The organism is Ramlibacter aquaticus (assembly GCF_015159745.1).
In the GTDB taxonomy this organism is placed as follows: domain Bacteria; phylum Pseudomonadota; class Gammaproteobacteria; order Burkholderiales; family Burkholderiaceae_C; genus Ramlibacter; species Ramlibacter aquaticus.
The window spans coordinates 1-55,529 of sequence record NZ_JADDOJ010000011.1; the positions used below are offsets into that span (position 1 = coordinate 1).

At 70.3% G+C, this 55,529-nt stretch carries 53 protein-coding genes, 1 tRNA gene and 3 pseudogenes (1 of these 57 running past the window's edge); 23 read left to right on the top strand and 34 right to left on the bottom strand.

Translation table 11 applies throughout. The features are described from left to right. The first annotated feature begins 71 nt into the window (after positions 1-71). Complete coding sequence (locus tag IM725_RS04260) at positions 72-383, top strand: hypothetical protein (RefSeq protein WP_407692500.1); 312 nt, start codon at positions 72-74, stop codon at positions 381-383. Positions 384-474: 91 nt separating this feature from the next. Here the strand turns inward: IM725_RS04260 and IM725_RS04265 are convergent, their stop codons facing one another. Genes IM725_RS04265 through hemC form a run of 4 tightly spaced genes read right to left on the bottom strand, consistent with a single transcriptional unit; the run spans position 475 to position 4,491 of the window. Further along, entirely contained in the window at positions 475-1,728 is a 1,254-nt protein-coding gene (locus IM725_RS04265; RefSeq protein ID WP_193779336.1) for a heme biosynthesis protein HemY, read from the bottom strand. Next, positions 1,729-2,799 (bottom strand): uroporphyrinogen-III C-methyltransferase, encoded by a 1,071-nt coding sequence (locus IM725_RS04270; RefSeq protein ID WP_193779337.1) that lies wholly within the window; start codon positions 2,797-2,799, stop codon positions 1,729-1,731. Beyond that, a complete protein-coding gene (locus IM725_RS04275) occupies positions 2,796-3,563 on the bottom strand; it encodes a uroporphyrinogen-III synthase (RefSeq protein ID WP_193779338.1) in 768 nt (255 codons plus the stop codon). The genes IM725_RS04270 and IM725_RS04275 overlap by 4 nt, the downstream gene beginning before the upstream one ends. Before the next feature lie 16 nt (positions 3,564-3,579). Then, complete coding sequence (gene hemC, locus IM725_RS04280) at positions 3,580-4,491, bottom strand: hydroxymethylbilane synthase (RefSeq protein WP_193779339.1); 912 nt, start codon at positions 4,489-4,491, stop codon at positions 3,580-3,582. A gap of 81 nt (positions 4,492-4,572) precedes the next feature. Here hemC and ppc point away from each other — a divergent pair, with 81 nt between their 5' ends. Next, positions 4,573-7,389, top strand: coding sequence for a phosphoenolpyruvate carboxylase (gene ppc, locus IM725_RS04285; protein ID WP_193779340.1), 2,817 nt, complete (start codon positions 4,573-4,575; stop codon positions 7,387-7,389). 10 nt (positions 7,390-7,399) lie between these two features. Here the strand turns inward: ppc and IM725_RS04290 are convergent, their stop codons facing one another. The 5 genes and pseudogenes from IM725_RS04290 to IM725_RS04310 form a co-directional block, all read right to left on the bottom strand. Then, the gene (locus tag IM725_RS04290; protein WP_193779341.1) at positions 7,400-8,623 is read right to left on the bottom strand and encodes an AI-2E family transporter; all 1,224 of its coding nucleotides are present in this window, start codon (positions 8,621-8,623) and stop codon (positions 7,400-7,402) included. Between the two features lie 7 nt (positions 8,624-8,630). After that, positions 8,631-9,059, bottom strand: a pseudogene (locus IM725_RS04295) (LytR/AlgR family response regulator transcription factor); the annotation flags it as partial. 7 nt (positions 9,060-9,066) lie between these two features. Beyond that, a protein-coding gene (locus tag IM725_RS04300) for an IS5 family transposase (protein ID WP_227753571.1) occupies positions 9,067-9,833 on the bottom strand; the annotation gives its coding sequence in 2 pieces (ribosomal slippage) (positions 9,067-9,518 and positions 9,518-9,833; 768 coding nt in all). Positions 9,834-9,888: 55 nt separating this feature from the next. Continuing rightward, positions 9,889-10,191, bottom strand: a pseudogene (locus tag IM725_RS04305) (LytR/AlgR family response regulator transcription factor); the annotation flags it as partial. Further along, positions 10,188-11,219: a sensor histidine kinase gene (locus IM725_RS04310; protein WP_193779344.1), complete on the bottom strand. Its 1,032-nt coding sequence runs from the start codon at positions 11,217-11,219 to the stop codon at positions 10,188-10,190. The gene IM725_RS04310 and the pseudogene IM725_RS04305, both read right to left, overlap by 4 nt. Before the next feature lie 79 nt (positions 11,220-11,298). Here IM725_RS04310 and argH point away from each other — a divergent pair, with 79 nt between their 5' ends. The 5 genes from argH to IM725_RS04335 all read left to right on the top strand — a co-directional run bounded on the left by argH (position 11,299) and on the right by IM725_RS04335 (position 16,573). Continuing rightward, positions 11,299-12,696, top strand: coding sequence for an argininosuccinate lyase (gene argH, locus IM725_RS04315; protein WP_193779345.1), 1,398 nt, complete (start codon positions 11,299-11,301; stop codon positions 12,694-12,696). Between the two features lie 159 nt (positions 12,697-12,855). Further along, positions 12,856-14,010, top strand: coding sequence for an alpha-hydroxy acid oxidase (locus IM725_RS04320; protein WP_193779346.1), 1,155 nt, complete (start codon positions 12,856-12,858; stop codon positions 14,008-14,010). A gap of 115 nt (positions 14,011-14,125) precedes the next feature. Then, positions 14,126-15,361, top strand: coding sequence for a Y-family DNA polymerase (locus IM725_RS04325; protein WP_193779393.1), 1,236 nt, complete (start codon positions 14,126-14,128; stop codon positions 15,359-15,361). Positions 15,362-15,416: 55 nt separating this feature from the next. Continuing rightward, entirely contained in the window at positions 15,417-15,686 is a 270-nt protein-coding gene (locus IM725_RS04330; RefSeq protein WP_193779347.1) for a hypothetical protein, read from the top strand. Between the two features lie 50 nt (positions 15,687-15,736). Next, positions 15,737-16,573, top strand: coding sequence for an enoyl-CoA hydratase-related protein (locus IM725_RS04335; protein ID WP_193779348.1), 837 nt, complete (start codon positions 15,737-15,739; stop codon positions 16,571-16,573). Positions 16,574-16,650: 77 nt separating this feature from the next. On the opposite strand, the gene queF is transcribed toward IM725_RS04335, so the two are convergent. Genes queF through IM725_RS04355 form a run of 4 tightly spaced genes read right to left on the bottom strand, consistent with a single transcriptional unit; the run spans position 16,651 to position 19,549 of the window. Then, positions 16,651-17,493 (bottom strand): NADPH-dependent 7-cyano-7-deazaguanine reductase QueF, encoded by an 843-nt coding sequence (gene queF, locus IM725_RS04340; RefSeq protein WP_193779349.1) that lies wholly within the window; start codon positions 17,491-17,493, stop codon positions 16,651-16,653. Continuing rightward, positions 17,490-18,380 carry an alpha/beta fold hydrolase gene (locus IM725_RS04345; protein ID WP_193779350.1) on the bottom strand — a complete coding sequence of 297 codons (891 nt, stop codon included), beginning with the start codon at positions 18,378-18,380 and terminating at the stop codon, positions 17,490-17,492. The genes queF and IM725_RS04345 overlap by 4 nt, the downstream gene beginning before the upstream one ends. A gap of 7 nt (positions 18,381-18,387) precedes the next feature. Further along, the gene (locus IM725_RS04350) at positions 18,388-19,248 is read right to left on the bottom strand and encodes a 2OG-Fe(II) oxygenase (RefSeq protein ID WP_193779351.1); all 861 of its coding nucleotides are present in this window, start codon (positions 19,246-19,248) and stop codon (positions 18,388-18,390) included. Between the two features lie 25 nt (positions 19,249-19,273). Next, on the bottom strand, positions 19,274-19,549 hold the full coding sequence (locus tag IM725_RS04355; RefSeq protein ID WP_193779352.1) for a hypothetical protein: 276 nt from the start codon (positions 19,547-19,549) through the stop codon (positions 19,274-19,276). A 60-nt stretch (positions 19,550-19,609) separates the two neighbouring features. Between IM725_RS04355 and hemA the strand changes: the two genes are divergently transcribed. The 5 genes from hemA to IM725_RS04380 all read left to right on the top strand — a co-directional run bounded on the left by hemA (position 19,610) and on the right by IM725_RS04380 (position 24,379). After that, positions 19,610-20,869, top strand: coding sequence for a glutamyl-tRNA reductase (hemA, locus tag IM725_RS04360; protein ID WP_193779353.1), 1,260 nt, complete (start codon positions 19,610-19,612; stop codon positions 20,867-20,869). A gap of 82 nt (positions 20,870-20,951) precedes the next feature. Then, the gene (gene prfA / locus IM725_RS04365; protein WP_193779354.1) at positions 20,952-22,046 is read left to right on the top strand and encodes a peptide chain release factor 1; all 1,095 of its coding nucleotides are present in this window, start codon (positions 20,952-20,954) and stop codon (positions 22,044-22,046) included. Continuing rightward, positions 22,043-22,867: a peptide chain release factor N(5)-glutamine methyltransferase gene (gene prmC, locus IM725_RS04370; RefSeq protein ID WP_193779355.1), complete on the top strand. Its 825-nt coding sequence runs from the start codon at positions 22,043-22,045 to the stop codon at positions 22,865-22,867. Before prfA ends, prmC begins: the two co-directional genes overlap by 4 nt. Before the next feature lie 42 nt (positions 22,868-22,909). Further along, on the top strand, positions 22,910-23,242 hold the full coding sequence (gene grxD, locus IM725_RS04375) for a Grx4 family monothiol glutaredoxin (RefSeq protein WP_193779356.1): 333 nt from the start codon (positions 22,910-22,912) through the stop codon (positions 23,240-23,242). A gap of 138 nt (positions 23,243-23,380) precedes the next feature. Beyond that, positions 23,381-24,379 carry an AAA family ATPase gene (locus IM725_RS04380; protein WP_193779357.1) on the top strand — a complete coding sequence of 333 codons (999 nt, stop codon included), beginning with the start codon at positions 23,381-23,383 and terminating at the stop codon, positions 24,377-24,379. Between the two features lie 12 nt (positions 24,380-24,391). Here the strand turns inward: IM725_RS04380 and IM725_RS04385 are convergent, their stop codons facing one another. The 7 genes from IM725_RS04385 to IM725_RS04415 form a co-directional block, all read right to left on the bottom strand. Then, positions 24,392-24,823 carry a type IV pilin protein gene (locus IM725_RS04385; protein ID WP_193779358.1) on the bottom strand — a complete coding sequence of 144 codons (432 nt, stop codon included), beginning with the start codon at positions 24,821-24,823 and terminating at the stop codon, positions 24,392-24,394. After that, positions 24,823-28,134, bottom strand: coding sequence for a pilus assembly protein (locus IM725_RS04390; RefSeq protein WP_193779359.1), 3,312 nt, complete (start codon positions 28,132-28,134; stop codon positions 24,823-24,825). The genes IM725_RS04385 and IM725_RS04390 overlap by 1 nt, the downstream gene beginning before the upstream one ends. A 9-nt stretch (positions 28,135-28,143) precedes the next feature. After that, positions 28,144-28,770 carry a pilus assembly PilX family protein gene (locus IM725_RS04395; RefSeq protein WP_193779360.1) on the bottom strand — a complete coding sequence of 209 codons (627 nt, stop codon included), beginning with the start codon at positions 28,768-28,770 and terminating at the stop codon, positions 28,144-28,146. Further along, complete coding sequence (locus IM725_RS04400; RefSeq protein WP_193779361.1) at positions 28,767-29,465, bottom strand: PilW family protein; 699 nt, start codon at positions 29,463-29,465, stop codon at positions 28,767-28,769. Before IM725_RS04400 ends, IM725_RS04395 begins: the two co-directional genes overlap by 4 nt. Next, entirely contained in the window at positions 29,462-30,019 is a 558-nt protein-coding gene (gene pilV / locus IM725_RS04405) for a type IV pilus modification protein PilV (protein ID WP_193779362.1), read from the bottom strand. Before pilV ends, IM725_RS04400 begins: the two co-directional genes overlap by 4 nt. A gap of 137 nt (positions 30,020-30,156) precedes the next feature. Further along, positions 30,157-30,819, bottom strand: a complete 663-nt coding sequence (locus IM725_RS04410; protein WP_193779363.1) for a lytic transglycosylase domain-containing protein — start codon at positions 30,817-30,819, stop codon at positions 30,157-30,159. Then, the gene (locus tag IM725_RS04415) at positions 30,819-32,564 is read right to left on the bottom strand and encodes a proline--tRNA ligase (protein ID WP_193779364.1); all 1,746 of its coding nucleotides are present in this window, start codon (positions 32,562-32,564) and stop codon (positions 30,819-30,821) included. Before IM725_RS04415 ends, IM725_RS04410 begins: the two co-directional genes overlap by 1 nt. Positions 32,565-32,665: 101 nt before the next feature. Here IM725_RS04415 and IM725_RS04420 point away from each other — a divergent pair, with 101 nt between their 5' ends. Both IM725_RS04420 and IM725_RS04425 read left to right on the top strand, forming a co-directional pair. Further along, positions 32,666-33,349, top strand: coding sequence for an RNA pyrophosphohydrolase (locus tag IM725_RS04420; protein ID WP_193779365.1), 684 nt, complete (start codon positions 32,666-32,668; stop codon positions 33,347-33,349). After that, the gene (locus tag IM725_RS04425) at positions 33,339-33,857 is read left to right on the top strand and encodes a CNP1-like family protein (RefSeq protein WP_193779366.1); all 519 of its coding nucleotides are present in this window, start codon (positions 33,339-33,341) and stop codon (positions 33,855-33,857) included. The genes IM725_RS04420 and IM725_RS04425 overlap by 11 nt, the downstream gene beginning before the upstream one ends. Position 33,858: 1 nt before the next feature. Here the strand turns inward: IM725_RS04425 and proB are convergent, their stop codons facing one another. The 4 genes from proB to rplU form a co-directional block, all read right to left on the bottom strand. Next, positions 33,859-34,995 carry a glutamate 5-kinase gene (gene proB, locus IM725_RS04430; RefSeq protein ID WP_193779367.1) on the bottom strand — a complete coding sequence of 379 codons (1,137 nt, stop codon included), beginning with the start codon at positions 34,993-34,995 and terminating at the stop codon, positions 33,859-33,861. Beyond that, on the bottom strand, positions 34,988-36,052 hold the full coding sequence (gene cgtA, locus IM725_RS04435; protein WP_193779368.1) for an Obg family GTPase CgtA: 1,065 nt from the start codon (positions 36,050-36,052) through the stop codon (positions 34,988-34,990). Before cgtA ends, proB begins: the two co-directional genes overlap by 8 nt. A 75-nt stretch (positions 36,053-36,127) precedes the next feature. Beyond that, the gene (gene rpmA / locus IM725_RS04440; protein ID WP_193779369.1) at positions 36,128-36,385 is read right to left on the bottom strand and encodes a 50S ribosomal protein L27; all 258 of its coding nucleotides are present in this window, start codon (positions 36,383-36,385) and stop codon (positions 36,128-36,130) included. Positions 36,386-36,400: 15 nt separating this feature from the next. After that, complete coding sequence (gene rplU, locus IM725_RS04445) at positions 36,401-36,712, bottom strand: 50S ribosomal protein L21 (protein WP_193779394.1); 312 nt, start codon at positions 36,710-36,712, stop codon at positions 36,401-36,403. Positions 36,713-36,950: 238 nt separating this feature from the next. Between rplU and IM725_RS04450 the strand changes: the two genes are divergently transcribed. The 8 genes from IM725_RS04450 (at position 36,951) to IM725_RS04485 (ending at position 43,687) form a co-directional block, all read left to right on the top strand. Beyond that, positions 36,951-37,880, top strand: coding sequence for a polyprenyl synthetase family protein (locus IM725_RS04450; RefSeq protein ID WP_193779395.1), 930 nt, complete (start codon positions 36,951-36,953; stop codon positions 37,878-37,880). A gap of 41 nt (positions 37,881-37,921) precedes the next feature. Continuing rightward, positions 37,922-37,998: transfer RNA gene (locus IM725_RS04455), tRNA-Pro, on the top strand. Positions 37,999-38,190: 192 nt separating this feature from the next. Further along, positions 38,191-39,927 (top strand): type IV-A pilus assembly ATPase PilB, encoded by a 1,737-nt coding sequence (gene pilB, locus IM725_RS04460; RefSeq protein ID WP_193779370.1) that lies wholly within the window; start codon positions 38,191-38,193, stop codon positions 39,925-39,927. A gap of 33 nt (positions 39,928-39,960) precedes the next feature. After that, complete coding sequence (locus IM725_RS04465; protein WP_193779371.1) at positions 39,961-41,175, top strand: type II secretion system F family protein; 1,215 nt, start codon at positions 39,961-39,963, stop codon at positions 41,173-41,175. Continuing rightward, entirely contained in the window at positions 41,175-42,104 is a 930-nt protein-coding gene (locus tag IM725_RS04470; protein ID WP_193779372.1) for a prepilin peptidase, read from the top strand. The genes IM725_RS04465 and IM725_RS04470 overlap by 1 nt, the downstream gene beginning before the upstream one ends. Before the next feature lie 7 nt (positions 42,105-42,111). Next, positions 42,112-42,711, top strand: a complete 600-nt coding sequence (gene coaE, locus IM725_RS04475; protein WP_193779373.1) for a dephospho-CoA kinase — start codon at positions 42,112-42,114, stop codon at positions 42,709-42,711. A gap of 8 nt (positions 42,712-42,719) precedes the next feature. Then, positions 42,720-43,475 carry a cell division protein ZapD gene (gene zapD, locus IM725_RS04480; RefSeq protein ID WP_193779374.1) on the top strand — a complete coding sequence of 252 codons (756 nt, stop codon included), beginning with the start codon at positions 42,720-42,722 and terminating at the stop codon, positions 43,473-43,475. An 11-nt stretch (positions 43,476-43,486) separates the two neighbouring features. Further along, positions 43,487-43,687: a DNA gyrase inhibitor YacG gene (locus IM725_RS04485; protein WP_193779375.1), complete on the top strand. Its 201-nt coding sequence runs from the start codon at positions 43,487-43,489 to the stop codon at positions 43,685-43,687. Positions 43,688-43,691: 4 nt separating this feature from the next. On the opposite strand, the gene IM725_RS04490 is transcribed toward IM725_RS04485, so the two are convergent. The 10 genes and pseudogenes from IM725_RS04490 to IM725_RS04530 form a co-directional block, all read right to left on the bottom strand. Next, complete coding sequence (locus IM725_RS04490) at positions 43,692-44,174, bottom strand: NUDIX domain-containing protein (RefSeq protein WP_193779376.1); 483 nt, start codon at positions 44,172-44,174, stop codon at positions 43,692-43,694. Beyond that, on the bottom strand, positions 44,171-45,043 hold the full coding sequence (locus IM725_RS04495; RefSeq protein ID WP_193779377.1) for an ATP-binding protein: 873 nt from the start codon (positions 45,041-45,043) through the stop codon (positions 44,171-44,173). The genes IM725_RS04490 and IM725_RS04495 overlap by 4 nt, the downstream gene beginning before the upstream one ends. Then, positions 45,040-46,266: a bifunctional glutamate N-acetyltransferase/amino-acid acetyltransferase ArgJ gene (gene argJ, locus IM725_RS04500; protein ID WP_193779378.1), complete on the bottom strand. Its 1,227-nt coding sequence runs from the start codon at positions 46,264-46,266 to the stop codon at positions 45,040-45,042. The genes IM725_RS04495 and argJ overlap by 4 nt, the downstream gene beginning before the upstream one ends. A 46-nt stretch (positions 46,267-46,312) precedes the next feature. Next, on the bottom strand, positions 46,313-46,747 hold the full coding sequence (locus IM725_RS20305; protein WP_227753581.1) for a rhodanese-like domain-containing protein: 435 nt from the start codon (positions 46,745-46,747) through the stop codon (positions 46,313-46,315). 174 nt (positions 46,748-46,921) lie between these two features. Continuing rightward, positions 46,922-47,425 (bottom strand): annotated as a pseudogene (locus tag IM725_RS20310) (MBL fold metallo-hydrolase); the annotation flags it as partial. Between the two features lie 74 nt (positions 47,426-47,499). Continuing rightward, positions 47,500-48,285, bottom strand: a complete 786-nt coding sequence (locus IM725_RS04510) for a fumarylacetoacetate hydrolase family protein (RefSeq protein WP_193779380.1) — start codon at positions 48,283-48,285, stop codon at positions 47,500-47,502. A gap of 22 nt (positions 48,286-48,307) precedes the next feature. Next, positions 48,308-49,030 (bottom strand): ABC transporter ATP-binding protein, encoded by a 723-nt coding sequence (locus tag IM725_RS04515; protein WP_193779381.1) that lies wholly within the window; start codon positions 49,028-49,030, stop codon positions 48,308-48,310. A gap of 17 nt (positions 49,031-49,047) precedes the next feature. Beyond that, positions 49,048-50,982 (bottom strand): branched-chain amino acid ABC transporter ATP-binding protein/permease, encoded by a 1,935-nt coding sequence (locus IM725_RS04520; RefSeq protein ID WP_193779382.1) that lies wholly within the window; start codon positions 50,980-50,982, stop codon positions 49,048-49,050. A 2-nt stretch (positions 50,983-50,984) separates the two neighbouring features. Beyond that, positions 50,985-51,860 carry a branched-chain amino acid ABC transporter permease gene (locus IM725_RS04525; RefSeq protein WP_193779383.1) on the bottom strand — a complete coding sequence of 292 codons (876 nt, stop codon included), beginning with the start codon at positions 51,858-51,860 and terminating at the stop codon, positions 50,985-50,987. Between the two features lie 92 nt (positions 51,861-51,952). Continuing rightward, complete coding sequence (locus IM725_RS04530; protein WP_193779384.1) at positions 51,953-53,191, bottom strand: ABC transporter substrate-binding protein; 1,239 nt, start codon at positions 53,189-53,191, stop codon at positions 51,953-51,955. A gap of 281 nt (positions 53,192-53,472) precedes the next feature. Between IM725_RS04530 and icmF the strand changes: the two genes are divergently transcribed. Then, positions 53,473-55,529: the 5' portion of a fused isobutyryl-CoA mutase/GTPase IcmF gene (gene icmF / locus IM725_RS04535; protein ID WP_193779385.1), read on the top strand. It continues 1,237 nt past the right edge of the window; only the first 2,057 of its 3,294 coding nucleotides appear in the window; the start codon lies at positions 53,473-53,475; the stop codon falls past the right edge of the window.

The following is a 55,529-nucleotide window of genomic DNA, read 5'->3' on the forward strand; positions in this document are numbered from 1 at the left end:
GGCCTGGACCGGAGCGGGCACGGGCGCCGGTGGTTGCGGCTCCCGTGGCTGCGGCTCCCGTGGCGGCGCCCGTGCCCGCTCCGGTCCAGGCCCCGGCGGCCACGGCCTCCGCAGCCCCGCAGGCAGGCAACGGCCTGCCCAAGGTGCGGTCCTTCAGCCTGCCGGTGGACGACCTGGCCCGCGTGGCTGAGTCCTCCGGCCTGCAGTGGGTGAACTCGGACGCCGCCAAGATCGCCGCCGCCCAGGCCGCGATGGCTGCCGAGCCCAAGCCGGTCCACGTGCCGCGCGAGCGGCCGCCGGTGGTCGAGCTTGACGAAGGCCCGCTGGTCCTGGTCGAGACCCGGCGCGACCTGCGCGACATGCAGCTGCCCTTCGAACGCTGATCGGCCGCAGCACCCACGAAAAAGCCCGGGCTCGCCCGGGCTTTTTTCATGGTGGACGCAGCGGGCAGGCCGCCGTGTCCGGCGTGCGCGCCTAGCCGCCGGCGGCGTTCTTCCAGTAGGACGCCGCGGCCTGCGCGTCGCCGCGCTGTTCGGCCAGCTGCGCCAGGGCCGACCAGGCGCTGCGGTGCATGCGCGCGTCCTTGAGCCCCATGGCCGCCTGGCCCAGCAACTGCTGGGCCTTGCCCCAGAGCTGGCGCTTCATGCAGGCCATGCCCGCCAGGTACTGCAGCGTGGCGTCCCGCGGGTCGGCCCGCTGCGCGCTTTCGATGCGCGCCAGCCAGCCGGCGTCCAGCGTGTCCATCACGCCTTCCAGGGCGCGCACCAGCTTCACCTTCTGGCTGTCGCCCAGCGTGGCCTGCTGCTCCCAGGCGGCCAGCAGCCAGCCGCGCGCGAGCTGCGGGTCGCCCCCCAGGGTGGCGAGCCGCTGGGCGCCATGGATGGCGACGTCTGGCATGTCCCGCTCCGCAGGCTCCAGCAGGGACCAGGCCCGCAGCAGCTGCGCCGGGTCATGGGCGCCGTCCAGCAGGTCCATGGCCAGGCCGCGCAGGATGCTCTGCGCCGCGCTGGGCGAGAAGGCCCGGTGCTTGGCGAGCAGGCGCGCCATCTCCAGCGCCTCGGCCACCTGCCGGCCCAGCCGCGCGGCCTTGAGCCGCATGCGCAGCGCCAGGGTGCGCCGGGCCGCGCCGTGCGGCAGCATGCGCAGCCAGCCGATGGCGGCGTCGGGATCGCGTTCGTCCAGCGACCAGCGGGCCGCACGCATCAGCGCGCCCTCGTGCGTTTCCTGGGCATCGCGCGCGCTGCCTTCGGCCAGCGCCTGCTGCAGGTGCTCGTCGCGGGCCGCGTGGTCCTGCAGCGATTGCGAGGCTTCGGCCGCCAGCAGGTGCGCCAGCGTGCGCAGCTGCGCCGCATTGCCCGGGGCATGGCCGCCGGCGTGCAGCGAATGCGCCTGCGCCAGCGCGGTCTCGGCCGACTTGCGCGCCCGCAGGAAGCGGCCGGCGATCAGGTGCGACACGGCATCCAGCATGGCGCCGTGCATGGTGCGCTCCTTCTGCTGGACGCGCCAGCGCAGGGCCTGGCGCGGGATGTCGAACAGCGCGGACAGGGCCGCCAGCGCGAAGTGCACGATGGCGAAGCCCGCCACCAGCAACAGCACCACGAGGTTGACGGACAGGTCCAGCCGCCAGGGCGGCCAGAACAGCGTGACGGTGCCCTGGTTGTTGCCCGCGAACAGCGCGATCGCCACCGCGACGGCGAACAGGGCCAGGAGCCAGAGCGCGGCCCGCACTCAGCGCCCCGCCTGCGCGGTGGTCAGCGCCGCCAGCGTCTCGTCGACGCGGGGGATCTCCACCGACTTGAGCTGGGCCTGCACCTGCTGCGCCAGGGCCAGGGCGGCCTGGGTGCGGCGCGAAGCCGGGTCGAAGTATTTCTGCAGGGCGACGCCTGCGGCGGCCGCGTCCGACCGCGCCGACTCCACCTGCCGCGAAAGCAGCGAGAGCCGCGCGTTCAGCAGCTTCAGCTTCAGGTTCTCGCGCAGGAAGAAGGCCTGGTCGGGCGCCACCAGGGCCGCCTCGGGCGTGTCGATGCGGCTCACGCGCACCAGCGCGCGGGCCTGGTCGGCGATGTCGGCCAGGGCCTTGTCCCACCAGCGGCGCGCAGGCGTGGCGGCGTTGCGTGGCAGCGGTTGCGCATGGGCGGCGGACACCGCGTTGGCCAGCGGCAGCTCATCCACCTGGCGGGCCAGCTCGTCGATGCGGGCCAGCAGGCCGGGCACGTCGGCGACGCTGGCCCCCTTGATGCGGTCGATGTCGCGCTGCACGGCGGCGCGCACGCGCGAGAGGCGGGGCTGGCCGGCACGCTCCAGGCGCTGGTCGGCGGTGCGCAGCGAGGCCAGCAGGGGCTCGGCGCTGCCCGTCAGCTGGGCCTGCTGCTGCGCCAGGCGCAGCCCGGACTCGATGTCGGCGAGCAGGTTCTCGTCGCGCGAGCGGGACATGCTCTGCACCAGCTCCTCGACCTGCGCGCGCTGCAGCGCGACCTCGCCCAGGCGGGTGTCCAGCACGGCCTGGCGGGCGGCGGTGTCACGCGCCAGGTCCTGGGCCTGGCGTGCCAGGGTGCGGGCCTCGACCGCGTTGCTGCCGGCGTCCTGGCTCTGGCGGGCGAGCTGCTCCTGGATGTTGGCGAGCTTCTGCCACAACAGCAGCGCAGCCACCAGCGAGAGCCCGGCCACAACGCTGGTGGCCAGGAAAGCCGCCCGCGAAACACCCGCGGGCGCACCCGCCCCCGGCACCGGGGGTGCCACGTCCACCGCGGCCACCGGCGTTTCCGCCGGCACCGCTCCGCCATCCTGCGCTGCGCTCATCGAATCGATTCTAGGATGGCGGCCACCGCGGGCAGCCCGGGTCGTGACTCGCGCACAACACCGAAGCCGGCGTCGCGCGCGGCCTGGGCGATGCGTGGATGGGTGCACACGCAACGCCCGTGGGCGAAGCTGCCCTCGCCGAGCAGCGTGCGCAGGTGGGCGATGGCCTGCGAGCTGCTGAACACCCAGGCATCCCGCTCCATCCCGTCTCGCAGCTGTTCCCGCCGGCCGCTGGGCAACGCCGGGCAGCCCCGCACGTAGGCGACCACCGTGTCCACGGTCGCCCCCGCAGCCTCCAGCACCTGGGCCAGCCAGTCGCGCCCGCTGCCCTCGCTCGCGCCGGCCTCGGCACCGCGCACCCGCAGCACGCGGTCGCCCGCGCCGACCTGGGCCTGCACCTGCATCCACAGGGCTTCAGAATCGAATTGCGGTGAATCGGATGGCGGCGCGTCCACCTGGACCGCGGGCACCCCGGCCTGCAGCAGGGCCTGGCGGGTCCCCTCGCCCGTCGCCCAGGCGCGCAGCCCGGACGGCCAGCGCGGCGGCTGCGGCGCGGCGTCCATGAAGCCGCGCACCGCATTGCCGCTCACGAACATGACGGCGCGCAGGCCGGCCAGCCCGGCCCAGGCCTGCGCCAGCGGCGCGCCGTCGGCCACCGGCTGGATCTCGATCAGGGGCAGGGCCTGCGCGTCGAAACCCAGCGCCTGCAGCCCCTGCACCCAGCAGGCGGCCTCGGCGGCGGGCCGGGTGACCCAGACGCGCACGGCAGCCCCCGTCCGCTCAGCGCGCGCCGGCGGCGCGCAGCCGCGACGCGACCTCGGCACCCAGGGCCACGGCCTCCCCCAGGTCGGCGATGGTGCCGCCGCCGGCCGCCCGCAGCAGCGGCCCGGGCTGCTCGGCATCGCCCCAGGCGGTCGCCAGGTGCAGCATGCCGCCGTCGAAACGCGCGTGCGCCGCCAGCGGCATGGAACAGCTGCCGCCCATGGCGCGGCTCACTTCGCGCTCGGCGGCGACGGCCAGCCAGGTGGCCTGGTGGGCCAGGGGCGCGAGGGCCGCGGCCACGTCGGCGCGCCCGGCGCGGATCTCGATGCCCAGGGCCCCCTGGCCGGCGGACGGCAGCATGGACTCGGGCTCGAACACCGCGCGGATGCGCTCGGCCAGGCCCAGGCGCTTGAGGCCCGCGGCCGCCAGGACGATCGCGTCGTACTGGCCTTCGTCCAGCTTGCGCAGGCGGGTGTCCAGGTTGCCGCGCAGGGGCTCGATCACCAGGTCGGGGCGCAGCGCCCGCAGCTGCACCACGCGGCGCAGGCTGGAGGTGCCCACGCGGGCGCCCTGGGGCAGGTCCTGCACGGACGCGAAGTGCGGCGAGACGAAGGCGTCGCGCGGGTCCTCGCGCTCCATCACGCAGGCCAGCTCGAAGCCCGGCGGCAGCTCCATGGGCACGTCCTTGAGCGAGTGCACGGCCAGGTCGGCGCGTCCCTCCTCCAGGGCGGTTTCCAGTTCCTTGACGAACAGGCCCTTGCCGCCCACCTTGGAAAGCGCGCGGTCCAGGATCTGGTCGCCGCGGGTGGTCATGCCCAGCAGCTCGACGGCGTGGCCGCGCTGCTCCAGCAGGTCCTTCACATGGTTGGCCTGCCACAGGGCCAGGCGGCTTTCTCGCGTGGCGATCACCAGCTTGCGTGCTGCCGTCATCGGCGTGGGTCTCCGCAGGAGTTCGTAGCGGGCGATGCTAGCATGCAGGCCTCCCAATCCTGCACCCCCGGAAGTGCCCCGATGCCCCCTGGACCTGCCGCGCACGACACCCCTGTTTCCCCCTCGCGCCGCGCCCGCGACAACGAGAAGCCGCTGGTCGAGGACATCCGTCTCCTTGGCCGCATCCTGGGGGACGTGATCCGCGAGCAGGAAGGCGTGGAGGCCTACGACCTGGTGGAGCGCATCCGCAAGCTCTCGGTCGCCTTCCGGCGCGACGCCGACCACGAGGCCGACCGCGCACTCAAGTCGCTGCTCAAGTCGCTCACGGGCCAGCAGACGGTGAGCGTGATCCGGGCCTTCACCTATTTCAGCCACCTGGCCAACCTCGCCGAGGACCGCCACCACATCCGCCGCCGCATCGTGCACGAGCGCGCCGGGGACACGCAGGAGGGCAGCCTGGACGTGGCGCTCTCGCGCCTGCGCTGGGCCGGCATCACGCCGCGCAGCATCTCCCAGGCGCTGGCCCAGGCCTTCGTCTCCCCGGTGCTGACGGCCCACCCGACCGAGGTGCAGCGCAAGAGCATCCTGGACGCCGAGCGCGACATCGCCAACCTGCTGACCGAGCGCGACGACATCAAGGCCCGCGCCCTGCCGCGCGATGCGCTGGCGCCCCGCGAGCTGGCCGAGAACGAGACGCGCATACGCGCCCGGGTGCTGCAGCTGTGGCAGACCCGCCTGCTGCGCTTTTCCAGCCTGAGCGTGGCCGACGAGGTCGACAACGCGCTGTCGTACTACCAGTCCACCTTCCTGCGCGAGATCCCGCGGCTGTATGCCGACCTGGAGGCCCGCCTGGGCCCGCAGCACCCGGTGGCGCCCTTCCTGCGCATGGGCCAGTGGATAGGCGGCGACCGCGACGGCAACCCCAACGTGAGCGCCGAGACCCTGGACTACGCGCTGCGCCGCCAGTGCGAGGTCGCCCTGCGCCACTACCTGACCGAGGTCCACTACCTGGGCGGCGAGCTCTCGCAGTCGGCCATGCTGGTGCAGGTGACGCCCACGATGGCCGCGCTGGCCGACATCTCGCCCGACATGACCGAGCACCGGCTGGACGAGCCCTACCGGCGCGCCCTGGCGGGCATGTACGCGCGCCTGGCCGCCACGCTCAAGCAGCTCACCGGCGGCGACGCGGCCCGGCATGCGGTGCCGCCGCAGAACCCCTACCTGCGCGCGGAGGATTTCCTGGCCGACCTGCGCACCATCCGCGATTCGCTGCTGGCGCACCACGGCCAGGCCCTGGTGCACCAGCGCCTGGCCCCGCTGCTGCGCGCGGTGGAGGTGTTCGGCTTCCACCTGGCCACGGTGGACCTGCGCCAGAGCTCGGACCAGCACGAGCGCGTGGTGGCCGAACTGCTGGCCACGTCCCGGGTGGAACCGGCCTATGCCGCGCTGGACGAGCCCGCCCGCCAGGCCCTGCTGCTGCAGCTGCTGTCGGACGCCCGGCCCCTGCGCGTGATCGGCGCGCGCTACAGCGAGCACACGCGCAAGGAACTGGCCATCTTCGAGACGGCCAAGCGCATGCGCGAGCAGTTCGGGCTGCAGGCGATCCGCCACTACATCATCAGCCACACCGAGGCCGTGAGCGACCTGCTGGAGGTGCTGCTGCTGCAGAAGGAATGCGGGCTGCTGCACGGCACGCTGGACGATGCGGCGGTGGCCGAGCTGATCGTGGTGCCGCTGTTCGAGACCATCGCCGACCTGCGCAATGCCGCGCCCATCATGCGCGAGTTCTACGCCCTGCCCGGCATCGCCCGGCTGGTGCAGCGCTCGGGCGCCGAGCAGGACATCATGCTCGGCTACAGCGACAGCAACAAGGACGGCGGCATCTTCACCAGCAACTGGGAGCTGTACCGGGCCGAGATCGCGCTGGTCGACCTGTTCGACGAACTGGCCAACAGCCACGACATCCAACTGCGCATGTTCCACGGCCGCGGCGGCACCGTGGGCCGCGGCGGCGGCCCCAGCTACCAGGCCATCCTGGCGCAGCCGCCCGGCACGGTGCGCGGGCAGATCCGGCTGACCGAGCAGGGCGAGGTGATCGCCTCCAAGTACGCCAACCCCGAGATCGGCCGCCGCAACCTGGAGACCCTGGTGGCCGCCACGCTGGAGGCCACGCTGCTGCAGCCCACCAAGCCGGCGCCCCGGTCCTTCCTGGCCGCGGCCGAGCAGCTCTCTCAGGCCAGCATGGCCGCCTACCGGGCCCTGGTGTACGAGACGCCCGGCTTCACCGAGTATTTCTTCTCCTCGACCCCGATCCGCGAGATCGCCGAGCTGAACATCGGCTCGCGCCCGGCCTCGCGCAAGGCGACGCAGAAGATCGAGGACCTGCGCGCCATCCCCTGGAGCTTCAGCTGGGGCCAATGCCGCCTCACGCTGCCCGGCTGGTACGGCTTCGGCAGCGCGGTGCAGGCCTTCCTGGCCGAGGACCCCAAGGCCCACCTCGCGCTGCTGCAGAAGATGGTGCGCCAGTGGCCCTTCTTCCGCGCGCTGCTGTCCAACATGGACATGGTGCTGGCCAAGAGCGACCTGGCCCTCGCCTCGCGCTACGCCGAGCTGGTGGCCGATGCGCGGCTGCGCAAGCGCATCTTCGCCATGATCGAGGCCGAGTGGCATCGCACTGTGGACGCGCTGGCGACCATCACGGGCGAGCGCCAGCGCCTGTCGGGCAACAGCGCGCTGCAGCGCTCGATCCGCCACCGCTTCCCCTACATCGACCCGCTGCACCACCTGCAGGTCGAGCTGGTGCGGCGCCACCGCGAAGGCCTGCTGGACGACCGCGCGCGGCGCGGCATCCACATCTCGATCAACGGCATTGCCGCCGGGCTGCGCAACACCGGCTGAGGCGGCGCCTTCAGTCGCCCAGCAGCTCGCCCACCGGCTTGAGGTGGTCGACGCGGTCGCACACGGCCTTGACGATCATCAGGATGGGGATGCCCAGCAGCAGCCCCCAGACGCCCCAGAGCCAGCCCCAGGCCAGCACGCCGATGAACACCGCGACCGGGTTCATGCGGCTGGCCCGGCTGGTGAGCCAGGGCACCAGCAGGTTGCCCACCAGCGCGTGCACGAGCAGCGAGGCGCCGGCCACGTACAGCGCGTGGTCGACCTCGCCGAACTGCACGAAGGCCGCCAGCGCCGCGGCGGCGGTGACCACGCCCGAGCCGATGTAGGGGATCAGGTTCAGCACGCCACCGGCCACACCCCACACACCGGGATGCTTCAGGCCCAGGGCCCAGAACGCCAGTCCCGTCGCCACCCCCACGATCACGCCGGCCACCAGCTGCACCAGCAGGTAGCGCTGGATCTGTTCCGTGATCTCGTCCAGCGCCTGCACGGTGATCTTCTTCTCCGACAGGGTATGGCCCGTCACCTTCACCAGCTTGCGCCGGAAGGTGTCGCCCGAGAGCAGGAGGAAGTAGGCCAGGAAGGTCACCACGGTGGCCTGCCCGGCGAAGCTGGCCAGGCCCAGGGTGCCGGACCAGAGGTGGTCGCGGATGTCGAAGCGCGGCTTTTCCACCACCACGCGCTGCACGTTGCGCGCGGCGCCCGGGTTGGGGCCGGCCTCGGCGGCCGCCTGCTCCAGCTGCGTCGCCGCCTTCTGCACCTTGTCCATGGTGGCGCCCTGGCCACCCCGCTTGTGCAGGGCCTCGCGCAGGCGGCTGGCCACATTGGGCAGCGTGTCCACGAAGGCATTCAGGTCGTCGCTGAACGACCAGGCGGCGGTCCCGGCCCCGCCCAGCAGGCCCAGGATCAGGACGGCGGCGCTGAGCGCGCGCGGCACGCGCCAGCGCTGCAGCGCATCGACGATGGGCCCCAGCGCGTAGCTGAGCATGAAGCCCAGCATCAGGGGAATGAAGAAGGCACTGGCCCAGCGCAGCGTGGCGACCACCATGATCACCATCAGCACGGCCAGCGTGGCGCTGCGCACGCGCAGCGGCATGTGCAGCAGCACGTGGGTCGGGTCGTCCGGGTCGGCCGGCAGCGGCGAGGGCGCGGGCGGAGCCGGGTCGGCGGGCGTTGGCGTGGGTGCGGCGGTGGGTGTGTCGCTGTGTGGTTGCGCGATGTGCTCGTGGTTCATCCGGCCTTTACGGTTGACGCCCCATCGCCTCCTTCACCGCTCCCAATTGCCTGCGCGAGACCGCCAGCACTTCGTCGATGCCGTCCAGCCGCACCGCCCAGCCTTCGCCCTCGTCCGCATCCTCGTGGCGCACCAGCGCGCGGATGGCACGCCGGGCGACCAGCGCGTTGCGGTGGACCCGCAGGAAGAACGCGGTGTGGCGGTCCTCCAGTTCGCTGAGCGATGTATCGAGGATATAGCTTTTCGCCGCCGTGCGGACGGTCACGTACTTGAGCTCGGCCTTGAGGTAGAGCACCTCGGCCAGCGGCACGCGCTCGGTGCGCCCGCGGTCCTGGATGAGCAGCGCGTCCGCCGCCACGGCCTGGGCCGGCGCGCGGCGTGCCACCTTCTGCAGCGCGGCCTGCAGCCGTTCCTGGCGCACCGGCTTGGTCAGGTAGGGCCTGTTAACACAAACTGCGAAGACCATCGGCTACCAGGACGAAGCTGAGGAAGCCAAGGAACATCGCATCGAGTTTCTCGAAGCGAGAGAAGATGCGCCGGAAGCCCTTGAGGCGCCGGAACAAGCGTTCTACTTCATTGCGCCGCTTGTACATCTGGCGGTCGTACTCCCACGGCTCGATGCGGGTCTTCATCGGCGGCACCACCGGGATAAATCCAAGGTCGAGCGCGAGCTGGCGTGTCTCGTTGCCCTCGTACGCTCGGTCCATGAGCAGGTGAATCGGGCGGCTCGTTGCGCCCAGGCTCTCCAGCAGCCGCCTGCCTTCAGGGGCGTCATGAGCCTGCCCGGGCGAAAGGCTGAACGTCACGGCCGTTCGAGCATCCGCGGCAACCATATGAATCTTGGTGTTCCATCCACCCCTGGATTTTCCAATGGCCTGCGGTCCGTTTTTTTTAACGCACCGGTGCCGTCGGGATGTACCTTGATGCTGGTGCTGTCCAGCGAAACCGCCTCGATTCTGATGCGCACCACCTGCTCGCGCTGCAACTGCTCGAACATCTTGTCCAGCACGCCCGCCTTGGTCCAGCGATTCATGCGCGTGTAGATGGTGTGCCAGTTGCCAAAGCGTTTGGGCAAGCCGCGCCACTTGCACCCGTGCTCGGCCACATACAGGATGGCATTGACCACTTGTAGATTGCTCAAGCTGACGTTGCCCCGCTGCGTGGGCAGGCAATGCTCGATGAGGGCAAACTGCTCAGGCGTGATTTCCATGCGCAGCAGTCTCGCGCTTTTCTTCTGACCAGTCTATTAGTGTTAACACGCCCTAGTCCACCGCCTCCAGTTCGAAGGCGGTGACCGCATGGCCCGCATGGGCCGTGACGAAGACCACGGCCGGCCCGCCCGGCTGGCTGCCCAGCAGGCGCGCCAGCGCCAGGCCGTCGGCGCCGGGCATGTGGATGTCCAGCAGCACGGCGTCGAAGCGCGCCTCGCGCAGCCGCGCCTGCGCCTCGGCCACGGTGCCCGCCTCGGCCACCACCTGGGCCGGCGGCGCCTCGCAGCCGGCCACCAGCGTGCGCAGGCGCGAACGTGCCAGCGGCTCGTCGTCCACCACCAGCAGGCGCAGGCTCATGCCGGCACCTCGATGCGCACCTGGTAGACCCCATCCCGCAAGCCGGCCTGGAACTGCGCCTCCACGTCGTGCAGCAGGCGAAGGCGTTCGCGCACGTTGGCCTGGGCCACCCCATGGCCGGCGGCGCCCGGGCCGGCCGGCAGGGTGTTGGTCACCTTGAGCACCACGGTACGGCCGCGCCGCTGCGTGCTGATGCGCACCTGGGCGCCCTCCGGGCTGGGCTCCACGCCGTGCACCACGGCGTTCTCGACCAGCGGCTGCAGCAGCAGCGGCGGCACCCGCGCCTCGCCCGCCTCGGGGTCCAGCGACCATTCCACGGCCAGCCGCGCGCCGAAGCGCACCTGCTCGATGTCCAGGTAGCGGCGGGCGAGCTCCACCTCCTCGGCCAGGGTCGCGGGCCCGCTGCGGTCGGCCAGGGCATGGCGGAACAGGTCGCCCAGGTCCTCCAGGATGGCCTCGGCCCGGGCCGGGTCCTCGCGCACCAGGGCGATCGCGCTGTTCAGGGTGTTGAACAGGAAGTGGGGCCGGATGCGGGCCTGCAGTTCGGCCAGCCGGGCCGCGGTTTCGGCGGGCGCGCGGCCCCGGGCCCGCAGGACGAGCGCCGCCACCAGCGCCGCGGCCAGCAGGGCGCCGGCGCTGGCGCTGGCCAGCCAGGGCGGCGCGCCGACGGGATCGGCCAGGGCCACCATCAGGCAGGCGTACAGGCCGGCCACGGCGCCGAACAGCACCCCGGCCACCTGCTGCCCCAGGGGCGCCAGGCGGGCCAGCGGCTTCTTCAGCAGGCAGCCGGCCACCAGCCAGGCCAGCGTGGCCGGCAGCGCGCCGCCACTGAGCCAGGCCAGGCGCAGCAGCCAGGCCTGGGGAGAGGCGGCCCCGAACAGGGCGCCTACCGCCAGCACCGCCTCGACGAACAGCACCGCGCGCAGGACCACGCCCACGTGGCAGGCGTCGAAGACCAGCGCCCGGGCCGCCGCGGGCGGGCGCGGGGCCGGGTCCTGGAAGGTCGATAAAATTTGGGAATCGTCCATGGTCGGCTGGTTGCCGATTATTGGTGATCCCTGCCGCCAACACTCCCGGGGCGACCCCTCGGTTCCGCCCCGCACCCCGATGAGCCAACTCGACAAGAAATCCCAAGGCTGGTCCGCCCTGTTCTCCGAGCCCATGAGCGAACTGGTCCAGCGCTACACCGCCAGCGTGGACTTCGACCGGCGCATGTGGCGCGCCGACATCGACGGCTCCCTGGCCCATGCCCGCATGCTGGCCCACGTGGGCATCCTGCCTAAGGACGACCTGGCGGCGATCGAGCGCGGCATGGCGCAGATCGCCGCCGAGATCGAATCGGGCGCCTTCGAATGGAAGCTGGCGCTGGAGGACGTGCACCTGAACATCGAGGCGCGCCTGACGCAGCTGGTGGGTGACGCCGGCAAGCGCCTGCACACCGGCCGCAGCCGCAACGACCAGGTCGCCACCGACATCCGGCTCTGGCTGCGCGGCGAGATCGACGCCATCACGGAACTGCTGGTGGGCCTGCAGCGCTCGCTGCTGGACGTGGCCGAGAAGAACGCCGACGTGGTCATGCCCGGCTACACCCACCTGCAGGTCGCGCAGCCGGTCAGCTTCGGCCACCACCTGCTCGCGTACGTGGAGATGTTCTCGCGCGACGCGGCCCGCATGGCCGACGTGCGCCACCGCGTCAACCAGCTGCCGCTGGGCGCCGCCGCGCTGGCGGGCACCAGCTACCCGCTGGACCGTGAGATGGTGGCCCGCAGCCTGGGCATGGAGGGTGTGTGCCAGAACTCGCTGGACGCGGTGAGCGACCGCGACTTCGCGATCGAGTTCACGGCGGCCGCCTCGCTGGCCATGGTGCACATCAGCCGGCTGTCGGAGGAACTGGTGCTGTGGATGAGCCAGAACTTCGGCTACATCGCGCTGCCGGACCGCTTCACCACCGGGTCGTCCATCATGCCGCAGAAGAAGAACCCGGACGTGCCCGAACTCGCACGCGGCAAGGCCGGCCGCGTGGTCGGCCACCTGATGGGCCTGATCACGCTGATGAAGGGGCAGCCCCTGGCCTACAACAAGGACAACCAGGAGGACAAGGAGCCGCTGTTCGACACCGTGGACACGCTCAAGGACACGCTGCGCATCTTCGCCGAGATGATGGCCGGCATCGAGGTGCGGCCGGCGGCCATGGAGGCGGCGGCGCGGCGCGGCTACGCCACCGCCACCGACCTCGCCGACTACCTGGTGAAGAAGGGACTGCCCTTCCGCGACGCGCATGAAACCGTGGCGCACGCGGTCAAGGCCGCGGCCGCGCAGGGCCTGGACCTGTCGGAGCTGCCGCTGGAGACGCTGCGCCAGTTCAACCCCGCGATCCACGAGGACGTGTACGACGTGCTCTCGCTGCACGGCTCGCTGCACGCGCGCGGCACGCTGGGCGGTACCGCGCCGGTGCAGGTGCGCGCGCAGGTGGCGCGCCACCGCGAGCGGCTCGGGCCGGCCTGAGGCCGGGCGCGCCGGCGGGCGTGGGCCCCGGGGCCCGTGGCGGCCCGCGGGACGCCCGCCTTTCACGCGGGGCATGAGCAAATTTCGCCGGCCCCTCAAATTTGCTCAAGCCGCGGCCAGGCCGCTTGGGTAGCATTCCAGCCTCGAGGAGATCAGCCCGTGCCCGTCATCACCACCATCGAGGACCTTCGCGTCCTGGCCCAGAAGCGCGTGCCGCGCATGTTCTACGACTACGCGGACACCGGCTCGTGGACCGGCAGCACCTACCGCGCCAACGAGGCCGATTTCGACAAGATCCTGCTGCGCCAGCGCGTGGCGGTGAACATCGACAACCGCTCCACCCGCAGCAGCATGATCGGCCAGGAGGTCGCCATGCCGGTGGCCATTGCGCCCACCGGGCTGACCGGCATGCAGCACGCCGACGGCGAGATCCTGGCGGCCCGGGCGGCGAAGAAGTTTGGCATCCCCTTCACGCTCTCGACCATGAGCATCTGCTCGATCGAGGACGTCTCGGCGGGCACCGGCGGCCACCCGTTCTGGTTCCAGCTGTACGTGATGCGCGACCGCGACTTCATCGAGCGCCTGATCGAACGCGCCAAGGCGGCCCGCTGCTCGGCGCTGGTCCTCACGCTGGACCTGCAGATCATCGGCCAGCGCCACAAGGACATCAAGAACGGCCTGTCCGCGCCGCCCAAGCCCACGCTGGCGAACATGATCAACCTCATGACCAAGCCGCGCTGGTGCCTGGGCATGGCGGGCACCAAGCGGCGCCAGTTCGGCAACATCGTGGGCCATGTCAAGGGCGTGGCCGACATGAGCTCGCTCTCCGAATGGACGGCCAGCCAGTTCGACCCCCGCCTGACCTGGGACGACGTCGAGTGGGTCAAGAAGCGCTGGGGTGGCAAGCTCATCCTCAAGGGCATCCAGGACGTGGAGGACGCGAAGATCGCGGTGCAGACCGGCGCCGACGCGATCATCGTTTCCAACCATGGCGGCCGCCAGCTCGATGGCGCGCCCTCCTCCATCGCCGCGCTGCCGGACATCGTGGACGCCGTGGGCCACCAGATCGAGGTGCACATGGACGGTGGCGTGCGCTCCGGCCAGCACGTGCTCAAGGCCGTGGCCCTGGGCGCCAAGGGCACCTACATCGGCCGCTCCATGCTCTACGGCCTGGGCGCCATGGGGCAGGAGGGCGTGGAGAAGGTGCTGTCCATCATCCACAAGGAGCTGGACCTGACCATGGCCTTCTGCGGCAAGACGGACATCCGCCAGGTGGACCGCGGCATCCTGCTGCCGGGGCACGACCGGGCCTGAGCGCACGCACGGGCGGGCCGCGGCGCGCAGGCCGCGGGATCGCGAAGTGGCGGAGCCCGCCCCGCCATGGCCGACAATCGGCGCCGTGAACCGACGCCGCATCGCCCACCTGGACATGGACGCGTTCTTCGCTTCCGTGGAACTGCTGCGCTACCCGCAGCTGCGCGGCCTGCCGGTGGTGATCGGCGGTGGCCGCCGCAAGGTCGACGAGATGGTGCGCGAGCGCCATGGCGGGCGGCCCCTGTCGGAGATCCCGGCGGCCGAATTCCCCCTGCTCAAGGACTACGTGGGCCGGGGCGTGATCACGACGGCGACCTACCCGGCGCGCCAGTTCGGCGTCGGCTCGGCCATGGGCATGATGAAGGCGGCCAAGCTGTGCCCGCAGGCCATCGTGCTGCCGGTGGATTTCGAGGAGGTACGGCGCTTCTCGCGCGCCTTCAAGGCCACCATCGCCGAGATCGCGCCGGTGGTGGAGGACCGCGGCGTGGACGAGGTCTACATCGACTTCACGGACGTGCCCGGCGGCCAGCGTGAAGGCGGCCGGGTGCTGGCGCGGCTGATCCAGAAGGCCATCTTCGACCGCACCGGCCTCACCTGCTCCATCGGGGTGGCGCCCAACAAGCTCATCGCCAAGATGGCGAGCGAATTCAACAAGCCCAAGGGCATCTCCATCGTGCACGAGGAGGACCTGCAGACCCTGATCTGGCCGCTCGCGGTGCGCAAGATCAACGGCATTGGCCCCAAGGCGGAGGCCAGGCTGCACGGCCTGGGCCTGAAGACCATCAGCGACATCGCCGCGCGCGAGCGCGACTGGCTGGTGGAGCACTTCGGCCGGGCCTACGGCGCGTGGATGCACGACGCCTCCTGGGGCCGCGACGACCGGCCCGTGGTGACCGAGAGCGAACCGGTGTCCATGAGCCGCGAGACCACCTTCGAGCGCGACCTGCACGCGGTGCGCGACCGGGCCGAGCTGGGGGCCATCTTCACCGACCTGTGCGAGCGCGTCGCCCAGGACCTGCAGCGCAAGGGCTACGTGGGCAAGACCATCGGCATCAAGCTGCGCTACGACGACTTCCGCATCGCCACGCGCGACCAGACCCTGGACACCTTCACCGCCGACGCCAAGACCATACGGCGCGTCGCCGGGCAATGCCTCAAGCGCGTGCCGCTGGAGCGGCGGCTGCGCCTGCTGGGCGTGCGCGTGGGCAAGCTGGCCCGCGCCGGCGAAGAGGCGGCCGCCACCGCGCTGCAGGCCCGGGAGCCCGACCCCGGAGACCGCACCCTGGACCTGTTCGCCGCCGCTGGCAGCCTGCAGGAGCCGCGTCCTACCGGGGACGAACCGGGCGGCTGACAGGCGGGGCGCGTGGCCTCCCCTAGGCTGGGTGCAGCCTTCGGGAGACGCGACCGTGAACCTCGACCAACTGCAACGAATCCGCCGCTGGCACGCGGCGCACCGCAGCAGCCACCCGGTGGAATGCCAGGCCTGGGACGCCATGCTCACGCTGTGGGTGATCGGCTGGGTCGGCTGGGTGCCGGCCTGCATCCTCGGCAGCTTCTGGAGCCTGCCGGTGCTGGTGGCGGCCATGAGCGCGCCCAGCCTCTATGCGGCCTGGCGGCTGAAGGCGCACCGGCTGGGCCGGCTGCGCTGCGACTGGGTTGGCGATTTCCCCCGCTGACCGCGGCCCCGCCCCGGGCTACATTGGCGGTTCCCCACGGAGAACCGACCATGGAATGCTTCGCCCTCTCGCACGACGGCCCCGTCGCCCACCTGGTGTTGTCCCGCCCGGAGGCGATGAACACCATGAACCCCACGTTCTGGCGCGAGCTGGACGAGGTGCTCACGCGCCTGCACCGCGAGGGCCGGGCCCGCGCACTGGTCATCTCGTCGACCGGCAAGCACTTCAGCGCCGGCATGGCGCTGGACACCTTCTCGGGTGAGGGGCCGCTCCTGGACGACCGCAGCGCCGAGGGCCGCTCCGCCGTCTCGGACCAGCTGGCCGACATGCAGGCGACCTTCAGCAAGCTGGAGTCGCTGCGCCTGCCGGTGATCGCGGCGATCCACGGCGGCTGCGTGGGCGGCGCCGTGGACCTGGTCACCGCCTGCTGCGTTCGCTACGCGAGCGCGGACGCCTTCTTCTGCATCCAGGAAATCAACATCGGCCTGGTGGCGGACGTGGGCACCTTGCAGCGCCTGCCCAAACTCATGCCCATGGCCGTGGTCAAGGAGCTGGCCTACACCGGGCGCCGCCTGCCCGCCGCACGCGCGCTGCAGTGGGGGCTGGTGAGCGAGGTCTTCGACACCCAGGCCGCCATGGTGGAGGCGGCCCTGGCCTGCGCGCGCGAGATCGCCGCCAAGCCGCCGGTCGCGATCTGGGGCACCAAGCAGGCCCTGCACTACGCCCGCGACCACGGCGTGGACGACAGCCTGCGGCAGATGGGCTGGCTGCAGGGCCAGGTCTGGAGCAACGCCAACGTCGCCGAAGCCATCACGGCCATGAAGGAGAAGCGCCCGGCCCGCTACGCGGACCTGCCGGCGCTGGGCACCTTCAACGAGCGCGGCTGAGCCCGGGCGCCGCACTGTCCGCTGTGCGGCGCCAGTGAGCCTGACGCCGCAGGGCCCCGCCAGGCGGGCGCTTCGGCCTACTGCCGCGCCGTGCGGATGTTGGGCGGCGCCGCCATGGGGTGGCTGCTGCGGAAGGGGTTGATGTCCAGCCCGCCGCGGCGGGTGTAGCGGGCATAGACCGCCAGCTTCACCGGGCGGCAGCGGGCCATGATGTCGGTGAAGATGCGCTCCACGCACTGCTCGTGGAACTCGTTGTGGTTGCGAAAGCTCACCAGGTACTGCAGCAGGCCGCCCTGCTCGATCTGCGGGCCGCTGTAGCGGATCTGCACGCTGCCCCAGTCGGGCTGGCCGGTGACCAGGCAGTTGCTCTTGAGCAGGTGGCTGACCAGCACCTCCTCCACCGGCTGTTCGTCGAAGGCCGCCTTCAGCAGCTCGGGCGCCGGGGTGTACTGCGTGCACTCGATGTCCAGCCGGTCGAGGTTGAGGCCGTCCAGCTCGTGCACCGGCTCGCGGTCGAACAGCTCGGGCAGCAGCAGCTTCACGCCCACCGAGACCGGCGCCCCGCCGCGCGACAGGGCCTCGCCCACGTCGGCGCGGATCCGCTCGCGCACCGCGTCCGGCCCGGCGAAACGCTCGTTGCTGAAGCTGTTGAGGTAGAGCTTGAAGGACTTGCTCTCGATGATGTTGGGCGTCTCGCAGGGCACCGTGAAATGCGCGATCGCCACCTGCGGCTTGCCCCGCGGCGTGAGCCAGCTCAGCTCGAAGGCGGTCCAGAGGTCGGCGCCGAAGAAGGGCAGGCGGCTGCCGATGCCGATCTCTTCGCGCTTGGGCTGGCGCGGGATGGGGAAGAGCAGGCTGGGGTCGTAGCGGTCGGCGTAGCTGGAGGCCTTGCCGAGCTGGGATTGTTCTGGGCTGTTCATGGGTGGGAGCGCAGGTGCGAAAGCAGGGGCGCCAGCAGCATGTCTACCACACCGGGCGGCAGGTCGTGGCCCATGCCGGCCACGGCCACGAAGCGCGCGCCGGGAATGCGGCGCGCGGTGTCCTCGCCACAGGCCAGCGGCACCAGCGGGTCGTCCTTGCCGTGCACGACCAGGGTGGGCACCGCGATGCGCGGCAGCTCGTCGGCACGGCGGCCGTCGGCCATCACGGCCAGCATCTGGCGCAGCGTCCCGGCCGGCGTGAAGCTGCGCTGGACGGCCCGCTGCACCTGGGCGCGCTGGGCGATGGGGTCGGCCGGGAAGCCGGGGCTGCCGATCGCGCGCAGCAGGCCCAGCGTGTGCCGCACCACGGCCTCCTCGCCGCGGCCCTTCGGCCGCGAGAACAGCGCTCGCAGCGCCGCGGGGCGCGGCCCGGGCAGCTTGCGCGCGCCGCTGGAGCTCATGATGCTGCTGAGGCTGGCGACCCGCTGCGGGGCCGCCAGCGCCAGGCGCTGGGCGATCATGCCGCCCATGCTGACGCCCACCACATGGGCGCGCTGCACCTGCAGCGCGTCCAGCACGCCCAGGGCATCGGCGGCCATGTCGGCCAGGGTGTAGGGCGGACGCAGCGCGAAGCCCAGCCGCTGGCGCAGGGCGGCCAGGGGCAGGTTGGGGGCCCCCAGGCCGTCCAGGCAGGTGGACAGGCCGCAGTCGCGGTTGTCGAAGCAGATCACCCGAAAGCCGTCCGCCGCCAGGGCGTCCAGCAGGGCCGGCGGCCAGGCGATGAGCTGCATGCCCAGGCCCATGACCAGCAGCACCGTGCCGCGCGGCTCGCCCGGCGCCGGGCGGTCCTCCACCTCGAAGGCGATGCCGTTGGCCTGAACCTTCACGCGGGCGTCACTCGAAGCGGCGCTCGCGCAGCCACTTGGTGGCGATCCACTTCTCGCCCGCCAGCACCGGCGCGCCGCCGTGCAGGGTGCGGGTCGAGGGGTGGGGCCGCTCGTAGCTGAAGAAGACCGCGTTGCCGCGCTTGGGCGCGACCTCCAGGCTGACGTCGGGGAAGGTGGTGCCGCCCCCCTTCTCGGGCTCGCCCAGGTACATCACCAGGGTGCCCACCCGCTGGCCGCCCCGGCGCAGGATGGTGGGCGTGCCCGGCTCGTTGGGGTCGAAGTAGTCGTAGTGCGGCTTGTACTCGGCGCCGGGGCGGTACTGCAGCACCTGCAGTCCCTCGCCGTTTTCCACCGGCCAGCGCAGCAGGCGGCCGATGCGGTCCTCGATGCGGCGCACCAGCTCGTTCTCGCCGCGCTGGAAGAACATGCCGTTGCTGGTGCGGTCGGCGTTGACCTCCTCGCCGCCGGTCTGGGTGGACACCGTGAGCGATCGCGACATGCGCGGCTTGGCCAGGGCGATGAGCTGCTCGCATTCGGCCTCGCTCAGCAGCCCGCCGAAGACCACCACCCGGGGCTGCACCATGCACTGCAGCACGCAGACCTGGCGGTCGCCGGCGTCCAGGTACAGGGGCGATTCGTCCAGCTCGGGCTCGGGAACCGGCACCGCGGCCGGCAGGCCCTGGGCCTGGGCCTGCTGCTCCAGGTGGCCCCGCAGCGTGCTTTCCATGGCCTCGACGGCCACGTCCTCGGCCCAGCCGGAGGCGACCATGGACTTGAGGATGGTTTCAGCGGCGAAGCCGGCCTGGGCCTGCTCCACGATCCACTGCCTCAGCTGTGGGGTGATCGGCTGCGTGTTCGATGCGCTCATCGGAAGTCCCGGACAATCATGGCTCTCACCCCTTCCAGCCCCGGCTGGACAACCATTGGCAGCTGGCCACCGCAGCCACCAGGCCGGCATAGCTGGCCATCTTGCCGTCCACGCCGAAATGCAGCAGGCCCGCCGCCAGCGCGGCCAGGCCGGCGGCGGCATTGACCAGGAACTGCCAGCCCAGCCCCAGGCTGCGGGGCCGGCGCAACAGCCAGGGCCCGGCCCAGGCCACCCCCAGCCCCAGCGCTAGCGCAGGAGCGGCAAATGTGGTCAGATGCCAGGCAAGGGTGAGGGCGTCCATTCTTTTTTGCGCTTGACGCAGCGCAACTGCTTGATCCAACGCAAATTTTATAATCGAGCGATGGCAGTCTGGGCCTTGGGCATCAACCACAACACCGCGCCGCTGGACCTGCGCGGCCGGTTCGCGTTCGCCGTCGACCAGATCCAGCCCACGCTGGCCGCCCTGCGCGGCTCGCTGGCGCGCCAGCCCGAGGCGGCCATCCTCTCCACCTGCAACCGCACCGAGATCTATTGCGCCGGCGAGCGCAGCGACCTGGAACCCACGCTGGACTGGCTGGCCCGCTCGGGCGGCGTTTCCCCGCTGGAGCTGCGTTCGCACGCCTACACCCTGGAGGACGCGCAGGCGGCCCGCCACGCCTTTCGGGTGGCGGCCGGGCTGGATTCCATGGTCCTGGGCGAGCCGCAGATCCTGGGCCAGATGAAGGACGCGGTGCGCATGGCCGACCAGGCCGGCGCCCTGGGCACCACCCTGAACCAGCTCTTCCAGCGTTCCTTCCAGGTCGCCAAGGAGGTGCGCAGCTCCACCGAGATCGGGTCGCACTCCATCAGCATGGCCGCCGCGGCCGTCCGCCTGGCCGGCCAGCTCTTCGAGGACCTGGGCCAGATCCGCATCCTCTTCGTGGGCGCCGGCGAGATGATCGAGCTGGCCGCCACCCATTTCGCGGCCCGCAGCCCCAAGAAGATGGCCATCGCCAACCGCACGCTGGAGCGCGGCGAGAGCCTGGCGGCCCGCTTTGGCGCCGAAACCGTGCGTCTGGCCGACCTGCCCAACCGCCTGCACGAGTTCGACGCCGTGGTGAGCTGCACCGCCAGCACCCTGCCCATCATCGGCCTGGGCGCGGTGGAACGCGCGCTCAAGGCCCGCCGCCACCGCCCCATGTTCATGGTCGACCTGGCCGTGCCGCGCGACATCGAGCCCGAGGTCAAGGCCCTGGAAGACATCTACCTGTACACCGTGGACGACCTGGCCGGCGTGGTGCAGCAGGGCCAGGAGAGCCGGCAGGCCGCGGTCGCGCAGGCCGAGGCCATCATCGACGCCGGGGTGCAGAGCTTCCTGCACTGGATGGACCAGCGCCATGCGGTGCCGCTGATCCGCCAGCTGAACGCACAGGCCGACGAGTGGCGGGCCACCGAGCTCGCGCGCGCGCGGCGCATGCTGGCCCGCGGCGACGACGTGGACGCCGTGCTGGAGGCCCTGAGCCGGGGCCTGACCCAGAAGATGCTGCACGGCGCCCTGGCAGAGCTGCACGGCGCCGACGCCGCGACGCGCGATCGCGCCACCGCGGCGGTCCAGCACTTCTTCCTGCGCAAGGAACGCTAGCGCCCGCGCTGGCGCGGCCCCGCCCGGCAACCCACGCCGGGGCGGGCCTGCGTTCCGTCTGCCCTGCCCTTTTTCGCCTCCGATGAAACCCTTCTTCCGCCAGCAGCTCGAGCGCTTCCCGGTCCGTCTGCAGGAACTCGACTTCTACCTGCAGCAGCCCGAGGTGGCCGGCGACATGGAGCGCTACCGCGCGCTCTCCCGCGAGCATGCCGAGGTGAGCGAGGTGGCCGCGCTGTTCGAGCGCTACCGCCAGCAGGCCCAGGAACTGGCGCAGGCGCGCGCCCTGCAGGACGACCCCGAGATGGGCGAGATGGCGCGCGAGGAAGCCGCCGCCCTGGAGGCGGCCCTGCCCCGGCTGGAAGACGAACTGCAGCGCCTGCTGCTGCCGCGCGACCCGGACGACGTGCGCAACGTGTTCCTGGAGATCCGCGCCGGCACCGGCGGCGACGAATCGGCCCTGTTCGCCGGCGACCTGCTGCGCATGTACAGCCGCTACGCCGAGCGGCAGGGCTGGCGCGTCGAGCTGGTCAGCGACAGCCCGGGTGACGTGGGCGGCCACAAGGAGGCCGTGCTGCGCATCCTGGGCGACGGGGCCTACGGCAAGCTGAAGTTCGAGTCCGGCGGCCACCGCGTGCAGCGCGTCCCGGCGACCGAATCCCAGGGACGCATACACACCAGCGCCTGCACCGTCGCCGCCTTGCCCGAGCCCGACGAGGCCCAAGCGGTGCAGATCAACCCCGCCGACCTGCGCATCGACACCTTCCGGGCCTCCGGCGCGGGCGGCCAGCACATCAACAAGACCGATTCGGCCGTGCGCATCACCCACCTGCCCACCGGCATCGTGGCGGAATGCCAGGACGACCGCTCCCAGCACCGCAACAAGGCACGCGCGCTGCAGGTGCTGGCAGCGCGCATCCGCGAGAAGGAGCGCGCAGAGCGTGCCGCCCGGGAAGCCGCCACGCGCAAGGGCCTGATCGGCAGCGGCGACCGCAGCGACCGCATACGCACCTACAACTTCCCCCAGGGCCGGGTCACCGACCACCGCATCAACCTCACGCTCTACAAACTGGGCGCCGTGATGGAGGGCGAGCTCGACGAGCTGGTCGAGGCACTGCTGCTGGCCCGGCGCGCGGAGCAGCTGGAAGAGCTCGAGAACCTGGGAGCGGCCGCCGCATGACGCTGGCCCAGGCCCTGGCTTCGGCGGCGGCGCTCGGCCTCGCGCGGCTGGATGCGCAGCTGTTGCTGCTGCACGCCCTGGGCCGCGGCGGGCATGAGCGGGCCTGGCTGATCGCGCACGACACCGACACGCTGCAGGCGCCGCAGGCCGAGGCTTTCCTGGCCGCCTGCGCACGCCGGGCGGCGGGCGAACCGCTGGCCTACCTCACCGGCGAGAAGGAATTCCACGGCCTGCCGCTCGCGGTGGACGCGCGCGTGCTGGTGCCGCGGCCGGACACGGAGACCCTGGTCGACTGGGCGCTGGAGGCCATGGCCGGCGAGGCGGCGCCCAGCGTCCTCGACCTGGGCACCGGCAGCGGCGCGATCGCGCTGGCCATCGCCCACGCCCGGCCCGACGCGCGCGTGGAAGCGGTGGACGCCAGCGCGGACGCGCTGGCGGTGGCGGCCGCGAACGCGCAGCGCCTGGGCCTGCGCCTGGCGCTGCGACAGGCCGACTGGCTGCAGGGCGCGGGCCGCTTCGGCTTCATCCTGTCCAACCCGCCCTACATCGCCCAGGGCGATCCGCACCTGCCGGACCTGCGCTTCGAGCCCCCGGGCGCGCTGGTCGCCGGCCCCGACGGCCTGGACGACCTGCGCCGCCTGGTGCAGGATGCGCCGGACCACCTGGAGGCGGGCGGCTGGCTGCTGCTGGAGCACGGGCACGACCAGGCCGCGGCCGTGTGCAGCCTGCTGGCGGCGCGCGGGTTCCTGCAGGTGCAGTCGCGCCACGACCTGGCGGGCATCGCGCGGTGTTCGGGCGGGCGCTGGCTTGAAAAGGGATAATCCTGCCCAAGGTGAACGGGGCACGCCCCCAGGAGATTTGACATGAGCGATACCCAGCAACGCATTGACCAACTGGTCAAGGGCAACGACGTCCTTCTTTTCATGAAGGGCAATGCCAGCTTCCCCATGTGCGGCTTTTCCGGCCGTGCGATCCAGATCCTCAAGGCCTGCGGCGTGGACCCCAAGTCCCTCGCCACCGTGAACGTGCTGGAGGACGACGAGATCCGCCAGGGCATCAAGGAATACAGCAACTGGCCCACCATCCCCCAGCTCTACGTCAAGGGCGAGTTCATCGGCGGCTCGGACATCATGATGGAGATGTACCAGAGCGGCGAACTGCAGCAGGTGCTGGGCACCTCGCAAGCGGCCTCCTGAGGCCGGCCCCATCAGCAGCCGGCGGGCCCGGCTGCTGATCCTGTAGTCAGGTGACTACAGCCTGTGTCGCCCGGCACAGGCACTCTTGAGCCATGGCACGGCTTATGCTGGAATGAAGACACGTTCTTCAGGAGTGCCATGGAAACGCGAAGCCTGGTTCCGCATTCTTCTTCGGCCTTCCGCCTGCCCATCGCCAACGTGCGCCGGGTCTTTCACCCGCACGAGGTCGAACGCAAGCTGGCGAAGCTCTCCGGCCGTGACCACGAGGCGCTGCGCGCCACCTACGAGCGCATGCTGGAGCGCGGCCCGGAGCGTTTCCAGGTCAAGCCCGGCGGCATCCCGGACATGGCGTCGCTCTACGAGCAGTTGCCCAACTTCACCGAAGCCCTGGACGACGTCCGCCGCCATGTGGCCCTCTCCCAGGACTCGGGCGACGGCCTCGAGGTGACGCCCATGCTGCTGCTGGGCCAGCCCGGCATCGGCAAGACGCATTTCGCGCGCAAGCTGGCCGAACTCCTGGGCACGGGCATGAACCTGGTGCCCATGAGCTCCATGACGGCGGGCTGGCTGCTCTCGGGCGCCTCCTCGCAATGGAAGGGTGCCAAGCCGGGCAAGGTGTTCGAGGCCCTGGTCGACGGCCAGTACGCCAACCCGGTGATCGTGGTCGACGAGGTGGACAAGGCCAGTGCCGACGCCCAGTACGACCCGCTGGGCGCCATGTACTCGCTGCTCGAGCACGACACCGCCTGCACCTTCACCGACGAATTCGCCGAGGTGGCGATCGACGCCAGCCAGGTCATCTGGATCCTCACCGCGAACGACGAGCGATCCATCCCCGAGCCCATCCTGAACCGCATGAACGTGTTCGAGATCGAGCCGCCCTCGCCCGAGGCTGCGCGCCGCATCGCACGCAACCTCTATGCGGGCATCCGGGGCGAGCACGGCTGGGGCGCGCGTTTCGATCCCGAGCCCGGGGAGGACGTGCTGGACCTTCTCGCGGCCATGCCGCCGCGCGAAATGCGCCGGGCGCTGATGACCGGCTTCGGCAACGCCCGGCTGGACGGCCGCGGCAGGCTGGCGGCGGACGACCTGCCCCGGCCCGCGGGAGGCAAGTCGCGGCTGGGCTTCGTGCACTGAGGCGCACGCGCCCTACCAGCACCGTTCGTCGTTGCCGGTGACCGACTGCAGGCCCATGTGGTCGAGGATGAAGCTGGCGCAGGTGTCGGCCTGCTGCGGCCCTTGGGGTGCGGCCGTGGCCGTGTAGCTGCCGGTGGAGTTGTCGACGTTGATCGTCAACCTGTACGACAGGCCGCCGGCCGACTGCACGTCCAGCGGGAAGTCGGCCGGCGCATAGCCGAGGTCGGCGGGCGTGGTGGCCCAGCGGTTGTTCACCGTGTAGAAGCGCTCCTGCCGGGCGGCCAGGTCCAGCAGCGCCTGCTTGGCATCGGCGCGCCGGCCCTTGCGGATCTGCTGCAGGTAACTCGGGTACGCCAGCGAAGCCAGCAAGGCCACGATGGCGACGGCGACCATCAGTTCGATCAGGCTGAACCCCCGTGGCGCGGGCTGTGGTGGGGGCCGCATCAGCGGACCTTCAGCCAGTTCAGGCGCCGGCCCACCATGCCACCGGCATTGCCGGGTCCCAGGTTGAGCGGGGTGCTGCGGCCCGCACCGCTGGCGTCGGGCGTGATCAGCGTCAGCCGGGCCTCGTAGCTCACCACCAGCGGGGTGCCCACGCCATTGAGGGCGACGCCGTCCACGGTCCGGCTGCGGTCACCGAAGGGCGGCGTGGTCGCGCCACCCCCGCTGGCCATGTCCACCGCGAGCGTGTAGCCGGTGGGATAGAGAAAGTCGCAGGACAGCGGGTCGGGCACGGGCGGGATGGTGGTGTTCAGCAGCACCAGGCCGCCGTAGAGGATGGGGCTGTAGATCAGCTGCGCGCCCTGGAGCGGCACGGTCCAGCCGATGTCGGTGTTCGCCGCGGGGCAGGCGTTGCTGCCCCACCAGCAGACCGCGAAGCGGGTCAGGGTCTGGTAGTCCAGGCCGAAGCTCGCGCTGCTCCCGGCGTTGCTCGAAAGGGTCTGGCTGCGCAGCGTGCCGCCGCCGGGCGCGGAAGCCAGGGCGCGCACCTGGGCACCCGGAGCCACCCGGGCGTTCCACGCTGCGAAGTTCCAGTCCCACAGGCCGTAGAGCGCCTGGGCGCCGCTGGCGTAGCTCACGTCGGACGTCGAGGTCTGCGGCCAGGCCTGGCCCGTGCCGAAGGCGACCACGACCCGCGGCACCCCGCCCTGAAGCTTGTCGACCACGACCTGCGTGGTGATGGGGCGACCCGTCGATGCCAGGCGGAAGGCCGACCACTGCGCAGGGTCCGGGGCGCTGAGGTCGAATCGCCAGACGTTGCCCAGGACATCGCCCGCGTACACGAAGTCGGTGATGCGGTCGCCGTCCAGGTCCACGGGGGCCACTTCGGCGATGCCGTTGCGGGTGACCACGCCCGTCCCGTTCACCACGGGGCCGGCGCCCGTGTCGATGAAGCGCACCTGCAGCCTGCCGGTGGCAGGATCCACCAGCCCGACGAAGAGGCCGGCGGTGCCGGCGCTGCTGTTCAGGCCGTTACCGAAGAGCACGGCCCAGTGGCCGTTGTGCAGGCGCGTGATGGCGGGCGTTCCCACCTGGCTGCCGAAGGCCGCGGCGCAGTCCGGGCCGGAGGCACAGGCCAGGCCGCTGCTGTCCAGGCTGTCGACGACCAGCGTGGCCGCGTTCGCGCTCGTGAAGGCCGAAGGATCGGTGATGTCGAGCACGTACAGGGCGCCCAGGCCGACCGCGGCCGGGCTGTTGAAGACCCCGCCCGGATTGCCGCCGAAGCCCAAGCCGCCGACCAGCCAGGTGTGCCAGGCCCCGCCGTAGAAGAGGTCACCGCTGCCGGGGGTGGCGTCCACGAACAGGTTGTGGGCGTACTGGGGCGAGCTGAAGTCCAGGGCGGCCGTGCTGCCCTTGAGCCCCATCAGCGCACGGCGCGGCATGAAGCCGAGCAGTTCGCGGCCGTCGTTGCTGGCAGCATCGCCGAGGCGGAAGTTGCCCGCGGTGTCGTAGCTGCCCCGACCGGCCCGGAACCCGTGGACGAGGCCGTCGTTCGCCCCGATGTAGACCACGCTGGTGCGGCCCGCGTAGGCGGAGCGAAAGCTGGAATAGGGCTGCTCGGGCGCCGGCGCGCCGGGTGCGAGCAGGTCGGCAAAGCGGTCGGGGTAGCCGGCGTTGGGCGGGCCCACCCAGCGCGGGCTGCTGTGGATGATGTCGCCCAGCACGCTGTCGCGGATGCGGAAGCCACCGCTTCCGCTGCCGAGCTCGCCCGAGCGGTCGCCTGACAGGTAGGCCAGGCGCGACATCCCGGTGCCGGCCGGGCTGTCCAGGGCTGCCTGCATGTCCTGCGGCAGGCTGGCCCACTGCAGCGGGATGCCAGCCGTGCCCGACCAGGTGAGCAATGCGCGCGACGACCACGGCGTGGCGTCCACGGCGGGCGAAGGCGTGCCCAGGGCCGGGCATTTGCCGCCCGTGAGGGTGCAGCTGCCGGACCAGGTCGCCACCGTAGCCGGCTGCACGTAGCCGTTGGACAGCACGTTGAGCGCGAGGGCGCGGACGTCGCCGGCCCAGTTCATCTCGTCGTAGGAGCCGATGAAGATCTGCGAGCCCGCGAAGACGCGGCCGGTGGAGCCGGTGTCGCTGGCCCCCGAGCCGGCCGCCTGCCGCGGGGTCTCCGCCCGGAAGCAGGTGATCTCATGGATGTTGGTGCCGGCGCCCGTCGACCCCGCGAAGCCGAAGCGCAGCGTTTCGGGCACGGGGCCGTTGCTGCTGCGGATGTCGACATCGCGCAGCAGGGCTTGCGGCGCGCCGCCGTTCACGCGGAAGTTGAGGTTGGCGACGCCGTCCTGCGAGATGACGAGCTTGAACTTCAGCGCCGTCGCCCTGCTGCGCAGCGGCAGCCGGGCATTCTGCTGGTTGGCGAGCACCACACCCTGCGGCATGGGCGCCGGGTCGCTGATCAGCTTGTAGTAGTAGGGCACCTGGCGCGTCGTCTTCACCGGCTGGTCGGGGTTGCTGTAATCCCACAGGTAGGCGATGTCGGTGCTGTCCACACAGGTTCTCTGGACGGCCTCCTGGCGCTGGCCGTCGGTGAGCGTGTCCGGGTACAGCTGGGGCCAGCCCGTGGACAAGGCCTCCCAGTTGATGTCGCCCGCCCCCAGGACGGAGACCCGGCCCGGCCCGTAGGTCTGGCCGGCGAAGTTGCCGTACTCGTCCACGCCGATGCCCAGGTAGCCGCCGCGCACGCCGCCGTAGCCCGTGCCCGCGCCGCAGCGGTAGCCCAGGTCGCCCCCGGGGGCGCCGATGCTGGGCGGGTAGCGGCCATCGGCGAGGAAGAAGCTCAGGCCGTCCGCGCCCATGCGGACCGAGGGGCGGCCGTAGGCATTGCCGCCGTAGGTCACCGTCCCGAACAGCACCTGCAGGCCCTTGCGCGTGGGGAAGGTGAAGTTGGACACCACGGCGCCGCGCTGCTGGCCCGATTGCGGTTCCGGCGACGGCCCGATCTCTCCGTTGGTCAGGCGCAGCGCGCCGCGGCCGGGCGGGTCGGGAACCGTGGGGTCGGTGGCCGAACCCAGGCGGCCCCGCAGGCCCCCGCTGAGAACGCTGGGCGGCGTCTGGTTCTGGTAGTAGGGCATGCCCACGCAGGGCGGGATGGTGCCGCTGCCGGTGCCCGCGGTGAGGCAGGCGCCGTAGAGCGGCGTCCAGTCGAAGGTGGTGGCCGTGCCCGACAGGGTTTCGTTCACGGGCTGGGCCTGGGCCGACGCGGCCAGGGCCAGCGCGGCCAGCCGGAGGGCGAGGCACTTCAATCGCTTCATGCTGAGGTCCTAGGAAGGGGGCGCACCCGCGCCACTGCTGCCACTGCTGCCACCGCTGCCGCCGCCCGAGCTGCCAGGCACCAGGTAGAGGCTGCGCACGATGGACAGCGTGCCGGGAGCGCCGCCGAAACCGTAGGCGGTGACGCAATACAGCTGGCCGGCGCCCCCCGGCGCCGGGCCCGCGGATTCGATGTAGAGGCCGGGCGGGGCGGCGTAGTGGATGTCACCACCGCCCGCGACGCCGCCCGCTGCATCCACGGCCATCGCGGCCGGCGTGAATTCGAAGCGGGCCGGCCAGAGGGAGGGGTCCGCCTGGGCGCCGGCCAGGGTGGTGAGACACGAGGCGCTCGCGCCGCCCAGGGGATTGGTGCAGGCCTGCAGCACGCTGGCCGGCTGGGTGCCCGCACAGGGGCCCGAGAGCCCTGAGCCGGCATCCAGCCAGCGCTCGCCGAAGCGCAGCGCCGCCTGGGCAGCTTCGAAGGCCCGCTGCTTCTCCCGCGTCTGGCCGGCCATCCGCTCCTGCAGGGTGGAACTGCGCAGCAGCGCCACCGCCGCCAGGCTGGCACCGATCAGCAGCAGCAGGCAGACGATGAGCACGTAGCCGGCCGCGAGCCGCCCGGTCCTGGGATCGGTCATGGGTTCATCACCGCCACGTTCTGCTCCCACTGCACCGTGGGGGGCCGGCCACCGGGCACGGTGAAGCGCAGGGCCAGGCGCAGCACGCGCACCCGGTTCCACGCGGCGGCCGCGCTGATCTGGCTGGCGTCCATGTACTGCCGGGGCTGGCAGGGCGCGCAGGCGGGGTCGGTGTCCACGCCGTAGCTCACATCGAAGCCCGCGACCCCCGCCATCAGCGGTTGGGTGGTGTTGCCGTTGACCTTGCAGGTGAGGTTGCCGCCCGCATCGAGCCGGATGCGGTTGGTCACCAGGCTGCCCCTCGGGTAGGCCTTGCTGCCGGTGCAGTCGCTGGCGATGCCGTTGCCATCGGCGAGGAAGCGCACGGTGAGCGTGTCGGCGCCGCCCGCCGTGCCGACGAGCGCCTGGCCAGCGGCCAGGGTGCCGAAGCCGGCCATGGCCTCGGGCGGCAGCGCGGCGGCCGAAGGCGTGCCCAGGGGGTCCGGGTTGAAGCCGGTGAGCCGCACGACCTGCGACAGCAGCAGAACGGCCAGGCGTTCGTTGTCCTGCATCTCGGCCAGGTCGTCCTGCGCCTGCCAGGAATTCTTGAGGCCGGCGTAGACCGACGCGGCGCCCGCCACCACCAGGAGGGCCAGCACCGTGGCCACCATCAGTTCGACCAGCCCCATGCCGGCCTCGCGGCGCTGCGGCTTCATGGCATCAGGTGCAGCACGAAGGACTGGCGGGACACGGCGGCGGACGACGCGGCCGGGGTCGTGCGGGCCTGCACCACCCGCTCGTTCCAGGACAGGCGCAGGGTGCACTCGCGCGGGCTGCTGCGGTCACAGGCCACCTGGGCCTGGTAACCGGGAAACTGCGCGTCCATGCCTGCGGCCCAGCGCTGCAGGTCGTACAGGGCCATGTCGTTTTCGGCACAGGCCGTGGTGCCGCAGTCCAGCGGCGGCACCAGGGCGGCCGTCGCCCCGGTGAGGAAGACCTGGGCGCCTTCCAGGGTGTATTCGCGCGGTGCGGCGGCCCAGAAGGCGGGCAGCGCCGTGATGCTGGCCGCCAGGCTTTCCGCCTGTAGGGCCGCGAGCGCGCGGGTGCGGCCGTTCTTGCTGCCGGACAGGCCGACGGCCTGCAGCTTGGCCACGCCCAGCAGCCCGACCGCAACCACGATCACCGCCACCAGCACCTCGACCAGCGTGAAGCCGCCGGCCCGCCGGCGCGCGGCGAGGCAGTTCGACAAGGGGGGGTGGCTGCCCGGCACGGCTGGACTCCTGCACTGTGCGCCAGGCCCGAACATCGGAACCCGGCATGGGCAGGGATGCTGCCGCGTGCCCCGCGGGCCGGGGTTTCAGGAACCGCACCCCGGTTCGATGGGAACGAAACGCCCCTAGAAGGGAATCAAATTCCCTGGCCGGCGTTGCCGGCGGGCACCGCCGGGGCCTCTCCCGCCACGTCCCGCCACTCCCAGTTGCGCCGTGCGGCCAGCACCGCGTTCGGGTACTCCGGCCGGCCCCGGCTGCCGTTGTACCGGCCCAGGGCCATGAACAGGTCGCCGCGCTCGCGGTCCAGGTAATGGCGCAGGATCACGCAGCCGAAGCGCAGGTTGGTCTGCATGTGGAACAGCCGGCCGGCGTCGCCGTCGCCGATCAGCCGGCTCCAGAAGGGCATCACCTGCATGTAGCCGCGGGCGCCCACGGCGCTGACCGCGAACTTGCGGAAATTGCTTTCGACCTGCACCAGCCCCAGCACCAGGCTGGGCTCCAGGCCGGCCCGGCGGCTCTCGTACCAGACCGTCTGCAGGAATTCCTTGCGGTCCAGCCAGAGCGGCTGGCGCTTGCGCAGGCGCTGGCTCATTTCGCCCAGCCAGCGCAGGTAGGCCAGCCGCGACGCGGTATCCCTGAATTCCGGCACCGGGGGCGCCGCGTTGGCGATGGCGGAGCTGAGCGCCGTGCGCACCGCGTCCGCCAGCGGCTCCTCGACCTGGGCGCCGGCCCGGGCCAGGCCCGACCAGGCGCCCAGCAGCGCCGCGAGCGCGGCGGCCAGGCCCTGGCGCCGGCGCATCACGCAGCCAGCCGGCCGCGCAGGAAGCCGGCCACCTCGGCGAGGGGCATGCGGGTGGGCTCCTTGTCGCGCCGGTGCTGGTACTCCACCTGGCCCTCCTTCAGGCCGCGGTCGGACAGCACCACGCGATGCGGCACGCCGATCAGTTCCCAGTCGGCGAACATGGCGCCCGGGCGCTCGCCACGGTCGTCCAGCATGACATCCACCCCGGCCGCGGCCAGTTCGTCGTGGAGTTGCTCGGCCGCGGCACGCACCTCGGCGCTGCGGTCCATGCCGATGGGGCAGACCACCACCGTGAAGGGCGCGATCGCGTCGGGCCAGACGATGCCGCGCTCGTCGTGGTTCTGCTCGATGGCGGCGGCGGGCAGGCGGGTGATGCCGATGCCGTAGCAGCCCATCTCGAAGGGCTTGGGCTTGCCGTCCTCGTCCAGGAAGGTGGCGTTCATGGGCTTGCTGTACTTGGTGCCCAGGTAGAACACGTGGCCCACCTCGATGCCGCGCTCGATCGCCAGCCGGCCGCGGCCGTCGGGCGACAGGTCGCCCTCGACCACGTTGCGCAGGTCGGCCACGGCATGCGGCTCGGGCAGGTCGCGGCCCCAGTTCACGCCCCGGAGGTGGAAGTCTTCCTCGTTGGCGCCGCAGACCCAGTCGGCCATCAGCGCCACCTCGCGGTCGGCCACGATGCGCACCGGCTTCTTCAGGCCGATGGGGCCCAGGTAGCCGGGCTTGGTGCCGAAGTGCTCGATGATCTCGGGCACGGTCGCGAACCGGAAGCCGGCGTCCAGGCCCGGCACCTTGCCGACCTTGATCTCGTTCATGTCGTGGTCGCCGCGCACCAGCAGCAGCCAGACCTGCGAACGCAGCACCTCGCCGCGCTCGTCGGTCTCGTCGGTCGCCAGCACCAGCGACTTGACCGTGCGGTCCAGCGGCAGGCCCAGCAGTGCGGCCACGTCGGCGCAGGTGCTCTTGCCCGGCGTCGCGACCTTCTGCATCGCCTCGGCGGCGGCCGAGCGCGGACCGGCCGGCGCCAGGGCCTCGGCCTTTTCCATGTTGGCCGCGTAGTCGCTGTCCGGGCAATAGACGATCGCGTCCTCGCCGGTGTGGGCGATGACCTGGAACTCCTCGCTCAGGTCGCCGCCGATGGCGCCGCTGTCGGCGGCGACGGCGCGGTAGCGCAGGCCGAAACGGTCGAAGATGGCGCGGTAGGCCTGCGACATGCGCTCGTAGCTGCGCTGGGCGGACGCGGCGTCTCGGTCGAAGCTGTACGCGTCCTTCATGATGAACTCGCGCCCCCGCATCAGGCCGAAGCGCGGCCGGCGCTCGTCGCGGAACTTGGTCTGGATCTGGTAGAGGTTGCGGGGCAGCTGCTTGTAGCTGCGCAGTTCCTGGCGTGCGATGTCGGTGACCACTTCCTCGCTGGTGGGCTGGATCACGAAATCACGCTGGTGCCGGTCCTGGATGCGCAGCAGTTCCGGGCCCATCTTGTCGAAGCGGCCGGTCTCCTGCCACAGCTCGGCAGGCTGGACCACGGGCATGGTGCACTCCACCGCGCCGGCCCGGTTCATCTCCTCGCGGACGATGGCCTCCACCTTGCGGATCACGCGCAAGCCCATGGGCATGTAGGTGTAGATGCCGGCGCCCAGCTTCTTGATCATGCCGGCGCGCATCATCAGCCGGTGGCTCGCCACCTCGGCGTCGGCGGGGGCTTCCTTCTGCGTGGAAATGAGGAACTGGGAGGCTTTCATCGCTGGGGGTTTTTTGCGCGGTATCGGCCGCTGCCGCTGAGCCTATGCGACGCGTGGATGGGCGTGCATAATGAACTCAGTTTAAGAATTGGGGTTTGATTATGCTTGACCGGGACGGCTTCCGGCCCAACGTCGGCATCATCCTGCTCAACCAGAAAAACCAGGTGTTCTGGGGCAAGCGAATCCGCACCCACAGCTGGCAATTTCCGCAAGGGGGCATCGATCGCGGCGAGACCCCCGAGCAGGCGATGTACCGCGAGCTCCACGAGGAAGTGGGGCTCAGGCCCGAACATGTCCGCATCATCGCGCGCACCCGTGACTGGCTGCGCTACGAAGTGCCGGACCGCTATATACGCCGCGACGCGCGCGGCCACTACAAGGGCCAGAAGCAGATCTGGTACCTGCTGCAGCTCACCGCCCAGGACTGGAACCTGAACCTGCGCGCGACCAACCACCCCGAGTTCGACGCCTGGCGCTGGAACGAGTACTGGGTGCCCCTGGACGTGGTGGTGGAGTTCAAGCGCGGCGTCTACGAGATGGCGCTGACGGAACTGGCGCGGTTCGTGCCGCGCCACGACCACCGCAACCGCTACCTGCGCAGCGGCATGCGCTCGCGCGAGCACGAGCATCACGAACACCACGAAGGCCACGCCCACCACGCGACGCCGCACGCCTCGCCCATGGACGAATCCCTGCTGCCGCCCTCGTTCGAGCTGCCGCCGGGTGCCACCTTCGAACCCGATCCGCAGGCCGAGTTCGGCGGCAAGGGCAAGCATGCGCCCTGAGATCAAGGTCCTGGCCGCGCTCGCCGGCTCGCTCTGCCTGACCCTGGCCCAGGCCCAGCTGTTCGGCGAACGCGACAGCACCTGGCGCGACGAAGTGCCGCCGCCGGCGCCCGCACTGCACACCGACGGGCTGGTCGCCATCGACGTCGGCCCCTCCACCACCTTGCGCTTCGGCGTCGACCCCCGGTCGGTCAGCATCTCGCCGGCCGGCGTGGTGCGCTACGTGGTCGTGGCCACCAGCAGCGCCGGGGCGGTGAACGCAATGTACGAAGGCCTGGACTGCGGTTCGGCCATGGTGAAGGTCTACGCGCGGCACGACCCGCAGCGCGGCTGGGTGCCCGCCACGGGCGACTGGCGCCCGCTGGACATGGGCAGCTCGGTGGTGCGGCACAGCACGGTGATCGCCCAGCAGGGCGCCTGCGATGGCCCCACGCCCAACGGCCCGGTGGACCGCCTGCTGCGCGACCTGTCCAACCCGGCCGGCCGCGCGCGTTACGGCGGCCACTGAGTCAGCGGCCGAGCACCACCAGGTTATCGCGGTGGATCATCTCCGGCTCGGCGACATAGCCGAGCAGGCGCTCGATCTCGGCCGAGGGCTTGCGGCACAGCAGGCGGGCCTCGGCGCTGGCGTAGTTGGCCAGCCCGCGGGCGACCTCACGGCCGGCCGGATCGCGCACGGCGATCACGTCGCCACGAGAGAACTCGCCGTCCACGGCCACCATGCCGATGGGCAGCAGGCTCTTGCCCTCCTCGCGCAGCTTGGCCACGGCCCCCTCGTCGATGCCCACCGCGCCGCGAAGCTGCAGGTGGTCGGCGATCCAGCGCTTGCGCGCCTGGCTCTTCTGCGTGGGCGCAACCAGCAGGGTGCCTATCGCCTCGCCACGCGCGAGGCGTGGCAGGCAGTCGGGCTCGCGGCCCCAGGCGATCACGGTGGAGGCGCCCGATCCGGCGGCGCGCTTGGCAGCCAGGATCTTGGTGATCATGCCGCCCTTGCCGATGCTGGAGCCGGCACCGCCCGCCATCGCCTCCAGCGCGGGATCGCCGGCGCGCGCCTCGTGCACGAAGGTGGCGGCCGGGTCGCGGCGCGGGTCCGCACTGTAGAGGCCCTTCTGGTCGGTGAGGATGACCAGCAGGTCGGCCTCCACCAGGTTGGCCACCAGTGCCCCCAGGGTGTCGTTGTCACCGAACTTGATCTCGTCGTTGACGACCGTGTCGTTCTCGTTGATGACGGGCAGAACGCCCAGCCCCAGCAGCGTGACCAGGGTGGAGCGCGCGTTCAGGTAGCGCTCGCGGTCGGCCAGGTCGGCGTGCGTGAGCAGCACCTGCGCGGAAGGCAGGCCGTTCTCGCGCAGCTTGGTCTCGTACATCTGCGCCAGGCCCATCTGGCCCACGGCCGCGGCGGCCTGCAGCTCGTGCAGCTCGCGCGGGCGCGTGCTCCAGCCCAGGCGCTTCATGCCTTCGGCGATCGCGCCGCTGGACACCATGATGAGTTCGCGGCCGTCCTTCGCGAGCGCGGCGAGCTGCCGGCTCCACTCGCCGATGGCCGCCTCGTCCAGGCCGCGGCCCTCGTTGGTCACCAGGCTGGAGCCGACCTTGACGACGATGCGGCGGGCCTCGGCGGCCACGCGGGATGCGGATTCACTCATCGGCTGCGAAGCGGGGATCGACCTCCACAGGCACCTGCTCGGCGACCTGCTGGGCCTTGACGTGCTGGTAGATGGCCTGCACCAGGTGCTCGCAGCCCTCGCGGGTCAGCGCGGAGATCTCGAACACCGGGCCCTTGTACTTGAAGCGCTTGACGAAATCCTTGACGCGGGCCGCCCGCTCGTCGGCAGGCACCATGTCCAGCTTGTTGAGCACCAGCCAGCGCGGCTTCTCGTACAGCGCGGCGTCGTACTTCTTCAATTCGGCGACGATGGCCTTCGCCTGCGCGACCGGGTCCACCGCGTCGTCGAAGGGCGCCAGGTCCACCAGGTGCAGCAGCAGGCGGGTGCGCTGCAGGTGGCGCAGGAACTGGTGGCCCAGGCCGGCGCCTTCGGCCGCCCCCTCGATCAGACCCGGCACGTCGGCCACCACGAAGCTCTGCTCCGGGCCCACGCGCACCACGCCCAGGTTGGGGTGCAGGGTGGTGAAGGGGTAGTCGGCGATCTTGGGCCGGGCGTTGGAGATGGCGGAGATCAGCGTGGACTTCCCCGCGTTGGGCATGCCCAGCAGGCCCACGTCGGCCAGCACCTTGAGCTCGAGCTTGAGGTTCTTCTTCTCGCCCGGCCAGCCGGGCGTCTTCTGGCGCGGCGCGCGGTTGATCGCGCTCTTGAAGCGCATGTTGCCGAAGCCGCCGTCGCCGCCCTTGGCGATCATGATCTTTTCGCCGGGCTGCAGCAGCTCGTACAGCACCTCGCCGGTTTCGGCGTCGCTGATGATGGTGCCCACGGGCATCTTCAGGACGATGTCGTCCGCGGCGGCGCCGAACATGTCGGAGCCCATGCCGTGCTCGCCGCGCTTGGCCTCGTGGCGGCGCGAGAAACGGAAATCGACCAGCGTGTTCAGGTTGGGATCGGCCAGCGCGTAGACATGCCCCCCACGGCCGCCGTCGCCGCCGTTGGGACCGCCGAATTCCTTGTACTTCTCATGCCGGAACGACACGCAGCCGTTCCCCCCGTCGCCTGCGGCGACGTCGATGAAGGCTTCGTCGACGAACTTCATGGTGTGGCTGCGCCCAGTATAAAAAAACAAAGCCCCGACGGGTCGGGGCTTCGCGTCTGTGGACGGGGAGTCGGCTTAGGCCGGCACCACGTTCACGGTCTGCTTGTTCATTTCGCCCTTGATGGCGAACTGGACATGCCCATCGACCAGCGCGAACAGCGTGTGGTCCTTGCCGATGCCGACGTTGGTGCCGGCATGGAACTTGGTACCGCGCTGGCGCACGATGATGGAACCGGCGCTGATCAGCTCACCGCCGAAGGCCTTCACACCGAGCATCTTGGGCTTGGAATCCCGCCCGTTTCGCGTAGAGCCGCCGCCTTTTTTCTGTGCCATTTCAAAGCTCCTGCATCAAGCTGCGATGGCGCCGATTTGCAGTTCGGTGAACTGCTGGCGATGCCCCTGGCGCTTCTGGTAGTGCTTGCGACGACGCATCTTGAAGATGCGCACCTTGTCGTGCTTGCCATGGGCCACGACCGTGGCCTTGACTGTCGCACCGGACACCAGGGGAGTGCCGACCTTGATCTCGCTGCCGTTGCCAACGGCGAGCACCTGGTCGATCACGATTTCCTGGCCGACGTCCGCAGCAATCTGTTCTACTTTAATTTTTTCGCCGGAAGCAACGCGATACTGCTTGCCACCGGTTTTTATGACCGCGTACATGTTGACCTCTCGAAATGAGTGAGCCCTTGCCGTGACGGATTTCCCGGCAAGTTCGTTGTTCTTTTGCGGAACGAATCCCGAAAAGCCCTCCATCATACCATTGTTAGCGCCCACCCACAAGGGCACGGCCGCTGCAGGGCGGGCGCCCCCGGGCCGCTTCCTATAATCGGGACCCTTTCCTCGAAGGCCCACCTTGAGCGACCCCGGCAGCAACCTGCTTTCCCTCATCGCAAGCGACATGGCGCAGGTCGACGCGGTGATCGCCCGCCGCCTGGATTCCGGCGTGCCGCTGGTCGGCGACGTCTCGCGCTACATCATCAGCGCGGGCGGCAAGCGGCTGCGGCCCGCGCTGCTGCTGCTGGTCTGCGGCGCGCTGGGCTACACCGGCGCGCAGCGCTTCAACCTGGCCGCCGTGGTCGAGTTCATCCACACCGCCACGCTGCTGCACGACGACGTGGTCGACGAGTCCACGCTGCGCCGCGGCCGCGCCACGGCCAACGAGCGCTTCGGCAACCCGGCGAGCGTGCTGGTCGGCGACTTCCTGTATTCGCGGGCCTTCCAGATGATGCTGGACGCCGGCCAGATGCGCGTGATGGAGATCCTGGCCGACGCCACCAACGTGATCGCCGAGGGCGAGGTGCTGCAGCTGATGAACATGCACGATGCCTCGCTCGACGAAGCCGGCTACCTGCGCGTGATCCGCTCCAAGACCGCCAAGCTCTTCGAGGCCAGCGCGCGCCTGGGTGCCGTGCTCGCCGGCTCGCCCCCGGCGCTGGAACAGGCCTGCGCCGACTACGGCCAGGCGCTGGGCACCGCATTCCAGGTGATCGACGACGTGCTCGACTACGACGGCGATGCCGCCGAGATGGGCAAGAACCTGGGCGACGACCTGCGCGAAGGCAAGGCCACCCTGTCCCTCATCGCGGCCATGCAGCGCGGCACCCCGGCGCAGCGCGACCTGGTGCGCCACGCCATCGAGAACGGCGCCGTCGACGAGCTCGACCGCATCGTCGCCGTCGTGCGGGACACAGGGGCCCTGGAGGTGACGCGCGAGGCCGCTGCCGCCGAGGCACAACGCGCGATCGATGCAGCGATGCAGCTGCCGCGCAATCCGCACGCCGAAGCTTTGCTACAATTGGCGGCTCAACTGCTTTCGCGGCGCGCCTGAATCCCTTCGGATGCGCCACCAGCGCGAAGCGTGTTGGACATCGGGGTGTAGCTTAGCCTGGTAGAGCGCTACGTTCGGGACGTAGAGGCCGGAGGTTCGAATCCTCTCACCCCGACCAGGTTTGATGAATCAACGGCCGGATCGCATCCGGCCGTTGTCGTTTGTGCCTTCGGCGCACGCGTCTGTGTCATCGTGCCAACTGCCGGGCCGCCATGGGCGCGCGCGGATTTACACAGCCTTGGCAATCGGCGATGATCCAACGAGCCTCTTGACGAGGTTTGTTTCACAAGGTAACAAAACTTTCCGCTGAATGGCAGCAGTCGATCCCGTCGCCGCAGATGCGCCCACCGTGGCCCTGCCCGGCATCGCCCGCGCCCTGGTGTCGGCGGGCAAGCTGGGTCAGAAGTCCGCTGAAGAGCTGACGCGCAAGGCGCATGGCAACCGCACCAGTTTCGTCGCCGAGCTGACGGGCTCGGGCGCCGTGTCCGCCGCCGACCTGGCCCACACCCTCTCGTCCGCCTTCGGCGCCCCGCTGATCGACCTCGACGCGATCGACGCGGCGCGCCTGCCCAAGGGCCTGCTGGACCCCAAGACCTGCGCTGCGCTGCGCGTGCTGGTGCTGTCCAAGCGCAACAACCGGCTCATCGTCGCCACGGCCGACCCGTCGGACCAGCAGGCCGCCGAGAAGATCAAGTTCGCCACCCAGATGGGCGTGGACTGGATCATCGCCGAGTACGACAAGCTCTCGCGCATGGTCGAGGCGGGCGCCACCAGCGCCGGCGAGGCCATGGACAGCATCGTCGGCGAAGACTTCGAGTTCGACGAGACCAGCCTGGAGGCCCCCGCCGAGGAGGCGGAGGCCGCCGGCACCAGCGAGGTCGAGGACGCGCCCGTGGTGCGCTTCCTGCAGAAGATGCTGCTGGACGCCTTCTCCATGCGCGCGTCCGACCTGCACTTCGAGCCCTACGAACACCAGTACCGGGTGCGCTTCCGCATCGACGGCGAACTGCGCGAGATCGCCTCGCCGCCCATCGCCATCAAGGAAAAGCTGGCTTCGCGCATCAAGGTCATCTCCAAGATGGACATCTCGGAGAAGCGGGTGCCGCAGGACGGCAAGATGAAGCTCAAGGTCGGCCCCGACCGGGTGATCGACTTCCGCGTCAGCACGCTGCCCACGCTGTTCGGCGAGAAGATCGTGATCCGTATCCTGGACCCGAGCAGCGCCAAGCTGGGCATCGACGCGCTGGGCTACGAACCCGAGGAAAAGCAGCGCCTGCTGGACGCCATCGGCCGGCCCTACGGCATGATCCTGGTCACGGGGCCCACGGGCTCGGGCAAGACGGTGTCGCTCTACACCTGTCTGAACCTGATGAACAAGCCCGGCGTCAACATCTCGACCGCCGAGGACCCGTCCGAAATCAACCTGCCGGGCGTCAACCAGGTCAACGTGAACGACAAGGCCGGCCTCACCTTCGCGGCCGCGCTCAAGTCCTTCCTGCGCCAGGACCCGGACGTGATCATGGTCGGCGAAATCCGCGACCTGGAAACCGCCGACATCGCCATCAAGGCCGCGCAGACCGGCCACCTGGTGCTGTCCACCCTGCACACGAACGACGCGCCGACGACGCTGACGCGCATGCGCAACATGGGCATCGCGCCCTTCAACATCGCCTCCAGCGTCATCCTCATCACGGCGCAGCGCCTGGCGCGACGCCTGTGCCCGCAATGCAAGGCGCCGGCCGACATCCCGAGCGAGACGCTGCTGGACGCCGGCTTCACCGAGGACGAGGTCGACGGCAGCTGGACGCCCTACCGGCCGGTGGGCTGCAACGCCTGCAACAACGGCTACAAGGGCCGCGTCGGCATCTACCAGGTGATGCCGATCAGCGACGACATCCAGCGCATCATCCTGGCCGACGGCAGCTCCATGGAAATCGCCAAGCAGGCCGAGGCGGAGGGCGTGCGCAGCCTGCGCAAGTCGGGCCTGCACAAGGTGAAGCTGGGCGTGACCTCGCTCGAGGAAGTGCTGGGCTGCACCAATGTCTGACGCCATACAACAGGAAGTCTGAGGGGAATCCGGATGGCCACGGCCGCAACCAAGATCACCGAGTTCGTCTTCGAGTGGGAAGGCAAGGACCGCAACGGCAAGCAGGTGCGCGGCGAGACGCGCGCCGGCGGCGAGAACCAGGTCCATGCCGCCCTGCGCCGCCAGGGCGTCACGCCGACCAAGGTCAAGAAGCGCCGCATGCGCTCGGGCAAGAAGATCAAGCCCAAGGACATCGCCATCTTCACGCGCCAGCTCGCCACCATGATGAAGGCGGGCGTGCCCCTGCTGCAGGCCTTCGACATCGTGGGCCGCGGCAACGTCAACGCCAGCGTGACCAAGCTGCTCAACGACGTGCGCACCGACGTGGAAACCGGCACCTCGCTGTCGGCGGCCTTCCGCAAGTACCCCATGTACTTCGACAACCTCTACTGCAACCTGGTGGAAGCGGGCGAGGCGGCCGGTATCCTGGAGGCGCTGCTGGACCGGCTCGCCGTCTACATGGAGAAGACCGAGGGCATCAAGTCCAAGATCAAGTCGGCGCTGATGTACCCGATCTCCGTGGTCGTGGTGGCCTTCGTGGTGGTGAGCGTGATCATGATCTTCGTGATCCCGGCCTTCAAGGAGGTGTTCACCTCCTTCGGCGCCGACCTGCCCGCGCCCACGCTGTTCGTCATCGCGATCAGCGAGTTCTTCGTCAAGTTCTGGTACATCATCTTCGGCGCGATCGGCGGCGGCTTCTACTTCTTCATGCAGGCCTGGAAACGCAGCGAGAAGGTGCAGATCTTCATGGACCGGGCGATGCTGAAGATGCCGGTCTTCGGCGACCTGGTCTTCAAGTCCGTGATCGCCCGCTGGACGCGCACCCTGTCCACCATGTTCGCCGCCGGCGTCCCGCTGGTGGAGGCCCTGGATTCCGTGGGCGGCGCCTCCGGCAACTACGTGTTCGCCTCCGCCACCGAGAAGATACAGACCGAGGTGGCCAGCGGCACCAGCCTGACGGCGGCCATGACCAACGCGAACGTGTTCCCGACCATGGTGCTGCAGATGTGCGCCATCGGCGAGGAATCCGGCGCCCTGGACCACATGCTCGGCAAGGCGGCCGACTTCTACGAGGCCGAGGTGGACGACATGGTCGCCGGCCTCTCCAGCCTGATGGAACCCATCATCATCGTGTTCCTGGGTGGCCTGATCGGCGGCATCGTGGTCTCCATGTACCTGCCGATCTTCAAGCTGGGTTCGGTCGTCTGATGCCCTTCACCCCGATGTCCGCCGCCCTGCTGGGCGGCCTGCTGGGCCTGCTCGTGGGCAGCTTCCTGAACGTGGTCGTCTACCGCCTGCCGCTGATGATGGCGCGCGAGTGGTGGCGCGACGTCGCCGGCTACCTGGGCGACGCCAAGGCCCATGCCGACGTGTTCGGCCAGGACCTGCCGGCCAGCGCCAGCGCCGAATCCAAGCGCCTGGAGTCCGCGCTGGACGCCCTGCCCGCCTTCGACATCGCCAGGCCGCGCTCGCGCTGCCCGCACTGCGGCCACGTGATCCGCTGGTACGAGAATGTGCCCGTGCTCAGCTGGCTGGTGCTGCGCGGCAAATGCTCGGCCTGCAGCCACGCGATCAGCCCGCGCTACCCCCTGGTGGAACTGGCCACCGCGGTGGCCTTCGCACTGGTCGCCAGCCGCTTCGGCATCACCTGGACCGCGCTCGCCTGGGCCGTGTTCGCCGCCGTGCTGATCGCCCAGTTCCTGATCGACTTCGACACCCAGCTGCTGCCCGATTCGCTGAACTACCCGCTGCTGTGGCTGGGCCTGCTGATGGCGGCGAGCGGCGCGTCCGTGCCCCTGTCGGACTCGGTGTGGGGCGCGGTCGCCGGCTACATGAGCCTGTGGACCGTCTTCCAGCTGCACCACAAGCTGACCGGCAAGGTCGGCATGGGGCACGGCGACTTCAAGCTGCTGGCCGCACTGGGCGCCTGGTTCGGCGCGCACATGGTGCTCGCGCTCATCCTGCTCTCCTCCGTGGTGGGCGCGGTGGTGGGCGGCGGGCTGCTGGTGGTGGGCCGCCTGGCCAACCGCAACATTCCGATGGCGTTCGGCCCGTTCATCGCCGGTGCGGGCCTGGTCGCCATGGCCGTGGGGCCGGCCCAGCTGGAGCGCTGGATGCCCTTCGCCTTCCCTTTCTGAGTCCGCCGTGCTGCGCATCGGCCTGACCGGCGGCATCGGCAGCGGCAAGAGCACGGTGCTGCAGATGCTGGCCGGCCACGGCGCCGCCTGCGCCGACGCCGACGCGATCTCGCGCGCCACGACCGCCGCGGGCGGGCCGGCGATCGCCGCCATCCGCGACAGCTTCGGCCCGGACTTCATCACGCCCGAGGGCGCGCTGGACCGCACGCGCATGCGCGAGCTGGCGATGGCCGACAGCACGGCACGCGCCCGGCTCGAAGCCATCGTGCACCCGCTGGTGGCACTGGGCATCGCGCGCGAGGTCGAGGCCGCCGAGCGCGCAGGCCGCCGCTGCATGGTCTTCGACATCCCGCTGCTGGTCGAGTCGGGGCGCTGGCGCGCGCAGCTCGATCGCATCCTGGTCGTCGACTGCGCGCCGCAGACCCAGGTGTCGCGCGTGATGGCGCGCAGCGGCCTGGCCGAGGACGCGGTGCGCGCCATCCTGGCCGCCCAGGCCTCGCGGGCCCAGCGCCTGGCGGCCGCCGATCTCGTGGTCTGCAACGAGGGCCTGTCGATGGCGCAGCTGGCGCAGGAAGTGGCCACGGCGGCGCGGCGCTTCGGGCTATGATGGCGCGCGTGATCCTGTACGAATACCCGTTCAACGAGCGCATACGGACCTACCTGCGGCTGGAGCACCTGTTCCGCCGCCTCACGGAACTGATATCGCGCACGCATCCGCTGGATCACCACTTCGCGCTGGCGACCATCTTCGAAGTGATGGACGTGGCCGCGCGTGCGGACCTGAAGTCCGACGCCATGAAGGACCTGGACCGGCAGAAGCAGGCCCTGATCGCCTACCGCGGCAACCCGGCGATTTCCGAGGCCGCGCTGGAAGAGGTGATCGCCCAGCTCGACCATTGCTTCGAGCAGCTCAACAGCGTGCCCGGCAAGGCCGGCCAGGCCCTGACCGAGAGCGACTGGCTGATGAGCATCCGCAGCCGCGTCGGCATCCCGGGCGGCACCTGCGAATTCGACCTGCCCTCTTACTACGCCTGGCAGCAGGACGCGCCCGCGCAGCGCCAGGCCGACCTGCACCGCTGGGCCACCACGCTCGCGCCGCTGGCCTCCTCGGTGCAGCTGCTGCTCAAGCTGCTGCGCGACTCTGGCGCGCCGCAGAAGGTGATGGCGGCGGCCGGCCACTTCCAGCAGACGCTGCCGCAGGGCCGCACCTTCCAGCTGCTTCGCATGCGGCTGGACCCGGCCCTGAACCTGGTGCCCGAGATCAGCGGCAACCGCCTGATGGTGTCGGTGCGCCTCATGCAGCGCGAGGCGACCGACCGGCTCGCCCCGAGCACGGCCGACACGCCCCTGGAACTCACGCTCTGCGCCTGACTCCCAGCGCCATGGATTCCGTCAAGCCACGCATCGTGCGCTGCCCGGCCTGCGGCGGCGACAGCGTCTACGCCAGCAGCAACCCCTTCCGCCCGTTCTGCAGCGAGCGCTGCAAGGGCATGGATCTGGGCGCCTGGGCCAGCGAGAGCTTCCGCGTGCCCGGCGAGGCACCGCCGGACGACCAGCCCTTCGGCGACGCCCGGCTGCAGTAACGGCTCAGCCCGCGGGCGGCGGCTCGTGCGTGGCGCCGGCAAAGCCGCGCTCGGCAGCGAACCAGGCCAGCACCGGCACCGTGCCGGGCAGCACGGGCTTCACCTGCACGGGAAGCTGCTCCCACGAACACTGCTGGCCCTCGCGCATCTGCAGCTCGCCTGTCCACGCGTGCACCTTGCAGAAATGCAGGCGCACCAGCGCGTGCGGGTAATCCACGCACTCGACCTGCCAGGGCTGGGCCGCGGCGATGGTGATGCCCAGTTCCTCGTACAGCTCGCGCCGCAGCGCCTGCTCCACGCTTTCCCCGGGCTCGACCTTGCCGCCCGGAAACTCCCAGTAGCCCGCATAGACCTTGCCCGCGGGGCGCGAGGTCAGCAGGAAGGCGCCGTCCGGGCGCAGCAGCACGCCCACCGCCGCCTGCACCTCCGCCCGCGCAGGGCCGCCTTCGCGCGGCCTGTGCCCGTCGGCCACCAGCGGCTGCGTCATGCGGCGTGCCGGCCGGCGTAGTCGCGGGCGAACTGGTAGGCCACGCGGCCGCTGCGCGAGCCGCGCTCCAGCGCCCAGACCAGGGCCTCGGGCCGGGCCGCCTCGATGGCGGCCTGCGGCACGCCGAAGGCCGACAGCCACTGCGCGGTGATGGTGAGGTATTCGTCCTGGCTGAAGGGGTAGAAGCTGACCCACAGGCCGAAGCGTTCGGACAGGGAGATCTTCTCCTCCACCACCTCGCCGGGATGCACCTCGCCATCGTCGGTGTGGGTGTAGCTGAGGTTTTCCTTCATGTACTCGGGCAGCAGGTGGCGCCGGTTGCTGGTCGCGTAGATCAGCACATTGGGCGTGGCCGCCGCCACCGAGCCGTCGAGGATGGACTTGAGCGCCTTATAGCCCGGCTCGCCCTCCTCGAAGCTCAGGTCGTCGCAGAAGACGATGAACTTCTCGGCCCGGCCGGAGACCACGTCGATGATGTCCGGCAGGTCCACCATGTCGGCCTTGTCGACCTCGATCAGGCGCAGGCCGCGCGGCGCGTATTCGTTCAGGCAGGCCTTCACCAGCGAGGACTTGCCGGTGCCACGCGCGCCGGTCAGCAGCACGTTGTTGGCCGGCTGGCCCTGGACGAACTGCAGCGTGTTGCGCTGGATCTTCTCCTTCTGCGGCTCGATCTCCTGCAGGTCGGCCAGGCGAATGGCGGCGACGTGGTGGACGGGCTCCAGCGTGCCGTGCCCGGAGGAGCGCTTGCGGTAGCGGAAGGCCACCGAGGCCTGCCAGTCGGGCGCGCCCAGGGGCTGGGGCAGGATGGTTTCGATGCGGGCGATCAGCTGCTCGGCCCGCGCCAGGAATTGCTCGAGGCGGTCGCTCATGAACGGTAGTCGGCGTTGATGGTCACGTAGTCGTGGCTGAAGTCGCAGGTCCACACGGTGTCGGCGGCGCTGCCGCGCCCCAGCACCACGCGTACCGTGATCTCGCTCTTCTTCATCACGCGCTGGCCGTCCTCCTCGCGGTAGTCGGGCCGGCGGCCACCCTTCTCGGCCACGTGCACCTCGTCCAGGAAGAGATCGATCCCGGCCTGGTCCAGGTCGGCGATGCCGGCATAGCCCACGGCCGCAAGAATGCGGCCCAGGTTCGGGTCGCTGGCGAAGAAGGCGGTCTTGACCAGTGGCGAATGGGCGATCGCATAGGCCACCTGCCGGCACTCGGCGGCGCTGCGGCCGCCCTCCACGCGCACGGTGATGAACTTGGTGGCGCCCTCGCCGTCGCGCACGATGGCCTGGGCCAGCAGGCGCGCCACCTCCATCATGGCGGCGCGCAGGGCCTGGCCCTCGCTGCTGTCCAGGCTGCGCACGGGCGCGTGCCCGGCCTGGTTCGTGGCGATGACCACGAAGGAGTCGTTGGTGGAGGTGTCGCCGTCCACCGTGACGCGGTTGAAGGAGCCCTCGGCCAGCTCCAGGGCCAGCGGCTGCAGCAGGGCCGCGTCCACGCACGCATCGGTGGCCAGGAAGCCCAGCATGGTCGCCATGTTGGGTCGGATCATCCCGGCGCCCTTGCTGATGCCGGTCACCGTGACGGTCTTGCCGCCCAGCTGCACCTGGCGGCTGAAGGCCTTGGGCAGGGTGTCCGTCGTCATGATGCCCTCGGCCGCGCGCAGCCAGTGGCCGGGCTGCGCATCGTCCAGGGCCGCGGGCAGGCCGGCCACGATGCGCTCCAGCGGCAGCGGCTCCATGATGACGCCGGTGGAAAAGGGCAGCACCTGCTCGGGCGCCAGGTTCAGCTTGCGGGCCAGTGCGATGCAGGTGGCGCGGGCGCGGACCAGGCCGTCCTCGCCGGTGCCCGCGTTGGCGTTGCCGGTGTTGATGACCAGGGCCCGGATGTCGCCGCGCGCCAGGTGCTCGCGGCACACCTGCACCGGGGCCGCGCAGAAGCGGTTCTGCGTGAAGACGCCGCCCACGGCGCTGCCTTCGTCCAGGAGGAACACCGTCAGGTCCTTGCGCTGGGCCTTGCGGACGCCGGCTTCGGCCACGCCGATGCGCACGCCGGGAACGGGGTGCAGGTCTTGCGCCTGGGGCGCGCTCAGGTTCACGGCCATGGAAATGCCTTGGTTCGAAAAACGGAAACTGGAGAGAGAGGGACGCTCAGCCCTGGCGCCAGGGCAGCCCGCGCAGGCGCCAGCCGCCGCGCTGGCCGCGGTGACCCTGCTCGTCGGGGTCGCCCTCGAAGCCCTCGAGGATGTTGTAGGCGCTGATGCCCAGTTCGGTCGCCCGCTTGGCGGCCGCGATGGAACGCACGCCGCTGCGGCACAGCAGGACGGCCTTGCTGCCCGGCGGCACAGCCGCGCGCAGGCCTTCGTCGAAGCTGGCGTTCATCGCCATGCCGGGCCACTGCTTCCAGGCCAGGGGCACGGCACCGGGCACGAAGCCCACCCACTCGCGCTCGGCGTCGGTGCGCACGTCCACCAGCACGGCCTCGCCGCGCCGCCACCACTCGAAGGCGGTCTCGGGCGTGACGTCACCGGCATAGCCCTGCGCCTCGCGCACGCCGCTGGCGCCACCGCCGGCGTCGTGGCGCAGGCCCGAGCTCAGGTTCGCGGGCACGGCCTCGTCGATTCGCTTGGGCTTGGGCAGGCCCAGCTGCTCCATGATGGCCTTGAACTCGGCCAGGGACTTGCCGGCGACGCGCGGGTTGCTGCGCTTCTCGTCGCCGATGGTGGAGTGGCTGCGGCCCTGGTAGTCGTGGCCCGGCCAGACCACGGTCTCGTCGGGCAGCGTGAACAACACCTCGGTGATGCTGCGGTACAGGTCGGCCGCGCTTCCGGACTGGAAGTCGGTGCGGCCGCAGCCGCCGATCAGCAGCGTGTCGCCGGTGAACACATGGCCATTCCACAGGTAGCACATGCTGCCTGCCGTGTGGCCGGGCGTGTGCAGCGCGCGCAGGGTCTGGTTGCCGAAGGTCAGCGTGTCGCCGTGCTTCAGCTGGACCGCCGCGGTGCCGATGTGGCAGCCCAGCGGTGCCGCGGTGCGGGCGCCTGCGTGCTCGGCCAGCAGGCCGGCGCTGGTGATGTGGTCGGCGTGGGCGTGGGTCTCCACGGTCCACGCGAGCTTCACGCCCTGCTCGCGCAGGACGCCGAGGTCGCGCTCGAGCTGCTCATCGACCGGATCGATGATCAGGGCCTCGCGCGTCGTCTCGTCGACGAGCAGGTAGGTGTAGGTGCTGGAGGCGGGGTCGAAAAGCTGGAGGGGTGCGGACATGGGACGCTCCGTGGCGCAGAACCACCTCGCAGTTTAGCCGTGCCACGGCCGCAGGCTGCCGGTGCGGCGCGGCCTCAGGTGATGCGGATGCTCAGGTTCGGCAGGCCGTCGATGTGCATCTCGACCAAATCGCCGCGCACCAGCGGACCCACGTTTTCGGGCGTGCCCGAGTAGATGATGTCGCCGGGGAACAGCGCGTTCGCCTGCGACAGCTGGCTGACCTGCTCGGCCACCGACCAGATCATCTGCGACAGGTCCGCGCTCTGCTTGACCTGGCCGTTCACCTTGAGCCAGATCGCGCCGCGGGTGAAGTGGCCGGTCATGGCGACGGGATGGACGGCGCCTATGGGCGCGGAATGGTCGAAGGACTTGCCGATCTCCCAGGGCTTCTTCTGCTCGCCCATGAAGCGCTGCAGGTCACGGCGCGTCATGTCCAGGCCCAGGGTGTAGCCCCAGACGTGCTCCAGCGCCTGCCCGACCGGGATGTCGCGCCCGCCCTTGCCGATGACGGCGACCAGCTCGGCCTCGTAGTGGTAGTTCTTGGTCAGCTGTGGGTACGGGTGGTCGGCCACGGTGCCGGCCGGCACGTGCTGGATCGCGTCGGTCGGCTTCTGGAAGAAGAAGGGCGGCTCGCGGCTGGGATCCGAGCCCATCTCGCGCGAGTGCGCCGCGTAGTTGCGGCCTATGCAGTAGATGCGGCGTACCGGAAACACCTGGGCGCTGCCCACGATGGGCAGCGCCACCCGCGGCACCTCGAAGAGCGGCTGGCCCGCGGCGGCCACGGGCGCCGTGCTGGCGCAGCCGGCCAGGCCACTGGCGGCGATGGCCGCCGATCCCTGGAAGAAATTCCTGCGGTCCATCGTTGCTCCCGGGTGTGGGGTCTCAGTGGCTGCCGCCCAGGTAGGCGGCCTGCACGGCAGGGTCGTCGCGCAGCTTGGAGGCTTCGCCGTGCACCGTGATGCGGCCGTTCTCCAGCACGTAGCCGTAGTCGGCCACGGCCAGCGCCGCGGCGGCGAACTGCTCCACCAGCAGCATGGTGACGCCGCGGTCGCGCAGTTGCTGGATGATGCGGAAGACTTCCTGCACCAGGATGGGCGCCAGGCCCATGGAGGGCTCGTCCAGCAGGACCACGTCCGGGTTCAGCATGACCGCGCGGGCCATGGCCAGCATCTGCTGCTCGCCGCCCGAGAGCGTGCCGGCCAGCTGGTTGCGGCGCTCCTTCAGGCGCGGGAACAGCTCCATCGCGCGCTCCAGGTCGGACTGGATGTCGCCCTTGGGGCGCGAGCCGGTGAAGCGGGGGAACGCACCCAGCAGCAGGTTGTCGGTCACCGTCATGGTGGCGAACACGCGCCGGCCTTCCGGCGAGTGCGCCAGGCCCAGCTTGGCGATCTTGTAGGGCTCCAGCCCGGTGACGTTGCGCCCGCCCAGGGTGACCTCGCCCTGCTTGGGCGCGATCATGCCGCTGATGGCGCGCATGGTGGTGGTCTTGCCGGCGCCGTTGCTGCCGATGAGCGTGACGACGCGGCCCTTGGGCACTTCCAGCGAGATGCCGTGCAGCACCTCGACCTTGCCATAGCCCGCGTGGAGGTTGTGGATCGATAGCATTGTTGTGGCTCCTGCGCTCACGCGTGGGCGTCGGCCGCGCCGAGGTACGCCTCGACGACCTTGGGATCGTTCTGGACCTGGGCCGGCGCGCCCTCGGCGATCTTCTGGCCGAAGTCCAGCACCGTGACGGTGTCGCACATGGACATCACCACGTCCATGTGGTGCTCGATCAGGATCACGGTGATGCCGTGGTCGCGGATCTTGCGCACGATGGCCACCAGCTCCTTGATGTCGGGCGCGGTCAGGCCGGCGGCCGGCTCGTCCAGCAGCAGCAGCTGCGGCGACAGGGCCAGCGCACGGGCGATCTCCAGCACGCGCTGCTTGCCGTACGGCAGGTTGCGCGCCTCCTCGGCGGCCAGGCTGTCCAGGCCGACGAACTCCAGCAGTGCGTGCGCGCGGGCGGCGCCCGAGTCTTCCTCGCGGCGGTAGCGCGGGGTGTGCAGGGCGACGTCCAGCAGGTTGCTGCGGTAGCTGTGGTGCAGGCCCACCATCACGTTCTGCAGGGCGGTCATCTCGCCGAACAGCTGCACGTTCTGGAAGGTGCGCGCGATGCCCGACAGCGCGATGTCCGACGAGGTACGGCCCACCACGCTCTTGCCCTGGAACTCGATGCTGCCGGCCGTGGGGACGTAGATGCCCGTGAGCACGTTCATCATGGTCGACTTGCCGGAACCGTTGGGGCCGATCAGGCCGTGGATGGTGCCGCGGCGCACCTTCAGGTCCACGTTGTTCAGCGCCTTCAGGCCGCCGAACTGCATCAGGATGCCGCTGCCCTCGAGCAGGCGCTCCGGGGCGTTGGCGTCGGCACGGGAGATGCCGTCCTGCACCTTGGGCAGCTGGCGTGCGGCCTCGGCCGCGGCGGCGGCATTGCCACGCAGGCCCAGCAGGCCGCGCACGAAGCCGACGATGCCGTCCTGCAGGTAGTACACCACCAGCAGGGTGATCAGGCCGAAGATGGACAGGCGCCAGTCGGTCATGGAGTCCAGCACGAAGGACACGCCGGCCAGGAACAGGCTGCCCAGCACCGGGATCGCGGCCCGCGCCGGCGTGCTGCGCTTGCGCGCCACCATGGCGATCGCGCCCAGCACCACCACGCCCGCCATGATGCAGGAGGCCCAGCGGAACAGCGAGATGTCGTCCAGCAGCTTGGGCAGCATCACGATGATGGCCGCGCCCAGCAGCGCGCCGCTGCGGGTCTTGCGGCCCCCCATGATGATGGCCAGCAGGAACAGCACCGTCAGCTCGAAGTTGTAGGTGTTGGGCGAGATGTACTGCTCGGAGTAGGCGTACAGCGAGCCGGCCAGGCCGGCGAAGCCGGCACTGATCACGAAGGCGTATACCTTGTAGCGATAGACCGACACGCCCATGCAGTCGGAGGCCACCGGGCTGCCGCGAAGCGCCTCGAAGGCACGGCCCAGGTGGGAGCGCAGGATGCGGTCCACCACGAGCGCCGAGACCACGAGCATCACCGCGACCAGCCAGTAGAACTCACGCTCGTCCAGGCGGTGGCCCAGCATCATGGGCTTCTGCAGCTTGATGCCGAGCGGGCCTTCGGTGAGGAAGTCCATCTCGTTGATCAGGATCTGGATGATGGTGCCGAAGGCCAGCGTCACCATGGCCAGGTAGGGGCCGGTCACGCGCAGCGCGGGCAGCGCGAGGATGGCGCCGAACAGGGCCGTGATGCCCACCGCGGCCACCAGGGTCACGATCAGCGGGGCGCCCAGCTTCATCACCAGCACGCCGGCGGTGTAGGCGCCGATGCCGAACAGGCCGGCATGGCCCAGCGAGACCTGCCCGGTGTAGCCGACCACGATGTCCAGTCCGAACAGCAGGATGGCGTAGATCGAGATCGTCTCGAGCAGGTGGATGTAGTAGGGGTTGTCCAGGACCAGCGGTGCCGCGATCAGCACCGCCAGGCCGACGACCGCCATGAGCAGGGGGTTGCGCTTCATGCTCAGACTTTCTTGATCACGGACTTGCCGAACAGGCCGGCCGGCTTGAAGGCCAGCACCAGGAGCAGCAGCACCAGGCCGGGCACGTCCTTGTAGCCGGTGGAGAGGTAGAAGCCGGTGGTCGTCTCGGCGATGCCGAGGATGATGCCGCCGACGATGATGCCCATGCCGCTGGTCAGGCCGCCGATGATGGCGACCGAAAAGGCCTTCAGGCCCAGCACAGCGCCCATGGTGGCGCCGGTCAGCGTGAGCGGCGCGATCAGCACGCCGGCGAAGGCGGCCGACATGGAGGACAGCGCGTAGGAGAAGGTGATCACCAGGCCGGTGTTGATGCCCATGAGCTTGGCGGCATCGCGGTCGTTGAAGGTGGCGACCACGGCCTTGCCGTAGATGGACTTGCGGTTGAACACTTCCACCGCCGCCATCATCAGCACCGCGCCGACCACCACCAGGATTTCCATGGGCAGCACGTTGGCGCCGAAGAGCTTGATGGGCGATTCGGGCAGGGGCGAGGGGAACTTGAGGTCGTCACGGCCCCAGACGTTCTCGGCCACGTTCTTGAAGATGATGGCCAGCGCGATGGTGGACATGATCCAGCCGAATTCGCTCTTGATCTTGATCGCCGGCCGCACGCCGATGCGCTCGACCACGGCGCCCTGCACGATGCCGAAGAGGCACACGATGGGCAGCGCCAGCCAGTAGTTCAGGCCCAGGCCCACCAGGGTCAGGCCGACCAGGGAGCCGAGCATGAGGGCTTCGCCCTGGCCGAAATTGAGGGTGTCGGAGGTCGCGAAGGTCAGCTGGTAGCCAAACGCGATCACCGCATAGATCATTCCCAGCGCGATGCCGCTGTAGACGAGTTGCAGAAGGATTTGCATGGAAGCACCGCCCCATGGGCCGGACTGCGGCCCTTGTTCACACAAAAAAGGCCGCCTCGGGGTGGTCCCGGGGCGGCCTCGCGTTCAGAAAATTACTTCTTCTTGACCTGCAGGGCGCCCTTGGCGTTGACGTCCTTCAGGCGGACCTCGGAGGCCTTCTTGGCGTCCTCGGCGTAGGCGTAGACCACGCGCTGGTTCTTCACTTCGCCGAACACCGGGATGTTGGCGGTGATGGCTTCGTGGTCGGTCTTGGAGAAGGGCTTGTTGTAGGTGGTCACAACGCCTTCGATCGGCTGCTGCAGGTCTTCCAGCGCGGCCTTGATCTTCGGGCCTTCGGTGGACTTGGCCTGGTTGATCGCGGCGGCCAGCAGGTAGATCGAGTCATAGCCCTGGGCGGCGGACACCGGGGAGTCGATGCGGCCGTTCTTGGGCTTGAAGGTCTTCAGGTAGGCGTCGATGAAGGCCTTGCGCTTGGGCGTCGTGGCTTCCTGGATGAAGGTCTGCGGCATGCGCGCGCCTTCACCGCCGGGGCCGGCGTTGTCGATGTAGTTGGCCATGGACAGGGTCCAGGAACCGACCATCGGGACCTTCCAGCCCAGCTTGGTCATGCTGTTGGCGATCTGGGCCAGCTCGGGGCCGATGCCGTAGGTCAGGATGGCTTCGGCGCCGGCTTCCTTGGCCTTCAGCAGCTGGGCCGTCATGTCGACGTCCTTGATGTTGAACTTCTCTTCGGCGACGGGCTTGATGCCCTTCTGCGCCAGCGCCTTCTCCAGGTCCTCGCGGCCCAGCTGGCCGTAGTTGGTGGAGTCGGCCAGGATGGCGACCTTCTTGAAGCCGCGGCGGGTGATCGCCTCTTCCACGATCATGGGCGCCTGGATCGCGTCGGCGGCGGCGTTGCGGAAGATGTAGTTCTCGGGCTGGTCGTCGAACTGGTGGGTGACGATGGAGCCGGTGGACACGTTGTTCATCACCGGGATCTTGGCTTCCTGGAAGAAGCGGTGCGACGCCAGGGACACGCCGGTGTTGATGTAGCCGACGACGGCGACGACCTTTTCCTTGTTGATCAGTTCCTGGGCGATCTGCACGCCGCGCTCGTTCTTGGCTTCGTCGTCGCGTTCGACCAGCTCGATCTTCTTGCCGAGCACGCCGCCCTTCTTGTTGATCTCGTCAACCGCCAGGCGCACGCCGTCGCGCATGGACACGCCCATGGAGGACGAGCCGCCGGTGAACGGGCCGTCGACGCCGATCTTGATCGAGTCGGCGGCGTAGGTGGCGACGCTGGCCACCGCAAGGGCTGCACCCAGAACGGTGAGCTTGAAGGAACGGATCATTATGGTCTCCTGTGGATGGAACTTCGGCCTGTGCTCGCCGGCGGATGCCGGCGTTCCCAAACGGCTGTCTGGCGGCGCGCAATCGTAGGTTGCGCTGGCTGTCGCTTTTCTGTCGCTTCGGGCGTTTTGGGGTTCTGGTTTTCCCGAGGTAATCAGGGTTAACCCTCGATCCGCAGCGCACCCGCCCCGGCCGGCTTCGCCCCGTGACGTTTACGTAAACGTCAAGTAAGCTACATTGCGTCGAATGCCGCCCGCCCGCCGGGCCACCGGAGACAATTTCCATGACCGACCTGTCCGCCGAATTCAAGGCGCTCGCGAACTACCGCCCCACCCACAAGGTCCGCTTCGTGACGGCGGCCAGCCTGTTCGACGGGCATGACGCGGCGATCAACATCATGCGGCGCATCCTGCAGGGCATGGGCGCGGAGGTCATCCACCTGGGCCACAACCGCAGCGTGGACGAGGTGGTGACGGCGGCCTTGCAGGAGGATGCCCAGGGCATCGCGGTGAGCTCCTACCAGGGCGGCCACGTCGAATACTTCAAGTACATGGTGGACCTGCTGCGCCAGCGCGGCGGCGCCCACATCCAGGTCTTCGGCGGCGGCGGCGGCGTCATCGTGCCGCCCGAGATCCGCGAGCTGCAGGCCTACGGCGTGACGCGCATCTACAGCCCCGAGGACGGCCAGCGCATGGGCCTGGCCGGCATGATCGGCGAGATGGTGATGCGCTGCGACAAGGACCTCACCCCGCACGCGCCCACCGCGCTGCAGGCCATCCAGGGCCACGGTGAGATGGCCTGGCGCGCCCTGGCGCAGCTGATCACCGCGATCGAGAACGGCAAGGCGGACGCCGCCCTGGTGGCCCGCGTGAAGGAGGCCGCTGCCGCCCGCAAGGTGCCGGTGGTGGGCATCACGGGCACCGGCGGGGCCGGCAAGTCCTCGCTGACCGACGAGCTGATCCGCCGCCTGCGGCTGGACCAGGGCGACGCCCTGCGCGTGGCCGTGATCTCGATCGACCCCTCGCGCCGCAAGAGCGGCGGCGCGCTGCTGGGCGACCGCATCCGAATGAACGCGATCGGCCCCTGGCAGCAGGGCCCGCGCGTGTTCATGCGCTCGCTCGCCACGCGCGACTTCGGCAGCGAGATCTCGGCCGCCCTGCCGGACGTGGTGGCGGCCTGCAAGGCGGCCGGCTTCGACCTGGTGGTGGTCGAGACCTCGGGCATCGGCCAGGGCGACGCCGCCATCGTGCCGCACGTGGACCTGCCGCTGTACGTCATGACGCCGGAGTTCGGCGCTGCCAGCCAGCTCGAGAAGATCGACATGCTGGACTTCGCCGAATTCGTGGCCATCAACAAGTTCGACCGCAAGGGCGCCGCCGACGCGCTGCGCGACGTGGCCAAGCAGGTGCAGCGCAACCAGGAAGCCTGGAGTACGCCGCCGGAGCAGATGCCCGTGTTTGGCACCATGGCTGCCCGCTTCAACGACGACGGCGTCACCGCCCTGTTCCAGGCCCTGAAGCCGCGCCTGGCGGAGCTGGGCCTGTCGCTGCACGAAGGTCACCTGCCGCGGGTGCAGGTGCGCCACAGCACCAACCAGACGCCCATCGTCCCGGCGGCGCGCACGCGCTACCTGGCCGAGATCGCCGACACCGTGCGCGGCTACAAGAAGCGCGCCCGCGAGCAGGCCACCCTGGCGCGCGAGATCCAGCAGCTGCGCGAGGCCGGCCGAATGCTGCGCATCGGCAAGCCCGACAAGGCCCGGGCGGCCGAGGCCACGGACGACCTGGCCAGCCAGCGCGAGGCCATCCAGGATCCGGCCGCGAAGAAGCTGCTGGCCCAGTGGCCGGACATGAAGAAGGCCTATGCCGGCGACGAGTACGTGGTGAAGATCCGCGACCGGGAGATCCGCACGGCCCTGACCACGAAATCGCTCTCGGGCACCACCATCCGCAAGGTCTCTCTGCCCCAGTACGAGGACCACGGCGAGATCCTCAAGTGGCTGATGCTGGACAACGTGCCCGGCAGCTACCCCTACACCGCCGGCACCTTCGCCTTCAAGCGCGAGAACGAGGACCCGACGCGCATGTTCGCCGGCGAGGGCGACCCCTTCCGCACCAACCGCCGCTTCAAGCTGCTGTCGGAGGGCATGCCGGCCAAGCGCCTGTCCACCGCCTTCGACTCGGTCACCCTGTACGGCAACGACCCCGACCTGCGGCCCGACATCTACGGCAAGGTGGGCAACTCCGGCGTGTCCATCGCCACGCTGGAGGACATGAAGGTGCTGTACTCGGGCTTCGACCTGTGCAACCCCAGCACCTCGGTCTCCATGACCATCAACGG

Bases quoted from the DNA above. Each gene is read 5' to 3' on its own strand.
- IM725_RS04270 (WP_193779337.1), bottom strand. From the start codon at position 2,799: ATGAGCGCAGCGCAGGATGGCGGAGCGGTGCCGGCGGAAACGCCGGTG.
- hemC (WP_193779339.1), bottom strand. From the start codon at position 4,491: ATGACGGCAGCACGCAAGCTGGTGATCGCCACGCGAGAAAGCCGCCTG.
- ppc (WP_193779340.1), top strand. From the start codon at position 4,573: ATGCCCCCTGGACCTGCCGCGCACGACACCCCTGTTTCCCCCTCGCGC.
- IM725_RS04290 (WP_193779341.1), bottom strand. From the start codon at position 8,623: ATGAACCACGAGCACATCGCGCAACCACACAGCGACACACCCACCGCC.
- IM725_RS04310 (WP_193779344.1), bottom strand. From the start codon at position 11,219: ATGGACGATTCCCAAATTTTATCGACCTTCCAGGACCCGGCCCCGCGC.
- argH (WP_193779345.1), top strand. From the start codon at position 11,299: ATGAGCCAACTCGACAAGAAATCCCAAGGCTGGTCCGCCCTGTTCTCC.
- IM725_RS04325 (WP_193779393.1), top strand. From the start codon at position 14,126: ATGGACGCGTTCTTCGCTTCCGTGGAACTGCTGCGCTACCCGCAGCTG.
- IM725_RS04335 (WP_193779348.1), top strand. From the start codon at position 15,737: ATGGAATGCTTCGCCCTCTCGCACGACGGCCCCGTCGCCCACCTGGTG.
- queF (WP_193779349.1), bottom strand. From the start codon at position 17,493: ATGAACAGCCCAGAACAATCCCAGCTCGGCAAGGCCTCCAGCTACGCC.
- IM725_RS04350 (WP_193779351.1), bottom strand. From the start codon at position 19,248: ATGAGCGCATCGAACACGCAGCCGATCACCCCACAGCTGAGGCAGTGG.
- IM725_RS04355 (WP_193779352.1), bottom strand. From the start codon at position 19,549: ATGGACGCCCTCACCCTTGCCTGGCATCTGACCACATTTGCCGCTCCT.
- hemA (WP_193779353.1), top strand. From the start codon at position 19,610: ATGGCAGTCTGGGCCTTGGGCATCAACCACAACACCGCGCCGCTGGAC.
- prfA (WP_193779354.1), top strand. From the start codon at position 20,952: ATGAAACCCTTCTTCCGCCAGCAGCTCGAGCGCTTCCCGGTCCGTCTG.
- prmC (WP_193779355.1), top strand. From the start codon at position 22,043: ATGACGCTGGCCCAGGCCCTGGCTTCGGCGGCGGCGCTCGGCCTCGCG.
- grxD (WP_193779356.1), top strand. From the start codon at position 22,910: ATGAGCGATACCCAGCAACGCATTGACCAACTGGTCAAGGGCAACGAC.
- IM725_RS04380 (WP_193779357.1), top strand. From the start codon at position 23,381: ATGGAAACGCGAAGCCTGGTTCCGCATTCTTCTTCGGCCTTCCGCCTG.
- IM725_RS04385 (WP_193779358.1), bottom strand. From the start codon at position 24,823: ATGCGGCCCCCACCACAGCCCGCGCCACGGGGGTTCAGCCTGATCGAA.
- IM725_RS04390 (WP_193779359.1), bottom strand. From the start codon at position 28,134: ATGAAGCGATTGAAGTGCCTCGCCCTCCGGCTGGCCGCGCTGGCCCTG.
- IM725_RS04395 (WP_193779360.1), bottom strand. From the start codon at position 28,770: ATGACCGATCCCAGGACCGGGCGGCTCGCGGCCGGCTACGTGCTCATC.
- IM725_RS04400 (WP_193779361.1), bottom strand. From the start codon at position 29,465: ATGAAGCCGCAGCGCCGCGAGGCCGGCATGGGGCTGGTCGAACTGATG.
- IM725_RS04410 (WP_193779363.1), bottom strand. From the start codon at position 30,819: ATGCGCCGGCGCCAGGGCCTGGCCGCCGCGCTCGCGGCGCTGCTGGGC.
- IM725_RS04415 (WP_193779364.1), bottom strand. From the start codon at position 32,564: ATGAAAGCCTCCCAGTTCCTCATTTCCACGCAGAAGGAAGCCCCCGCC.
- IM725_RS04420 (WP_193779365.1), top strand. From the start codon at position 32,666: ATGCTTGACCGGGACGGCTTCCGGCCCAACGTCGGCATCATCCTGCTC.
- IM725_RS04425 (WP_193779366.1), top strand. From the start codon at position 33,339: ATGCGCCCTGAGATCAAGGTCCTGGCCGCGCTCGCCGGCTCGCTCTGC.
- proB (WP_193779367.1), bottom strand. From the start codon at position 34,995: ATGAGTGAATCCGCATCCCGCGTGGCCGCCGAGGCCCGCCGCATCGTC.
- cgtA (WP_193779368.1), bottom strand. From the start codon at position 36,052: ATGAAGTTCGTCGACGAAGCCTTCATCGACGTCGCCGCAGGCGACGGG.
- rpmA (WP_193779369.1), bottom strand. From the start codon at position 36,385: ATGGCACAGAAAAAAGGCGGCGGCTCTACGCGAAACGGGCGGGATTCC.
- rplU (WP_193779394.1), bottom strand. From the start codon at position 36,712: ATGTACGCGGTCATAAAAACCGGTGGCAAGCAGTATCGCGTTGCTTCC.
- IM725_RS04450 (WP_193779395.1), top strand. From the start codon at position 36,951: ATGGCGCAGGTCGACGCGGTGATCGCCCGCCGCCTGGATTCCGGCGTG.
- pilB (WP_193779370.1), top strand. From the start codon at position 38,191: ATGGCAGCAGTCGATCCCGTCGCCGCAGATGCGCCCACCGTGGCCCTG.
- IM725_RS04465 (WP_193779371.1), top strand. From the start codon at position 39,961: ATGGCCACGGCCGCAACCAAGATCACCGAGTTCGTCTTCGAGTGGGAA.
- IM725_RS04470 (WP_193779372.1), top strand. From the start codon at position 41,175: ATGCCCTTCACCCCGATGTCCGCCGCCCTGCTGGGCGGCCTGCTGGGC.
- IM725_RS04485 (WP_193779375.1), top strand. From the start codon at position 43,487: ATGGATTCCGTCAAGCCACGCATCGTGCGCTGCCCGGCCTGCGGCGGC.
- IM725_RS04490 (WP_193779376.1), bottom strand. From the start codon at position 44,174: ATGACGCAGCCGCTGGTGGCCGACGGGCACAGGCCGCGCGAAGGCGGC.
- IM725_RS04495 (WP_193779377.1), bottom strand. From the start codon at position 45,043: ATGAGCGACCGCCTCGAGCAATTCCTGGCGCGGGCCGAGCAGCTGATC.
- argJ (WP_193779378.1), bottom strand. From the start codon at position 46,266: ATGGCCGTGAACCTGAGCGCGCCCCAGGCGCAAGACCTGCACCCCGTT.
- IM725_RS04510 (WP_193779380.1), bottom strand. From the start codon at position 48,285: ATGGACCGCAGGAATTTCTTCCAGGGATCGGCGGCCATCGCCGCCAGT.
- IM725_RS04515 (WP_193779381.1), bottom strand. From the start codon at position 49,030: ATGCTATCGATCCACAACCTCCACGCGGGCTATGGCAAGGTCGAGGTG.
- IM725_RS04520 (WP_193779382.1), bottom strand. From the start codon at position 50,982: ATGAAGCGCAACCCCCTGCTCATGGCGGTCGTCGGCCTGGCGGTGCTG.
- IM725_RS04525 (WP_193779383.1), bottom strand. From the start codon at position 51,860: ATGCAAATCCTTCTGCAACTCGTCTACAGCGGCATCGCGCTGGGAATG.
- IM725_RS04530 (WP_193779384.1), bottom strand. From the start codon at position 53,191: ATGATCCGTTCCTTCAAGCTCACCGTTCTGGGTGCAGCCCTTGCGGTG.